Annotated in this window: 60 protein-coding genes (2 of these 60 running past the window's edge); 33 read left to right on the top strand and 27 right to left on the bottom strand. The window is 41.9% G+C overall.

The annotated features are described in order from the left end of the window. The 4 genes in view from BLT94_RS12205 to BLT94_RS12190 are tightly spaced (at most 18 nt apart) and all read right to left on the bottom strand, a layout consistent with a single transcriptional unit that may run on beyond the window. A protein-coding gene (locus BLT94_RS12205) for an ABC transporter ATP-binding protein (protein ID WP_092234471.1) crosses the window boundary here: on the bottom strand, positions 1-755 show its 5' portion. It extends 79 nt beyond the left edge of the window; 755 of the gene's 834 nt are visible here — the first part of the coding sequence; the start codon lies at positions 753-755; the stop codon falls past the left edge of the window. Then, entirely contained in the window at positions 755-1,768 is a 1,014-nt protein-coding gene (locus tag BLT94_RS12200) for a FecCD family ABC transporter permease (protein ID WP_092234468.1), read from the bottom strand. Before BLT94_RS12200 ends, BLT94_RS12205 begins: the two co-directional genes overlap by 1 nt. Continuing rightward, entirely contained in the window at positions 1,765-2,829 is a 1,065-nt protein-coding gene (locus BLT94_RS12195) for an ABC transporter substrate-binding protein (protein WP_092234465.1), read from the bottom strand. The genes BLT94_RS12200 and BLT94_RS12195 overlap by 4 nt, the downstream gene beginning before the upstream one ends. A gap of 18 nt (positions 2,830-2,847) precedes the next feature. Further along, a complete protein-coding gene (locus BLT94_RS12190) occupies positions 2,848-4,869 on the bottom strand; it encodes a TonB-dependent receptor plug domain-containing protein (RefSeq protein WP_092234621.1) in 2,022 nt (673 codons plus the stop codon). A gap of 542 nt (positions 4,870-5,411) precedes the next feature. On the opposite strand from BLT94_RS12190, the gene BLT94_RS12185 reads away from it, so the two are divergent. From BLT94_RS12185 to mutL, 7 genes are read left to right on the top strand one after another with little or no spacing between them, the layout of a single operon-like run. Further along, positions 5,412-5,864 (top strand): hypothetical protein, encoded by a 453-nt coding sequence (locus BLT94_RS12185; RefSeq protein WP_092234462.1) that lies wholly within the window; start codon positions 5,412-5,414, stop codon positions 5,862-5,864. 8 nt (positions 5,865-5,872) lie between these two features. Further along, positions 5,873-7,540: an arginine--tRNA ligase gene (gene argS / locus BLT94_RS12180; protein WP_092234459.1), complete on the top strand. Its 1,668-nt coding sequence runs from the start codon at positions 5,873-5,875 to the stop codon at positions 7,538-7,540. A gap of 5 nt (positions 7,541-7,545) precedes the next feature. Beyond that, a complete protein-coding gene (locus BLT94_RS12175) occupies positions 7,546-8,319 on the top strand; it encodes an SPOR domain-containing protein (RefSeq protein ID WP_092234456.1) in 774 nt (257 codons plus the stop codon). Positions 8,320-8,349: 30 nt separating this feature from the next. Next, entirely contained in the window at positions 8,350-8,637 is a 288-nt protein-coding gene (gene gatC / locus BLT94_RS12170; protein WP_014958738.1) for an Asp-tRNA(Asn)/Glu-tRNA(Gln) amidotransferase subunit GatC, read from the top strand. Between the two features lie 44 nt (positions 8,638-8,681). Further along, a complete protein-coding gene (gatA, locus tag BLT94_RS12165; protein ID WP_092234453.1) occupies positions 8,682-10,154 on the top strand; it encodes an Asp-tRNA(Asn)/Glu-tRNA(Gln) amidotransferase subunit GatA in 1,473 nt (490 codons plus the stop codon). 19 nt (positions 10,155-10,173) lie between these two features. Then, positions 10,174-10,368, top strand: a complete 195-nt coding sequence (locus BLT94_RS12160) for a hypothetical protein (RefSeq protein WP_092234449.1) — start codon at positions 10,174-10,176, stop codon at positions 10,366-10,368. Beyond that, entirely contained in the window at positions 10,343-12,226 is a 1,884-nt protein-coding gene (gene mutL, locus BLT94_RS12155; RefSeq protein ID WP_092234446.1) for a DNA mismatch repair endonuclease MutL, read from the top strand. The genes BLT94_RS12160 and mutL overlap by 26 nt, the downstream gene beginning before the upstream one ends. 113 nt (positions 12,227-12,339) lie before the next feature. Here the strand turns inward: mutL and BLT94_RS12150 are convergent, their stop codons facing one another. Together BLT94_RS12150 and BLT94_RS12145 are read right to left on the bottom strand one after the other, a co-directional pair. Continuing rightward, positions 12,340-13,545 carry a hypothetical protein gene (locus tag BLT94_RS12150; RefSeq protein WP_092234442.1) on the bottom strand — a complete coding sequence of 402 codons (1,206 nt, stop codon included), beginning with the start codon at positions 13,543-13,545 and terminating at the stop codon, positions 12,340-12,342. A gap of 340 nt (positions 13,546-13,885) precedes the next feature. Beyond that, positions 13,886-15,055, bottom strand: coding sequence for an alginate export family protein (locus BLT94_RS12145; RefSeq protein ID WP_092234439.1), 1,170 nt, complete (start codon positions 15,053-15,055; stop codon positions 13,886-13,888). 302 nt (positions 15,056-15,357) lie between these two features. Between BLT94_RS12145 and BLT94_RS12140 the strand changes: the two genes are divergently transcribed. Then, positions 15,358-16,902, top strand: coding sequence for an FG-GAP-like repeat-containing protein (locus BLT94_RS12140; RefSeq protein ID WP_092234436.1), 1,545 nt, complete (start codon positions 15,358-15,360; stop codon positions 16,900-16,902). A gap of 110 nt (positions 16,903-17,012) precedes the next feature. Here BLT94_RS12140 and BLT94_RS12135 read toward each other — a convergent pair whose 3' ends face one another. Then, on the bottom strand, positions 17,013-17,633 hold the full coding sequence (locus BLT94_RS12135) for a hypothetical protein (protein ID WP_092234433.1): 621 nt from the start codon (positions 17,631-17,633) through the stop codon (positions 17,013-17,015). Between the two features lie 13 nt (positions 17,634-17,646). After that, the gene (gene gatB, locus BLT94_RS12130; protein ID WP_092234430.1) at positions 17,647-19,074 is read right to left on the bottom strand and encodes an Asp-tRNA(Asn)/Glu-tRNA(Gln) amidotransferase subunit GatB; all 1,428 of its coding nucleotides are present in this window, start codon (positions 19,072-19,074) and stop codon (positions 17,647-17,649) included. 176 nt (positions 19,075-19,250) lie between these two features. On the opposite strand from gatB, the gene BLT94_RS12125 reads away from it, so the two are divergent. The 6 genes from BLT94_RS12125 (at position 19,251) to amrB (ending at position 24,033) form a co-directional block, all read left to right on the top strand. Next, positions 19,251-19,487: a DUF2065 domain-containing protein gene (locus BLT94_RS12125; protein ID WP_092234427.1), complete on the top strand. Its 237-nt coding sequence runs from the start codon at positions 19,251-19,253 to the stop codon at positions 19,485-19,487. Beyond that, the gene (queA, locus tag BLT94_RS12120) at positions 19,487-20,548 is read left to right on the top strand and encodes a tRNA preQ1(34) S-adenosylmethionine ribosyltransferase-isomerase QueA (RefSeq protein WP_092234423.1); all 1,062 of its coding nucleotides are present in this window, start codon (positions 19,487-19,489) and stop codon (positions 20,546-20,548) included. Before BLT94_RS12125 ends, queA begins: the two co-directional genes overlap by 1 nt. 150 nt (positions 20,549-20,698) lie before the next feature. Then, on the top strand, positions 20,699-21,847 hold the full coding sequence (gene tgt, locus BLT94_RS12115; RefSeq protein WP_092234422.1) for a tRNA guanosine(34) transglycosylase Tgt: 1,149 nt from the start codon (positions 20,699-20,701) through the stop codon (positions 21,845-21,847). 142 nt (positions 21,848-21,989) lie between these two features. Continuing rightward, a complete protein-coding gene (gene hypA, locus BLT94_RS12110) occupies positions 21,990-22,340 on the top strand; it encodes a hydrogenase maturation nickel metallochaperone HypA (RefSeq protein WP_092234419.1) in 351 nt (116 codons plus the stop codon). A 76-nt stretch (positions 22,341-22,416) separates the two neighbouring features. Next, the gene (gene hypB, locus BLT94_RS12105) at positions 22,417-23,091 is read left to right on the top strand and encodes a hydrogenase nickel incorporation protein HypB (protein WP_092234416.1); all 675 of its coding nucleotides are present in this window, start codon (positions 22,417-22,419) and stop codon (positions 23,089-23,091) included. Positions 23,092-23,178: 87 nt separating this feature from the next. Beyond that, positions 23,179-24,033 (top strand): AmmeMemoRadiSam system protein B, encoded by an 855-nt coding sequence (gene amrB / locus BLT94_RS12100; protein WP_092234413.1) that lies wholly within the window; start codon positions 23,179-23,181, stop codon positions 24,031-24,033. Here the strand turns inward: amrB and gltX are convergent. After that, positions 24,018-25,421 (bottom strand): glutamate--tRNA ligase, encoded by a 1,404-nt coding sequence (gene gltX, locus BLT94_RS12095; RefSeq protein WP_092234410.1) that lies wholly within the window; start codon positions 25,419-25,421, stop codon positions 24,018-24,020. The two genes, amrB and gltX, sit on opposite strands and share 16 nt — an antisense overlap. A gap of 136 nt (positions 25,422-25,557) precedes the next feature. Beyond that, positions 25,558-26,808 (bottom strand): OmpP1/FadL family transporter, encoded by a 1,251-nt coding sequence (locus BLT94_RS12090; RefSeq protein ID WP_092234409.1) that lies wholly within the window; start codon positions 26,806-26,808, stop codon positions 25,558-25,560. Between the two features lie 501 nt (positions 26,809-27,309). On the opposite strand from BLT94_RS12090, the gene rpmF reads away from it, so the two are divergent. From rpmF to sat, 16 genes are all read left to right on the top strand, one after another. Further along, on the top strand, positions 27,310-27,498 hold the full coding sequence (gene rpmF / locus BLT94_RS12085) for a 50S ribosomal protein L32 (protein ID WP_014958722.1): 189 nt from the start codon (positions 27,310-27,312) through the stop codon (positions 27,496-27,498). Between the two features lie 39 nt (positions 27,499-27,537). Then, on the top strand, positions 27,538-27,771 hold the full coding sequence (gene acpP, locus BLT94_RS12080; RefSeq protein WP_014958721.1) for an acyl carrier protein: 234 nt from the start codon (positions 27,538-27,540) through the stop codon (positions 27,769-27,771). 15 nt (positions 27,772-27,786) lie between these two features. After that, the gene (gene rpiB, locus BLT94_RS12075) at positions 27,787-28,227 is read left to right on the top strand and encodes a ribose 5-phosphate isomerase B (RefSeq protein WP_092234406.1); all 441 of its coding nucleotides are present in this window, start codon (positions 27,787-27,789) and stop codon (positions 28,225-28,227) included. 23 nt (positions 28,228-28,250) lie between these two features. Next, positions 28,251-29,495 carry a serine hydroxymethyltransferase gene (gene glyA, locus BLT94_RS12070; RefSeq protein WP_092234403.1) on the top strand — a complete coding sequence of 415 codons (1,245 nt, stop codon included), beginning with the start codon at positions 28,251-28,253 and terminating at the stop codon, positions 29,493-29,495. Then, positions 29,488-29,949, top strand: coding sequence for a deoxycytidylate deaminase (locus tag BLT94_RS12065; protein ID WP_092234400.1), 462 nt, complete (start codon positions 29,488-29,490; stop codon positions 29,947-29,949). Before glyA ends, BLT94_RS12065 begins: the two co-directional genes overlap by 8 nt. Positions 29,950-29,967: 18 nt before the next feature. Then, positions 29,968-30,471: a transcriptional regulator NrdR gene (gene nrdR, locus BLT94_RS12060; protein WP_092234397.1), complete on the top strand. Its 504-nt coding sequence runs from the start codon at positions 29,968-29,970 to the stop codon at positions 30,469-30,471. Beyond that, positions 30,461-31,558: a bifunctional diaminohydroxyphosphoribosylaminopyrimidine deaminase/5-amino-6-(5-phosphoribosylamino)uracil reductase RibD gene (gene ribD / locus BLT94_RS12055; protein ID WP_092234394.1), complete on the top strand. Its 1,098-nt coding sequence runs from the start codon at positions 30,461-30,463 to the stop codon at positions 31,556-31,558. Before nrdR ends, ribD begins: the two co-directional genes overlap by 11 nt. Positions 31,559-31,618: 60 nt before the next feature. After that, a complete protein-coding gene (locus BLT94_RS12050; protein WP_092234388.1) occupies positions 31,619-32,284 on the top strand; it encodes a riboflavin synthase in 666 nt (221 codons plus the stop codon). 188 nt (positions 32,285-32,472) lie between these two features. After that, positions 32,473-33,675 carry a bifunctional 3,4-dihydroxy-2-butanone-4-phosphate synthase/GTP cyclohydrolase II gene (locus BLT94_RS12045; RefSeq protein WP_092234385.1) on the top strand — a complete coding sequence of 401 codons (1,203 nt, stop codon included), beginning with the start codon at positions 32,473-32,475 and terminating at the stop codon, positions 33,673-33,675. Positions 33,676-33,755: 80 nt separating this feature from the next. After that, positions 33,756-34,232: a 6,7-dimethyl-8-ribityllumazine synthase gene (ribH, locus tag BLT94_RS12040; protein ID WP_014958713.1), complete on the top strand. Its 477-nt coding sequence runs from the start codon at positions 33,756-33,758 to the stop codon at positions 34,230-34,232. 4 nt (positions 34,233-34,236) lie between these two features. Further along, positions 34,237-34,653, top strand: a complete 417-nt coding sequence (nusB, locus tag BLT94_RS12035) for a transcription antitermination factor NusB (RefSeq protein WP_092234382.1) — start codon at positions 34,237-34,239, stop codon at positions 34,651-34,653. Positions 34,654-34,674: 21 nt separating this feature from the next. Continuing rightward, the gene (locus BLT94_RS12030; RefSeq protein WP_092234379.1) at positions 34,675-35,295 is read left to right on the top strand and encodes an MBL fold metallo-hydrolase; all 621 of its coding nucleotides are present in this window, start codon (positions 34,675-34,677) and stop codon (positions 35,293-35,295) included. Beyond that, positions 35,292-37,637: an aminodeoxychorismate synthase component I gene (pabB, locus tag BLT94_RS12025; protein ID WP_092234376.1), complete on the top strand. Its 2,346-nt coding sequence runs from the start codon at positions 35,292-35,294 to the stop codon at positions 37,635-37,637. Before BLT94_RS12030 ends, pabB begins: the two co-directional genes overlap by 4 nt. A gap of 60 nt (positions 37,638-37,697) precedes the next feature. Further along, on the top strand, positions 37,698-38,429 hold the full coding sequence (locus BLT94_RS22530) for a DUF1573 domain-containing protein (protein WP_281243377.1): 732 nt from the start codon (positions 37,698-37,700) through the stop codon (positions 38,427-38,429). Further along, positions 38,404-39,090 (top strand): HAD family hydrolase, encoded by a 687-nt coding sequence (locus BLT94_RS12010; protein ID WP_245743095.1) that lies wholly within the window; start codon positions 38,404-38,406, stop codon positions 39,088-39,090. The genes BLT94_RS22530 and BLT94_RS12010 overlap by 26 nt, the downstream gene beginning before the upstream one ends. 124 nt (positions 39,091-39,214) lie before the next feature. Next, on the top strand, positions 39,215-40,492 hold the full coding sequence (gene sat, locus BLT94_RS12005; protein WP_092234367.1) for a sulfate adenylyltransferase: 1,278 nt from the start codon (positions 39,215-39,217) through the stop codon (positions 40,490-40,492). 445 nt (positions 40,493-40,937) lie between these two features. Here the strand turns inward: sat and BLT94_RS12000 are convergent, their stop codons facing one another. The 11 genes from BLT94_RS12000 to ffh form a co-directional block, all read right to left on the bottom strand. Next, positions 40,938-43,190: an inorganic phosphate transporter gene (locus tag BLT94_RS12000; protein WP_092234365.1), complete on the bottom strand. Its 2,253-nt coding sequence runs from the start codon at positions 43,188-43,190 to the stop codon at positions 40,938-40,940. A 339-nt stretch (positions 43,191-43,529) separates the two neighbouring features. After that, positions 43,530-44,390, bottom strand: a complete 861-nt coding sequence (gene rsmI / locus BLT94_RS11995; RefSeq protein ID WP_092234362.1) for a 16S rRNA (cytidine(1402)-2'-O)-methyltransferase — start codon at positions 44,388-44,390, stop codon at positions 43,530-43,532. A gap of 1 nt (position 44,391) precedes the next feature. Further along, positions 44,392-44,757 (bottom strand): YraN family protein, encoded by a 366-nt coding sequence (locus tag BLT94_RS11990; protein WP_092234359.1) that lies wholly within the window; start codon positions 44,755-44,757, stop codon positions 44,392-44,394. Further along, a complete protein-coding gene (locus BLT94_RS11985; protein ID WP_092234356.1) occupies positions 44,747-45,352 on the bottom strand; it encodes a ribonuclease HII in 606 nt (201 codons plus the stop codon). The genes BLT94_RS11990 and BLT94_RS11985 overlap by 11 nt, the downstream gene beginning before the upstream one ends. 21 nt (positions 45,353-45,373) lie before the next feature. After that, a complete protein-coding gene (rplS, locus tag BLT94_RS11980) occupies positions 45,374-45,724 on the bottom strand; it encodes a 50S ribosomal protein L19 (RefSeq protein WP_092234353.1) in 351 nt (116 codons plus the stop codon). Positions 45,725-45,770: 46 nt separating this feature from the next. Next, complete coding sequence (locus BLT94_RS11975; protein WP_092234615.1) at positions 45,771-46,313, bottom strand: RNA methyltransferase; 543 nt, start codon at positions 46,311-46,313, stop codon at positions 45,771-45,773. Positions 46,314-46,320: 7 nt separating this feature from the next. Then, complete coding sequence (gene trmD / locus BLT94_RS11970; RefSeq protein WP_139169021.1) at positions 46,321-47,073, bottom strand: tRNA (guanosine(37)-N1)-methyltransferase TrmD; 753 nt, start codon at positions 47,071-47,073, stop codon at positions 46,321-46,323. Beyond that, complete coding sequence (gene rimM / locus BLT94_RS11965; protein ID WP_092234346.1) at positions 47,073-47,585, bottom strand: ribosome maturation factor RimM; 513 nt, start codon at positions 47,583-47,585, stop codon at positions 47,073-47,075. Before rimM ends, trmD begins: the two co-directional genes overlap by 1 nt. 3 nt (positions 47,586-47,588) lie before the next feature. Next, a complete protein-coding gene (locus tag BLT94_RS11960; RefSeq protein WP_014958697.1) occupies positions 47,589-47,819 on the bottom strand; it encodes a KH domain-containing protein in 231 nt (76 codons plus the stop codon). A gap of 59 nt (positions 47,820-47,878) precedes the next feature. Beyond that, entirely contained in the window at positions 47,879-48,133 is a 255-nt protein-coding gene (rpsP, locus tag BLT94_RS11955; RefSeq protein ID WP_014958696.1) for a 30S ribosomal protein S16, read from the bottom strand. 16 nt (positions 48,134-48,149) lie between these two features. Further along, positions 48,150-49,475 carry a signal recognition particle protein gene (gene ffh / locus BLT94_RS11950; RefSeq protein ID WP_014958695.1) on the bottom strand — a complete coding sequence of 442 codons (1,326 nt, stop codon included), beginning with the start codon at positions 49,473-49,475 and terminating at the stop codon, positions 48,150-48,152. A 97-nt stretch (positions 49,476-49,572) separates the two neighbouring features. Here ffh and rlmN point away from each other — a divergent pair, with 97 nt between their 5' ends. Together rlmN and BLT94_RS11940 are read left to right on the top strand one after the other, a co-directional pair. Further along, positions 49,573-50,613, top strand: coding sequence for a 23S rRNA (adenine(2503)-C(2))-methyltransferase RlmN (gene rlmN, locus BLT94_RS11945; protein ID WP_092234343.1), 1,041 nt, complete (start codon positions 49,573-49,575; stop codon positions 50,611-50,613). Between the two features lie 149 nt (positions 50,614-50,762). After that, positions 50,763-51,248, top strand: coding sequence for a response regulator (locus BLT94_RS11940; RefSeq protein ID WP_092234340.1), 486 nt, complete (start codon positions 50,763-50,765; stop codon positions 51,246-51,248). A gap of 111 nt (positions 51,249-51,359) precedes the next feature. On the opposite strand, the gene BLT94_RS11935 is transcribed toward BLT94_RS11940, so the two are convergent. After that, the gene (locus BLT94_RS11935) at positions 51,360-52,361 is read right to left on the bottom strand and encodes a DUF814 domain-containing protein (RefSeq protein WP_092234337.1); all 1,002 of its coding nucleotides are present in this window, start codon (positions 52,359-52,361) and stop codon (positions 51,360-51,362) included. A gap of 13 nt (positions 52,362-52,374) precedes the next feature. Here BLT94_RS11935 and nth point away from each other — a divergent pair, with 13 nt between their 5' ends. Beyond that, positions 52,375-53,007: an endonuclease III gene (nth, locus tag BLT94_RS11930; protein WP_092234334.1), complete on the top strand. Its 633-nt coding sequence runs from the start codon at positions 52,375-52,377 to the stop codon at positions 53,005-53,007. A 12-nt stretch (positions 53,008-53,019) separates the two neighbouring features. On the opposite strand, the gene BLT94_RS11925 is transcribed toward nth, so the two are convergent. From BLT94_RS11925 to BLT94_RS11905, 5 genes are all read right to left on the bottom strand, one after another. Then, complete coding sequence (locus BLT94_RS11925) at positions 53,020-53,673, bottom strand: hypothetical protein (protein WP_092234332.1); 654 nt, start codon at positions 53,671-53,673, stop codon at positions 53,020-53,022. 18 nt (positions 53,674-53,691) lie between these two features. Next, a complete protein-coding gene (locus tag BLT94_RS11920; protein WP_092234330.1) occupies positions 53,692-55,065 on the bottom strand; it encodes an ABC transporter substrate-binding protein in 1,374 nt (457 codons plus the stop codon). Positions 55,066-55,128: 63 nt separating this feature from the next. Then, positions 55,129-55,959, bottom strand: a complete 831-nt coding sequence (locus BLT94_RS11915; RefSeq protein WP_245743094.1) for an ABC transporter permease — start codon at positions 55,957-55,959, stop codon at positions 55,129-55,131. Next, on the bottom strand, positions 55,946-57,124 hold the full coding sequence (locus tag BLT94_RS11910; RefSeq protein ID WP_092234325.1) for an ABC transporter substrate-binding protein: 1,179 nt from the start codon (positions 57,122-57,124) through the stop codon (positions 55,946-55,948). Before BLT94_RS11910 ends, BLT94_RS11915 begins: the two co-directional genes overlap by 14 nt. Continuing rightward, positions 57,121-57,671, bottom strand: the 3' portion of a protein-coding gene (locus BLT94_RS11905) for an ABC transporter ATP-binding protein (protein ID WP_092234322.1). The gene runs 217 nt beyond the window's last position; 551 of the gene's 768 nt are visible here — the last part of the coding sequence; the start codon falls outside the window, past its right edge — the gene reads right to left on this strand; its stop codon occupies positions 57,121-57,123. Before BLT94_RS11905 ends, BLT94_RS11910 begins: the two co-directional genes overlap by 4 nt.

The raw sequence follows: 57,671 nt of genomic DNA, 5'->3' as shown, positions 1-57,671 counted from the left end.
CAAACCCGCATTCCGTTTTTTGCCTCAACAATGCCGATAGGGGTTTTGTAAAGTCGGTAAAGGTTGGGTCCGTTGATGACATCCTGTGTGCTTCCGTTTGCTATTATCTGCCCGTCTTGAAGCATCACTACCCTATCCGATATCCAGATTGCATGTTCCGGAAAATGAGAGGTCTGGATAAAGGTATATCCTTGTTCAGCAAGGTCTGCGATCTGTTTTAGCAGACGGATCTGGTTGCCGTAATCAAGACCGTTGACCGGTTCATCCAATACAAAGGTATCTGCCCCCTGGGCCATGGCTCTTGCAATGAGTGTAAGCTGACGTTCGCCTCCACTGATTTCGGTATAGGGGCGGTCTTTCAGGTGGGCAATGGAAAGCTGTTCCAGAGCGCGGGCAGCAATAGCCCGGTCTTTTGACGAATATCGGAAAAAAAAAGGTTTGCGGGAAACTCGGCCCATCAAAACAACATCCATGACCCGATATGAAAAGGCAAGTCGATGAACCTGGGGAACATAGGCGATACGCCGGGCCAGCTCCCTGGGAGTCATGTCACTTATTGATCGGCCTTCCAGGATAACCTGTCCGGTTGAAGGCCGGTAGAATCCCATTATCATCTTGAGCAGCGTTGTTTTGCCACTGCCGTTAGGTCCTAAAAGGGAGAGTACTTTTCCCTGATCTATGGTAAGAGTTACTTTTTTGAGTACCTGTTTTTGGGAATAGTTATAGCTTATATTGTTTACATGAATAAATTTCATCAGTTCCATCCTTTGCCTGAATTTCGAAGAACTATTGTAAAAAAAGGAATTCCAGCCAAAGCGGTCAGAATGCCCAGGGGGATTTCCACACTGAAAGCCAATCTTGAAATGTTGTCCACCACCAGCAGATAGGTGGCTCCGATAATTGCTGCCGCAGGAAGGAGTATACGGTTGTCCGACCCCACGATCATCCGGGCAATATGGGGGATGACCAGACCCACCCATCCGATGATTCCCCCTATGGCAACTGTAAGTGCGCTGATCAGTGTGGCAAAAAATATGAGCAGAAACCGGATTCGTCCAACGTTTACACCCATGGATCGGGCTTCTTCATCGCCCATGCTCAACACGTTCATTTGACCGGAAAGAAAAATCAGCATTACAATGCCTCCTGCAATCGGAAAGCTGAGTGTCCAGACTGTTTTTGCATCAGCCATAGAAAGACCGCCCATGAGCCAGTAAACAATGGCCGGAAGCATGTCGTAGGGATCAGCCAGATATTTGATCACGGACAGCAGTGCCGTGAACATTGAACCGCTGATGATTCCGCCGAGGATGAGCATCAAAAGCCGGTCGCCCTTGTAAAAACCTGCAATGCAGATTGCTGTCAGCACCGCCACAAATCCAAAGATGAATGCTCCTGCCTGCACTGCAATCCAGCTCACAGAGAGGATCATGCCCAGGGCGGCCCCGAAAGATGCCCCGGCCAGCACGCCCAGGAGTCCTGGGGAAACCAGGGGATTAATAAACATGGACTGGAATGCGACACCGGAAACCGAAAGCGCCGAACCTATGAGTATGGCGGCCATGATGCGTGGCAGACGAATATCCACTACAATGTTTTGGATCACGGCAAACCCGCGTTCCTCAGGTAATAAGCTGCCGAAAATGCCATTGCTCAAAAATGAAATCATCTGGCCTGGAGCTACTGGATACCGCCCCAGGCAAAGGGAAACAACGGCTGTCAGGCAGAGAAGCACAAGAAGTGCGGGAATTAAAAATGTGGATTTCATAAATACAAAATCTCCGCAGCCGCCTTTGGGTCAAGGGCTTTATTTAAAAAAAGCCGGTAGAATGTTCGGGTTTCTTCAATCATGTCTACGGGGTATTTGTCTGGATAAAGTTTGTTCATAAGCCATCTGGCTCCCAGAAGGCGCATGAATGAAGGTGGACGGTCAAACCAGTCAAACGGGGATCGTGGAATTTGGAAAACCCGGTGTTCTTGAACCGCCCGGATATTTTTCCAGCAAGGGTTTGTATAAATTCTGTTATAAAAAGAAGATTCCCGGGTTATAATCACTTGGGGATTATACTGGATAATCTGTTCGGCAGATAGTTTTTCCATGCCGAAAACATCTTTTGCCTCGCAGACATGGACATTTTTTCCGCAGCACAGGGGGATCAGTTCTGCGTGAATGGATGCGCTGCAATCCGTACGCAGACCGCCTGCTCCTTCGGCATAATAGACAGAAATTCTTTTTGCGTCAGGGATTTTGGCCTGCAGGCTGTCCAATTCACCCATGGTTTGTTTTGCATATTGAACCAGGCCGGCACTTCGTTGTTCCCGGTTCAACAGTTTTCCCAGGAATTCAAAAGCGTTTGAGTAATCCCTTAATGTGTCTATCTGTATATAAACGATGGGAAAACCCAGCGGTGTAAGCGTTTGTTCAATTTTTTGAGTTGTTGCCGAGCGCTTCCATTGCCACACAAGAACGATGTCCGGGTGAACCTGTAACAAGGTTTCCAGATTGGGAGTGCGGCCCTGACCAAACCATCCGCCGATTACAGGCAGGTTCTGTATGCGGGCGGACATATATCTTTTTTCTTCGGTTCGGGGGGGATAGTTGAGAGCTGCTATCAGATCCGGTGCAAGGGCATAGACCATGCAGGTGGCTGGGGGGGATACACTGTATACGCTGCGGATCACATCAGGAACCATGACTTTGCGGCCCTTCATGTCAATAATTTCTTCTGCGTGGATAATGCCGTATACTCCGGCAGGAATTGTTTGAATTAAAATCAAAATCAAATAATACGGGATGATTTTGTAAAATTTATGTGTGCTGATTTTCATCTGAATCCTCTTATGTTGTTAGAACTGACAGGTGAGGTTGATAAAATAGTTTCGTCCCGGTTCAATATAGCCTTCGTCTATTTCATAATTACGGTCAAACAGGTTGTTAACCCCTGCTTCAAGCTTTATGTTTTTATAAAGGGTACAATCTGCCTTGCAGTTGATCAGTGCATAAGACCCGGCTTGGGTGGCACCGTCTGAATTACTGAATCGTTTGGCATTATATTCCAGACTGGTCAGTAGGGAGAGGCGTTTTACCGGACTGTATTTGATGTGGGTGAAAATTTTGTGCCGGGGAATGTCCGTCAGTTTTTCATCGCTGCTCTGGTTGTCCCAGTCCATATAGGTGTAGCCAAGGCCGTATTCAAGGTTGTTCAGAAGGTAGGCAGATACTTGGGCCTCTGCGCCGTAAATATTTACCGCCCCAATATTTTGATTCTGGTCCACTGTGCCGGTGGCGTCATCCGGGTCCGGCACGCTGACGGCCATGATATAGTTGCTGACATCACTGTAAAATACAGAGGATTTAAAACAGACCCGGTCCGCAAAGTTATCCTGGTATCCGATTTCATAATTGACGGATGTTTCCTCATCCAGATCAGGGTTGGGCAACCCATAGCCCATGCGATAGGAATACCGGTCTTTCAGGGTGGGCAGTCTGCTTTTTTCCGCCACTGCAACGTGAACGGTTCCTGTGTCGGAAATATCATAAAACAGACTGATCTGGGGATTGAAGGCATCAACCTCCCGACTGGAAAAGTCACTGATAATGCCGGTATCAGAATCAAAATTATCGGCATTTCCCGGAGAAAGATAATCATAGCTTGCCCCGATGATAATGGAAATATTTTCTGAAAGGGTGATGGTATCCTCAAGGCCAAAGGAAAAAATTTCGTCTTGAAAATTCAGTTTTGGCTTGCCCTCGTCCTTTTCTTCGTGAACATCTTTTTTGTAATGAAATGCTGCCTTGATAAAATGCCCGGACAAATATTTGCTTCCAGCTTCCAAAGATCCGCCAATCGTATAATCGTCATAGGCGCTTTTAAATGAATAGCCTTTTGTCATGGTAGTATAGGTGGCATCATCATAACTGAAAAGTGAATTTTTATAGGTGTCGTAATATAGCCGGGTTTTTACATAGCCCTTCTGATTAATAGAGGTCCTGGAATTAAAATAAAAGCTTTCTTTGTCCCAGTAAGGCCACTGCCAGTATCTGATTCTTGCAGAAGGGTCATTTCCGGCATAGAGAGGGGTTCCTTTTTCCCCATCCTGGCGGATATAGCTGAAGGCGTATTCATCCAGTTCTGATGGTGTGTAACCTATTTTTAAATTGATTTTTTGGTCTGTCCGATATGAATTTTCCCGATCTCCACCATCTTCATTTGCCGTGGGTTTAAAATTATCTGAAACTGAAAAATAGTCTTGATCCGCATAACTGAAACCGCCCTGAAGATACCATTTGCCCTGATTGGTTCCAAAGTTGCCATGGGTTGTGATGGTGTCGCCGGAAGCTACACCAACGCCCGCGTTCCCTTCAAAAAATTTATCAGGCCTCCGGGACACCATATTGATCGCTCCGCCCATGGTATTGGGGCCGTAGAGAACAGATGAAAATCCTTTGGAAACGACAATTTGTGAAAGGTCAAATGTGGTGAAACGGCCCAGGTCGGGATATCCGTCATACAGTACATAGATGGGAATGCCGTCCAGAAATAAAGGCGCGTGCTTGATGTCAAATCCCCTGACAAAAATCATCTGTTCGTTTCTGGCACCTGACCGGGAAAGGGTAATGCCCGGGACAAGATTCAAAGCATCTGCCACATTTTCACGGTTAAATTCCTGCATTTGCCGGCTTGAAACCGTTTCTACCGTTATTCCATTGACGGGTGAGGCCTTGTCTGTTACCACGATTTGACCCAGAGTGAAGATATCTTTGCCATTTGTTTTATCCATATAACTTGCATGAGCAACCCCTGATGCACTCCATAAAACAGCAGCTGTGAGCAGCAAAACAGCAGTATATGAGCCTCTGTATATCATCTTGAAATTCCTCCTTTTTTTTGTTGCCGTTGTTGTTTGTCTCATGAAACAAGTTTTTTTGTTTCTTTTTAAAAGACACGTCATTTAAAAGAGCCTGCCGTTAAAAGTACTATCCTATTCATGTTATTCACGTCAATATGTATTTTAGAAACGACATGGATTGCAATTGTTTTAATTCGGGTATAAACTCTTATTTCAGTTGCTTTATCTGGATTATAAAAATATGGAATATGTTGTATTGTCCGGCGGACCGCTGTTTGAATTAAAGCTTTTTTAAAATATGTTGGAATAGTGATATTGTCCCTGCCATTTTTTTTATTTTTTTTTCTTGAGTATCTGCTTGAATGCCTTGCCGGTTATCAACTGGTAAGCTTGGTGACCTATAAGAATTTAATATAACATTGGATTATAATATGGTGTAAATGGATGGAACGGATTTCAAATCTGTCCCCTCATACTTGTTGACAGAAGCAATAGTTGCGCTATATTAAAGGGTTTTAGATTGATTTTTTTTACGGGAGAGACTTTATGGGAGAGAACAGATGAGACAGAAAATAAGATTCGAGAAAAATATCAAAACCGGCGTGTTGACTATTTTAGAATCCAGTGAGGTTGATCCGGGGGTTGTCATGCCGCTTCTGGAAGAAGATTATGATTTGCAAGACGTGATAAAGGCTTCTGATGAAGGTCTTAGAGCTTTCTTGAAATCCATAAGAAGGAGGGGTTTTTTTCCTACAACAGATCTTTGTATTAAACTTTTTGAAAATACAAAAGAGTTTTTTAAAAATGAAGCTGAAGAAAAAATAGTTATAGAATATAATGATGTTGAAGCCTTTCCAAAGGAAGAAAAATTCCAGCTTGACGACGATGATGTTGAACTTGATAAGCTGCTTGAAGAAGACGGGGACACCAAAGAAGATGAGATGAAAGAAATAGATGACGGCGACGATACCCCTATATTTACTCCTGAAGATACTTCTGAACACGAAAATTAGAGAGAATGATGAAACATACACTTAAAAGAATTATTTTTAAAGCCGCTCAAAAAGCCTTTGAAAAAGGTGTGTTCTCCTCGGATGAGATGCCTGAAATGGAGATAGAAGAACCCCGGCATCAATCCCATGGTGATTTTTCTACAAATTTTGCCATGGTTTCAGCCGGCATTCAGAAAATGCCGCCAAGAAAAATTGCCGAAGGCCTGGTCGCCTTGATTGAAACCGGAAGTTTAATTGAAAAGGTTGAGATCGCAGGCCCTGGATTTATTAATTTTTTTCTGTCCAAGCAAGCATGGCATCCGGTTGTTAACCGGATTCTTGAACAGGATAAAAATTATGGGGCCTCTGATATTGGTAAGAATGAAAAGGTTCAGGTAGAATTTGTCAGTGCAAACCCCACAGGTCCCTTGCATGTTGGGCATGGAAGAGGGGCGGCTGTGGGCGATTCCGTGGCTAAAATTCTTTCGTTTGCCGGGTTTGATGTCCAAAAAGAATACTATATTAATGATTCAGGCCGCCAGATCAGAACCCTTGGCACATCTGTCTGGTTGAGGCTGTTGGAAAAAGCGGGCCAAAAAATTGAATTTCCCGATGATTGTTATAAAGGGGATTATATCCAGGATCTGGCCGGTGAGGTTCTTGAAAAATATGGAGATGGTTTTGTAAAAAAAGATGAACAAGAGGCTGTTGAAATCTGTGCAAAGTATGCTGCAAATAAAATTCTTGACGGCATTAAAGAGGATCTGTCAAGTTTTGGTGTCACCTTTGATCAATGGTTCAGTGAGCAGAGCCTGTATGATTCAGGACAAGTTCAAAAAGCCATTGATGAGTTTAAGTCAAGAGATCTGATATATGAACAAGATGGGGCGCTCTGGTTCAGAACTCAGGATTTTGGTGATGAGAAAAACAGAGTGGTGGTCAGAAATAACGGTTTGACCACCTATTTTGCCTCGGATATTGCCTATCATATGGAAAAATATGAGCGCGGGTTTGACAGGGTCATTGATGTCTGGGGCGCAGATCACCATGGATATATCAAAAGAATTGATGCCTCCATTGTTGCTTCGGGCAGAAAAAGCGAGCAGTTTAATGTTATTTTGGTCCAGCTGGTAAGCCTTTTAAGAGGCGGCAAGCCTTTTCAGATGTCCACACGCTCCGGGGAGTTTGTTACCTTAAAGAATATTGTGGATGAAGTGGGGAAAGATGCGGCAAGATTTATGTTTTTAAGCCGCAGTTATGATTCAGGTCTTGATTTTGATCTTGAAGTGGCCAAACAGAAAAATGCCAATAATCCGGTCTATTATGTTCAATATGTTCATGCGAGAATCACCGGTATTCTGTTAAAGGCAAAACAAGAGACAATTCTTCAGGATATTGATTTTAAGAAAGGAGAAAATCTTGATCTGCTGACCGCAGAAGAAGAAATTAATCTTTTGAAAATTTTGGATATATTCAAGGAAAATGTGGAAAAAAGTGCCGCAACACTTCATCCTCATGTTATGTTTACCTATCTGATGAGTCTTGCATCGGCTTTCCACAGCTATTATAACAAACACAAGGTCATTACGGATAAAAAAGAACTCACCCTGGCCAGGTTGAGCCTTGTTCTGGGGGTAAAAAAGGTCATTCGAAACGGGTTGGCACTTCTTGGAGTTTCTGCACCGGAAAGAATGTAAACATAATGACACCCTTTAAAACAACACCCTTTAAAGGGATTTTAAGATATTTGCTTTACATCGGTATTGCCGGTTGGATGTTTTTTTTGGGTATCATGGTTGGTCGTGGTTCATCTCCTGTAAAATTTGATACCCAAAAATTTCAAAAAAGGCTTGAAATTATTGCCAAAGAATTTGGTGAAAAAGAAGGTGTCCGGGAGAAAATTAATCTAAAATTTTATGATGTGCTTGATCGTCCCGTAGCAGAAGAAAATATGCCTTCCCCAAAAAAAATATTGGAAATCGTTCCCAAAAAAGAAACAACAGCCACAGACGAGATTCCCGTAAAAACAAGCAGAAAAAAAAAGACGCTTAAACCCCAGGTAAACAAGGCAAAGACAGACCAAAAAACAGCTGAACAGTCAAAACCAACAAACACAAAGTCTGTTGAAATAAAAGCGAATCCGATCCGTTTGAAAAAAACAGGTAAATCCGTGCGATCAACAGATAACATTACCCCAGACAACAAGCCCCTATACAACAAGAATCCAGATAACAAGAACCCAAAAGGGGCATATACAATCCAGATTGCAGCCTTTAAAAATGTTAAGGACGCGGTTGCACAGATGGCTGTTTACAGAAAAAAAGGATTTGATTCATACAGGGTAACCGGAGAAAAGAACGGGGTTACCTGGTACAGGATCAGAACCGGGTCTTTTACAACCTATGATGAGGCAAAAAAAATTAACGAAAAATTAAACAAAGCCGGAATAAATTCAATTATTATAAAAACTCAATGATTATAAGATGGATGGTAAAGAGGGATAGTAATGAAAATATCAACAGATGAAGTCGAAAAAATGGCCCACCTTGCTCGATTGGAGATTGACGAGCCGCAAAAAGAAAAAATGGCTGAACAGCTGAGCCATATCCTTCAATATATTGATAAATTAAAAGATGTTGATGTGGAGGGAGTCAGGCAGTCTTCCGGGGCTTCGTTCATGCAGAATGTTTTAAGGGAAGATGAGTTGAAAGTATCACCGGGACCTGATGTGACACTTGCCAATGCACCGCAAAGAGATGAAGATTTTTATACGGTGCCAAGAGTCGTTAAATAACCTTTATCGTGAAAGAATAAGGATCAGAATAAGGATAATATAAAATGCAATACCATGAACTGACCATTGGCAGTGCCCGAAAACACCTTCTGGATCATAAAATTTCTTCTGTTGAATTGACCACTGCATTGCTTGAAAGAATTGAACAATATGATGATGAAATTGGTGCTTTTATAACGGTTGATAAAGACCTGGCTCTGGAACAGGCAAAAAAAGCGGATCAAGATATAGCCGATAATAAAACAGCCCCATTGACAGGTGTACCAATCGCCTTGAAAGACCTTTTGTGTACCAGGGGAATGAAAACCACTTGCGCATCAAAAATCCTTGATAATTTTGTACCTCAATATGACGGAACTGTTGTTTCAAAATTAAAGGAAAACGGTGCTGTCATCATCGGTAAAACCAATTTGGATGAGTTTGCAATGGGCTCTTCAACTGAAAATTCGGCTTGCAAAATCACCAGAAATCCCTGGAATACCTCCTGCGTACCCGGCGGTTCCAGCGGGGGGTCAGCTGCAGCAGTGGCTGCCCGGTTCTGTTGTGCCGCGCTGGGAACCGATACCGGTGGTTCCATTCGTCAGCCCGCATCCCATTGCGGTGTTGTAGGATTAAAACCGACCTATGGCCGGGTCTCCCGGTTCGGGCTGGTTTCTTATGCCTCGTCACTTGACCAGATAGGCCCCATCACCAAAGATGTAAGGGATGCAGCCATCCTGCTCAATGTTATATCCGGCAATGATACAATGGATTCAACCAGTGCCAAGGTGGATGTGCCGGATTTTACAACCGCCCTGGATCAGTTTGAAAAAGGTGCTTTAAAAGGGATGACTGCTGGAATTCCAAAAGAGTACTTGTCTGTGGAAGGCATTGATCCTGATGTTGAAAAGGTTTTTAATGATGCAAAAAAGAGCTTGCAGGATCTGGGGGTTGAGATCAAAGAGATCTCTTTGCCCCACACGGATTATGTGGTGGCAGCCTATTATATTATTGCCCCTTGCGAGGCCAGCTCCAATCTTGCCAGATTTGACGGGGTAAAATACGGTTTCAGAGAGAATGGATGCGAAGACCTCATTGACATGTATAAAAAGACCAAGTCAAAAGGATTTGGCACGGAAGTTAAAAGACGGATTATTATTGGAACCTATGCGCTTTCAGCCGGTTACTATGATGCCTATTATGGAAGGGCGTCAAAGGTTCGAACCCTGATCATGGAGGATTTTTCAAAGGCTTTTGAAACCTGTGACTTTATCTTGTCCCCGGTGGCACCTGCCCCTGCATTTAAAATAGGAGAGAAGATTGATGATCCTTTGACCATGTATTTGACGGATATTTTTACCCTCTCCGCCAACATGGCCGGTATCCCCGGGATATCGGTTCCCGCAGGGTATTCTTCAAAGGGCTTGCCCATTGGTATCCAGATGATGGCCAAAAGGTTTGATGAAATGTCGTTGTTACGGGCAGGGTACGGGTTTGAACGAACCATTTCGCTGGATAAAACATTTCCCAATCTTTGAATCATAAAGGAGGTGACACATGTCAACAGTGCAACCCAAGAGTGAGCAATTAAAGAAGGCGGTCAAATGGATATCGGAAAAGAGAAAAGAAAATCCAGATATCAATCTGACCAAATTGGTGGATCAAGCCGGTTTCCAATTTGATTTAAGTCCAAAAGATTCCCAATTTCTGTTAAGGCTGGTAAGAGATGACGACAGTCAGAATTCTGCCTGAAATCCTTTCCAACCAGATTGCGGCAGGGGAGGTGGTTGAAAGGCCTGCCTCCGTGGTCAAAGAGCTTGTTGAAAACAGTATTGACGCAAACGCTACACAGATTATCATTGAAATTGTAAACGGCGGCAAATCATTAATACGGGTGTCTGATAACGGGATCGGGCTTTTGCGGGATGATGCACTGCTGTCCATTGAACGTTATGCCACAAGCAAAATTTTCAACAAAGAGGATCTGTTCTCCATCTCCACAATGGGATTTCGGGGCGAGGCATTGCCGTCCATTGCATCGGTTTCAAAGTTCATTCTTGTGACCCGTACAACAGACAGTGATATTGGAACGAAAATAGACATTGCAGGTGGAAAAATACTCAATGTTTCAGATGCCGGGGCTCCGGTGGGAACCATGGTGGAAGTAAAACAGCTATTTTTTAACACCCCTGCCCGAAAAAAATTTTTAAAATCCAATACCACTGAAACAAGTCATATTGCCGACGCCGTATCCGGTATGGCCCTTGGAAATCCTCACGTCCAGTTCAGGTTGTTTTTAAACCATAAACTGCAGAAAAGTTTTTCATTATCTGATGACCTGTTCCAGAGATCTGTTCGCATCCTTGGGCGGGATGTTGCAGGCAAGCTTTGTCCCCTCGAATTTGCCGATGAATTTGTTCGTATCCAAGGATATTGTTCCAACCCGTCTGTTACCCGGCGATCTTCGTCCAAGATTTTTTTGTTTGTGAACAACCGGCTGGTGTATGACCGGGGGCTTATCGCAGCTATTTTCCAGGGTTACAAAGGCAGGATCATGAAAGGAAACTTTCCTCTGGGGGTTTTTTTTGTTGAGATTGCCTTTGACCAGGTGGATGTCAATGTTCATCCGTCCAAAAAAGAGATTCGATTTTTTAACAGCAAACCCGTGTATCAGGCCATGTCAGAGACAATCGACAGGGCATTGTCTTGTGCCCAGGACAATATGACCTCATATTCACAGACACCGGTATTTTCTCTGGATACGGGCGAAAAAAAAGCTGTTGAAACCTTTGAGTTTTTTGATGCAGACGTTTACCCGGAAAGCATCTCCAAGATTGAGCAATCCATAATAGAGTGGCAGACCCCGGTCATTCAAAACAAACCGGTTGAAAATCAAACGGATTCGGTTCAAAAACAGAAAGAACCGGCTTGCCAACAGGCATTGCCTCAGCCTCCCGGATATCCAGTACCTTCTGTAAACCCTGTAAAATCAGTCTCCCCTGCACTTAAAGAAAAACCTGTCTCGTTTTCCGCGACAACGAAAATTATCGGCCAGGTCATGGGAACCTATATCCTTGTGGAGACCCAAGAGGGGATCATGCTTATGGATCAGCATGCAGCCCATGAACGGATTGTATATGAAAAGCTCAAACGCAGGTATCAGTTGCTGAAGGTTCAAAGCCAGAGCTTGGTTGTGCCTGAAACACTTGACTTGAATTTCAAGGAGGCGGATTTTTTGTCCGGCATTTTGGAGGAGTTGAAGGGTCTGGGGGTGATCATCGAGCCCTTTGGCGGAACAACCTTTATCATAAAAGCCGTGCCGGTCATCATTGATGAAAAAGAGATCAAGCACATGATTGTTGATATCATTGAAAAAGCTCTGGTTAAAAAAGACCGGTTTTCAAAAGATGAGTGGCTTGAGCAGTGTTTGATTTTAATGGCATGCCACAGTGCCATTCGTGCCAATTTAAAGCTTAACCAGACTGAGATGGAAACCTTGCTCGCAGATCTTGAAGCGTGTGAAAATCCTTGTCATTGTCCCCATGGCCGACCGATTATGATCGCCTGGACCAAACAGCAGATCGAAAAACTGTTTAAACGTGTTTTATGAATGCCTATTTTTAAAATGCCGTTCAAATTAAAAAAAAAAGCCGGACATACACTGAAAAAATCAGATGCAATGCCCGGCTTTAATATATCGGATCTAACTAATGCTTAATTTTTTTAGAAACTTAAGCTCAAACGTGTTCCAACTTCCCATGGATCGTCATCATTGGCGACATCGTTTGTTGTGCTGTCACCAGCAAAAAGATATGCACCGACAACATCAAGGTTCAGACCGTCAACAAGCTCATATGTAGCTTTAAGATCAATTTCAAATCCAAGATCTTCATCAAGTCCTGGAGCCACTTCTTCATTTAGTCTGGCATACCACAGATCTGCTGAAAGGCTCAGTTTCTCCATGGGAACAACAGTGACACCCAGGTTTGCAGCGGTGATATTCGTGGGTGAGGTTCCGGGTGAGTTATTTGATGCACAAGCGCCCATATCAAATATACCTTTACCCATAATTTCCGACCAGTAATAAGTTGCTCCTGTTCTGCTGGGAATACCAATTACTGAAAATTCTTCATCATCACCATCCGCAGCATCATCATCACCAGTGATATAAAATGCCTGGCCGTGAATATTAAACATATCTGTCAGTTTAAATGTTCCACCTGCTGCTACAAGCCATGCTTTGATATCGTCTGATCCATCTTCTCCGCCATTATAAACGAATGTACCCCAAAGAGAAGTTCCACCTAAGTTAGCATCCACATCCAAGCCGGCAAACCATACTGAATCACTATTATCGTCATCTATATAAGTAAAAACCGGGGTTAATTTTACAGTATCAAGATCAGCAGTATAGGATAAACTGTAAGCAGTGATATCGTCGCCTGCATTGTCGCCGTTCTCTTCAAATTTAAGATATTTAGCTGTTACGCCATTGCTTGCCAAAATAACACCGGAAGCAGCATCATCAAACACAAATCCGCGATGAATAACGGTTTGCTGGGTACCAACCTTTGCATTCAAAGCACCAAGATTAAAGTCTGCATAAGTGTTTTTTACTTCTATTGCAACAGCATCAGCACCGATGTCGCCATATGATGTGGAACTTCCCCAGTCTGCATCCATTTCAAATGCGTTGACAAACTTAAGGTTGTCATTAATGGTAGCGGTGTAAAAAAGACGGGTTCTGGTGTCTGCCTTGGCTACATCATCTTGTTCACCACCAGACTCATCCGAAGTTCCGTCAAAATTTTTCTGGGTATACATTCTTACACGCCAATACCCGCCAAAATCATGTTCAACTGCAAATGATGGGGCTGTGAATGCAAGCCCGATCAGGGTAACAAGAACTGCAATAAATAATTTTTTCATCTTTTCTCCCTTTTAAAAAGAAAATTAAAAATAGATTTGATCTGCCTTAACCAATTAAGACAGATTTTAGTATCTATAGTAGAATTTAATATCAAGGTCAAGTTTCAAAAAAAAATAATTTTTTTAATGCTCAACTTGCTATCAAGTCATGCCGGATGAAACTTCCAGGGTATTGTACAGAGTTCAGGGAAATATGACAGTTTATTTTAAAATATCAGTCCTTTTTGATAGCGGGGTGTGTGATCATAATTTTAAAACTAAAAAATAAAAAAAGCCGGATATGCACTGAAAGAAATCAGATGCAATGTCCGGCTTTGATATTCAAGTGATGATTAAATGCTTAGAAGCTTAAACTCAACTGTGTTCCAACTTCCCAGGGATTCTCATCATTTGCAGCATTGCCTGTTGTTCCGTCATCGGCAAAAAGATATGCACCGACAACATCAAGGCTCAGCCCATCAACAAGTTCATATGTGGCACTAAGATCAATCTCAAATCCAAGATCTTCATCTGCCCCTGCAGCGACTTCATTTAGTCTAGCATACCACAGGTCGGCTGAAATACTCAGTTTTTCCATGGGAACAAAGGTTACGCCTATATTGGCTGCAGTAATGTTTGAGATTTCAACTCCGGGTGAGTTGTTGGATACATAATCATCAAATATGCCTTCACCCATGATCTCGGCCCATGCATAAGACTGCCCGTCGATAGTTGTGAAGTTTTCAATATCATCGTCCGCAGCGTTATCATCGCCTGTAGCATAAAATGCCTGTCCGTGAAAACTGATCATGTCACTCAGCGTAATATCGGTACCTGCTGCTGCAAGCCATGCTTTTATATCGTCTGATCCGTCTTCTCCTCCATTATAAATAAAGGTTCCCCAAAGAGCAGTTCCTCCAAAATCAGCATCTACATCCAGGCCAATAAACCATGCGGAATCATCATCGTCATCATCTACATATGTAAACACCGGGGTTAACTTTACGGCGTCAAGATCTGCAGTATAGGATAAACTGTAAGCAGTTATATCGTCGCCGGCATTATCGCCGTTCTCTTCTACTTTAATGTATTTAGCAATTACACCGTTACTTGTCAGAACAACACCTGAAAAATCTTCATCAAAAACAAAACCACGCTGAATGACTGTACCCTGGGTGCCAACTTTTGCATTTAAAGCACCAAGATTAAAATCCGCGTAAGTGTTTTTTACTTCTATAGCAACAGCATCCGCACCGATATCACCATATGATGCGGAACTTCCCCAGTCGGCATCCATTTCAAACTTGTTGACAAGTTTGAGGTTGTCGTTAATAACCGCTGTGTAGTAAAGGTGTGTTCTGGTGTCTGCCATGGAGCTGTCCATACTGCCGGAGTCATCTCCTGAAAAATCTTTCATGGAGAACATTCTCACACGCCAATAACCCCCGAACTCGTGTTCAACAGCAAATGACGGGGCTGTAAATGCAAGTCCGATCAAGGTGACAATCATAGCAATAAATATTTTTTTCATCCTTACTCCCTTTTTTTAAAAAAAACAAAATAGATTTATTACCTCATTATTGAGATAAATTTTTCTATTTATAGTAAAATTTAATATTAGGGTCAAGTGGTTATGGCTGGTTTTTTTTGAATTTTATGCCATGCTTTCTGATTGCTTATTTGGAATGTCTTTTTTTACGGTTTCCGGCATAAGAGAACAGGGGCAGGCCTTTTGGCTTTACATTATATATATTATGGTATAATTAACATTTTAAAATGTAGGGTGAGTGCGCCTGTATAATCAAATATTTTAAAAAAATAAAGGGTGTGAAATTGAACAATAACTATTTGAAATTTAAACTTTTTATTATATTTTTTTTTCTGATATTCCCTGATTTTGTTTGTGCTTCTTTAAACGAAAAAAAAATAGTGGTGTCTCCGTTTAAAATTGAATCCCAGGAAAATCTTGAATTTCTTGAAAAAGGCGTGGTTCACATGCTTGAAACAAGGCTTAAAATTCAGGGGCATTCATCGGTTGTGTTCTCGTCTGACAACCTGGAAATTGAATCTGTAAAAGCAGACTATCTCCTTGAAGGAACCATACTTGTTTTTGGAGACAGCGTCAGTACCGATGCAAAACTTATCAATGCCGGTTCAGGAGAGATTGAGCTTGTGTTCAGTCAATTTGGAAATAAAAAAGGGGACGTGTTAAAACACATTGACCTGTTTGCGGAACAGATCAGAACAGATGTTCTCAATCTTGCACCAAGGCAAGGGAATACTGGCGTATCGGAAAAAACAGCACGATATGTACCCTATGCAGAGCCTCAAAAACCGGTCATCTGGCGAAGCCCTTCCTTTGATACGGAAATGAAAAGCATTGCAGTTGCTGACATTGATAATGATTCAAAAAATGAAACCATTGTGCTTTCAAGCAATATGCTCAGTGTTTTTCAACGGACAGGCAACAGTTTTAAAAAAATGTCGGAGCTTCGTCTTGCATCCGGTAATAAACGCCATTTGTTTGTGGACGTCGTTGACCTTGATGCCGATGGAACACAGGAAATATTTGTTACAGGCATTAATGATGATACTCTGGAGCCGGACTCCATTTTATACCGCTGGAATACATCCGGTTTGATAAAAGTTGCCGATCATATCAAATGGCTGTTCAGGGCCGTTGATACAAAAAGTTACGGAAGGATACTTCTTGGGCAAAAAACAAGAGGGGAGGGTGAAAGGCGGCTTAAAACCGGAATAACCCGGTTGAAAATGGATGAATCAGGCCAGTTGTCACCTGCAGAATTGTCCCTTCCTTTTGCGGATAATATTTTTGGGCTTGCATTTGGTGACTTTATGAACAATGGCAAGGAAACCATTGCCGTTCTGAATCTTAAAGGAACTCTTTCTCTTTATTCTTTTGACGGACGGGAACTTTTTACAAGTGCCGACACATATGGCGGAAGCGGTTCATATGTTGAATATAAAGGCATGAGATATAACCGGGATAGCGGATATCAGATGAGCAGGATATATCTGCAGCAAAGGCTGTTTGCATCAGATCTCGACCAGGATGGCAAAACCAGTCTGGTTACAGTTAAAAATCAGGATGCTGCAAAAGGTTTGCTTTCAAGGCTTCGCGTATACAACAAAGGCAATATTGAATCTCTTTTGTGGAATGAGATGGGAATGGCACCAAAGGGAAGAACGCAGACGGTTTCAGGATATATCTGTGATTATACAATTGCCGACATGGATAATAATGGTAAAAAAGAGGTTATATTTGCAATTGTCAGTTCAAAGGGAGCCCTTCAAAAGAAGACAAGCCGAATTGTGAGCCAGAGTTTTATTGTTAAAGGGATGATGCAACCTTTTTAATTGATAAAGATATGGAAAAACTTTAAAGACAGTTGAAAAACCCCGTGTTCCTTGTTTTGGGAACACGGGGTTTTTTTTTTGTAAAGCGCTGGTTTATGGTTGCAAAAAAATTACCAGAATTTCCACCAGGGGTCATCTGTTTTATCCTGATGTATGGGCATCATTTGTTCCGGGTGAATTCTTTTCAATTCTTCCGCACTGATGAGTTTTTCTTTTTCCATTTTTTCAAAGGTGGTTGTTGTCCTGTCAAATACTTTTTTATTGATTTTGGCTGAAATGATATTGATTTTTTGAATTACCTGATCAATTTTTGCGGTTTGATCATAAAAGGTCAAATAGGATCGGTTTTTAATATCATATAGCTTTACATCAAGGCTGAAAGCATTTGCAAATTCCGTGATACTGCCGGTCATCACATATTCGGCACTGGTGTCTTGTGCAATTTTTAAGATCTGTTCATTTGCCGTGGTAGCCGTTAAATTATCAAGGTTGCCGGAAAGTTTATGTCTGTCAATAACCCGTACATGATCCCTCCAGGAAATCCTTGAATACAGCATGTTCCAGGCACCGGCAGTAATATAAGAGATGTCGTTGTGTGAATTTGTTTCAAACGGGAAAATCACAATGGTTTTGATGTTTTGTGTGTTTGCCATGCCGGAATTGAACGGAATCAGGATAGATACGATAAGCCATAAAAGGTACTGTTTTATTGAAAAATTTAACGGGTTCACAATACGCTCCAAGTTATAGTTTGCTTTTTAATAATTGGGTGATGATTTTAGGATCTGCTTTGCCACGGGTCTTTTTCATGATTTGTCCCATGAAAAAACTGAAAAGCTTGGTTTTTCCATCCCTGTAGGCAGCGACCTCATCAGGGTTGCTATCAATAATATCCATCACCATGGTCTCAAGCTCAGATTGATCAGACACCTGTTCGAGTCCGTTTTCTTTTACAATGGTTTCAGGGTCTTTTGATGTTTTTATCATTTCCTCGAACACGGTTTTTGCAGCGGTTGCATTGATTTTTCCCTCTTCAATCAATCCCAGGAGTTTTGAAAATTCTTCAGCCGTGACCGGGGATTCAGTGATGGGGATTCCTTTTGCATTGAGCATACCCAGTAAGGTTGTCAAAATCCAGTTGGCCACCTGTTTTTTGTCTTTCAAAGGGGCAGCGGTTACTTCAAAAAAATCGGCAAGTTCAATGGATGAGGTCAAAACCGCAGCATCATAGTCGGCCAGTTTATAGGTCTTGATAAACCGGGATTGTTTTTCATCGGGGAGTTCGGGCATGTCTTCGGCAACTTTTCGTATCCACTGTTTGTCAACAATGAGGGGAACCAGGTCCGGGTCAGGGAAATACCGGTAGTCATGGGCCTCTTCTTTACCGCGCATGGCACTTGTCTTGTTCTTGGACAGATCCCACAGCCGTGTTTCCTGGATCACCTGATTGCCTTCTTCTAATACATAGGTCTGTCGCTGAATTTCATAGAGAATGGCTTTTTCAACATTTTTAAAGGAGTTGAGGTTTTTAAGTTCGGCTCTTATGCCGAATTCTTTTTGTCCTTTGGGTCTTAAGGAAATATTGGCGTCACACCTGAAGCTGCCTTCTTCCATGTTGCCGTCACATACATCAATATATTTTAAAATGGCATGCAGTTTTCTCAAGTAGGCACCTGCCTCTTTTGCCGATCTAATATCGGGTTCACTGACAATCTCAATCAGCGGCACCCCGGTCCTGTTCAAATCCACCATGCTTTTTGCCCTGGCAGGGTCATGGATCAGTTTTCCCGCATCCTCTTCCATATGAATCCGGGTAATGCCTATTTTTTTGTTGCCGGATGCGTCGGTTTCAATGTCAAGGTATCCATGTTCGGCAATTGGCAAAGCATATTGTGTTATCTGGTAGCCTTTTGGAAGATCCGGGTAAAAATAGTTTTTCCTGTCAAACCGGCTTTCCCGGTTTATTTTGCAATTTGTGGCAAGTGCCGCTTTGACGGCAAAAGAAACCGCCAGCTTGTTCAGAACAGGCAATACGCCGGGCATGCCCGTACAAACAGGACAGGTATTGGCATTGGGGGACTTTCCGAATTTTGTGGAGCAGCCACAGAAGATTTTGGTTTTTGTTTTTAGTTGTGCATGGACTTCAAGGCCGATGACAGGTTCAAACTGCATGGATAATTATTTCCCTTATAGAGTTATTTTTTATTTGATTATTTTATATAACAATAACCTCCTTTTATAACCTTGAAATTTTCATTAATCAATATAATTTTTATTGCATAAAAACGGCTAAAAAAGTATAACCGATTGTTTTTATTGCTATCATAAATTAAAAAGGACCGTGTTTAATGAAGTTTTTTCTTTGTGTTATCGGTATGGTCATGATTGTTGAGGGGCTGCCATACTTTGCATTTCCCGGTAAAATGAAAGAAATGGTTCAAGTTATCATAGGGCTTGATGAGATGAATCTTAGAAAGTTCGGTTTTGTTTTGATGCTGGCCGGGCTTTGCATTGTATATTTTGTTATGGGTGGTTTTGGACCAGATGGATTTGAATCAGATGGTATTAAACTGGGTGGGTTCTGATGTTTCAATTATCCGACTATGCCTATGATCTGCCACCTCAAAAAATTGCACAGACACCCTGTAAAAACAGAAGTAACTCCCGGTTGCTTCACTTGGACAGGAACTCCGGGATTGTTGCCCATCATCAGTTTGACGATATTCTCACATTGCTCAAAGATGATGATCTTCTGGTGATCAATAATACAAAGGTGGTTCCGGCACGGCTGTTTGGCCAGAAAGAGACGGGTGGTAAAATTGAAGTTTTGATTATTGATTATGCCGCTGGAATGAAGCATCTTGAAAAAACCGGTTTTTTTCAGTGCGATTGCCTGGTTAAGGCGTCAAAAAGTCCGAAAAAAGGGGCCAGGCTCTATTTGGCAGATACAGTTGAAGCAAGGGTTGAACAGGTAAAGGGAAATGTTTTTGAAATCAGATTTTTAAATGGAGATAAATTTTCAGACTTTCTGAAAAAATCGGGTAAAATTCCTCTGCCGCCTTATATAAAAAGGGAAGATCCTTCTTCAGGCCAAACTGATCCTGATGACTACCAGACGGTTTATGCATCCAACGAGGGTGCGGTTGCCGCTCCCACTGCAGGACTTCATTTTACAAATTCCCTGATGGCGGATTTAAAGAAAAAAGGTATTGAATTTGCCCCCATTACCCTTCATGTCGGGTATGGTACATTTGTGCCGGTAAGAGTACAAGATATCAGGGAGCATCAGATTCATTCAGAGTATTTTTCCTTGTCCAAAGATAGCTCAGATAAGATCAACAGGGCCAAGCATCAAAATCGCCGCATTGTTGCAGTAGGGACCACAAGTGTCAGAACTTTGGAGTTTCTTTCCGATGAAACCGGCTTTGTCACGGCACAAACCGGTCAGTGCGATCTTTTTATATATCCTGGTTACACTTTTAAATGCGTGGATGCCATGATTACCAATTTTCACCTTCCTGAATCCACTTTATTGATGCTGATATCCGCTTTCTACAGCAGGGAGCATATATTGGACGCATACCAGGAAGCCATAAACAAGGATTATCGATTTTTCAGTTATGGTGATGCCATGCTGATCGAATAACTGCCAAGGCAGAGTTGGCCATTTTTTACAATAATATGGTTTTTCTGATTTGCTCTTAATCCCCTGAAGGGCAGAAACCAAAACATGAAAGCTCATCATAAATAGCATTAAGTTTTTTTCATGCTATTTATGGTGATAAAAAAGAGAAACATGTTGAAATTCAAAATTTTAAAGCAATCCAGTAAAAGTAAAGGTTTAGGCAAAGGTAACGGTTCAGAGCATTGCAGGGCAAGGCTTGGTACGATCACAACCGATCATGGTGTTATTGACACCCCTATTTTCATGCCGGTGGGCACGCTGGGATCAGTGAAGGCCGTCAGTGTTGAAGAACTTGATCATTGCAAAGCCCAGATTATTCTGGGCAATACCTATCATCTTTATCTAAGGCCGGGGTGTGATGTGATTGAACATATGGACGGTCTTCATGAATTTATCCGGTGGAATAAACCCATGCTGACAGATTCCGGTGGGTTCCAGTTTTTCTCACTGGCAAAACTGGCCAAATTTTCCGATGAAGGGGTCGCATTTCAGTCCCATATTGACGGATCACGACATATGTTTTCTCCTGAAAAAGCAGTTGATATCCAAATGATCCTGGGATCGGATATCATGATGTCCCTTGATTGGTGCATTGGATATCCGGCCGATGAAAAACAGACCATGGAAGCCTTGAACAAGACAACCCTGTGGGCAAAGCGTGGGTTTGATTTCTGGCAGGAAAAAGGGGCTGTTAACAACCTGTTCGGCATCGTACAGGGCGGGATGTACAAGCATCTTCGCACTCTTTCTGCTGAACAATTGACGCAGATTGATTTTCCGGGCTTCGCCATTGGCGGATTAAGTGTTGGGGAGCCAAAAGAGTTCATGTATGAAATGGCAGATCATACCCTTCCGTTGCTGCCGGTTCACAAACCCAGGTATATCATGGGGGTTGGTACCCCTGAAGACCTGGTGGAACTTACGGGAATGGGGTGTGATATGTTCGACTGTGTAATGCCCTCAAGAAATGCCAGGAACGGCCAGCTCTTCACCTCTAAGGGGACCATCAATATTCCCAATGCAAAATTCAGGTTTGACAAAGGGCCCATTGATACGGATTGTAATTGTTATACCTGTCAAAATTATTCGCGAAGCTATTTGAGGCATTTGTATAAGTCAAGGGAGCTGCTGGCTTACAGGCTGAATACCATCCACAATATTTATTATTATCTTGATCTGATGGAGAAAATGCGGGATGCTATCAGACAAGACAGTTTTTTGGAGTTTAAACGTGAATTTTATTCCAAACGGCAGAACTAAATTGGATTTATGAACATTCCCAGTGGCCGATGTCTTTATCAAGCCCTTTTGATAAAAAATATAATAAAGCAAGGTGACACATCTGCTGAGCTTAAGTGTGAAATTTAAGCAAAGATGATATGAAAATAAGGAAAGTAAATTAATGCACGAGATGGGGATTGCTCAACAATTGGTAAAAATTGCCATAGACGCTATTCCTGAAGGTATTGAAAATCCAAGGGTTGAAATTTTGAATCTTAAAATCGGGAAACTTGCCTCAGTGGTTGAACACAGCCTGACCTTCTGTTTTGAGATTATTTCAAAAGATACACCTCTGGAGACTGCCAAGCTTAACATTGATTTTATTCCGGTAACGCTCCGGTGTAAATCCTGTGATAATACATGGGAAGTGACGGGGCCGGTTTTTAAATGTCCTTTTTGTGAGGATGGCGATGTTCAGATGCTTACTGGAAGGGAAATAGAGATCACCTCCCTGGAGCTTGCAGATGAATAATGGATGGGGTCTGATAGGGATTAAGTTCTAAAGTTAAGTGAATGAACCTTATGGATCATAAAAAGCAGGTAAATATATGGAAATAAATATTCAAAAAAGAGTTCTTGAAGCAAATGACACACAAGCGGATATGAACAGAAAATTTTTCAAAGAGCAGAATGTATTTGTGCTGAACATGATGTCATCTCCGGGTTCCGGAAAGACGCAAATCCTTTGCGAAACTTTGACAAAACTGATGCCCTGGATCAGGGTGGGGGTGATTGTGGGCGATATCTGCACCACCAACGATGCAGACAGGCTTGAAGTCACAGGTGCCAAAGTCACCCAGATCAATACGGATCAGTTTGGCGGGGACTGCCACTTGGCTGCCCATCTGGTCCTTGCTTCGGCCAGGCAGCTGGGATGTGAGGATATCGATCTTCTTATTGTAGAAAATATCGGGAATCTTGTGTGTCCGGCTGAATTTGATATTGGTGAGGATGCAAGGGCTGTGGTGTTAAGCGTTACTGAAGGAGAAGATAAACCATTGAAATACCCCCTTATGTTTAGGGTGGCGGACATCGCGATTTTAAATAAAATTGACTTGCTTCCGTACCTTGATTTTGATGCCGGGCTGGTAAAAGATAATATGAAACAGGTGCATCCGGGCCTGCCTGTATTTGAGATTTCGGCCAAGACTGAAAAAGGCTTTGGACCATGGCTTGAGTGGCTTAGAATAAAGGTGTTTGAAAAAACAGGAAAAGGTCTTTGAAGTCTGTCTGCCAGAGTTTGACTCTGACAATTGAGTTGATAATTTTATAGAAAAGACAAAAAAAGACAAAAAATAAGGAGGAAAAAAATGGAAAAGAAAAAAATGGCCTTTGCCGGTTCCTGGTATCCTGCAACGGCTGAAGCATGTGATGCTTCCATACAAGGCTTTTTAAAAGAAAAACAAGGGCCTTGTGACGGCAGTTTTATGGGGGGGATTGTTCCCCATGCCGGCTGGTATTATTCAGGATCCATTGCCTGCAGGGTTGTTGCCTCTCTTAAGTCTGATGAAAAAATCGATACCATTATCCTGTTTGGCGCCCATATGCACAAGCAGTCCGAACCCTTTATCCTGACTCATGGTTCCGTTGAAACACCTTTCGGAGATATTGAGGTGGACAAAAAATTGGTGGATAAAATTTGCGCAGGTATCAGTGTCCGTCACAGAGCGCCCAATAAATTTCCGGATGACAATACCCTTGAGCTTCAATATCCGTTTATCAAGTATTTTTATCCGGATGCAAAAATAGTTGTATGCGGTGTTGCTCCCTCTTTTTTTGCAGCAGTTATTGGAAGTATGGCAGTGGAGGAGGCGAAAAGTCTGTCAAGAAATATCAGGATCATCGGGTCCACGGATATGACCCACTATGGCCCTGATTTCGGATTTATACCGGCCGGAACCGGTGAAAAAGCAGTTAAATGGGTGAGAAACGAAAATGATCGAAATGCCATTCGGGCAATGAAGGAAATGGACACGTCAAAGATTATTGCCCAGGGGCTGGATAATAAGAACATGTGCTGCGCCGGTGCTGCGGCAGCCACAGTCGCAGCCTGCAAAAAACTTGGCGCAGTCAAGGCTGTGGAACTTGACTACGCCACAAGTTTTGAGAAATCTGCTTCCTCAAGTTTCGTAGGATACGCAGGGATTCTTTATGAGTTGTCCTGAATAAGCCGTATAGCTGTTTCAATCCTTTGAACGGTTTTTTCTTTGCCAAGGGCCAGAAGCATTTCAAAAATGCCCGGGCTCACTGTTGTTCCGGTTATGGCAACCCTTAACGGCTGGGCAATTTTTCCGAATTTGAGGTCGGTTTCTTCCATGATCTGTTTGAAAACGTTTTCAAGTGCCTCCTGGGTATACGCTTCAAGGCCTTTGATATAATCGGCTGATTTTTGCAGCATATCCAGCACGTCAGGTTTTAGAAATTTTTTAGCCGCCTTTTCATCAAACTGAACCTCATCCCGGTAATAAAAAACAGCGCCCTGTGCCATTTCAACAAGGGTTTTACTCCTGGGTTGAAGGGTTTCAATAACCCCCTGGGTAAAGGCATCGTTTTGTGCATCAATCCCCAAGTCTTTGAGATGAAACAGGAGATGACCTGCCAGTTCAGCCGGGCTTTTACTTTGAATATGCTTGGCGTTCAGAGCCGTTAGTTTGTCCGTGTCAAACATTGATGCGGATCTGCCCAGGTGTTCCAGGTTAAACTTTTCAATTAGGTCATCTCTTTTGAAAAATTCCTGGTCACCATGAGACCATCCCAGCCGGACCAGGTAATTGATCATGGCATCGGGCAAAAATCCCATTTTTTTGTATTCTCCAACGGACATGGCACCATGCCGCTTGCTCAGGCGTGATTTGTCGGCTCCCAGAACCATGGGAACATGTCCGAAAACCGGCATTTCTGCGCCAAGGGCCTGATATATCAGCATCTGTTTCGGGGTGTTGATTAAATGGTCGTCCCCCCGGATAATGGTGTTGATCCCCATTGTCAGGTCATCAATCACCACGGCCAGGTTGTACATGGCAGATCCGTCACTTCTTCTGATAATGAAGTCGTCTATTTCCGAATTTTGAAAAGAGGTCGCACCTTTTACAACGTCCTGGACAATGGTTACGCCGGAATCAGGGGTTTTAAGACGAACAACGGTATTGTCTTTATTTTCGAGATTTCTGTTTCTGCACTTGCCGTTGTACATGGGTTTTTGCCCGTTGGCCTTTGCCTCTTCCCTCATGACATCGATCTCTTCAGGAGTACACGAACAATAGTATGCTGCCCCTGATTCGATCAATTTCTCTATGTATTCATTATAGATGTCATATCTTTGGGTTTGAAAATAGGGGCCTTCATCCCAGTCAATGCCGAGCCATTCCAGGGATTCGAGTATGGCATCCACGGATTCTTCTGTGGATCTTGCCGCATCAGTATCTTCGATTCTTAAAACAAATTTCCCCTTTTTTTTTCGTGCATACAGCCAGTTAAACAGAGCTGTCCTTGCCCCGCCAATGTGAAGGTATCCGGTTGGGGAGGGGGGAAATCGTGTGATGATTGTATCCATTGGTTCTCCATAAAATAAATATTGTGTAAAATCGAGACTTTAAGTACCATAAGACGTATTTTCATTCAAGTGTGAGCAAGAAAAAAACATCCCCCCCCCCTTTGACAGATATTTTTGGCATCACATAAAACAGGGTTTAAAAAAACTTATACTGGATGCCAAACGCAAGGAATGTAATCTCTTTTTCATAAGTTATGGGTTGATCAAAACGATTTATAAAGGATGCGTCTTTATAAAAAACATGACCTAAACTGAAAATCAGGTTTAAGTTTTCGTTCATCTGATATCCCAGGCTGCTGCCAAGGGTATGGGCATCAAGTTCAGGTAGTTCCGGGGTCATATCTTTGGCATCAACACCCGTGTTTGTATAAAGGTATCCAAGGGTGACTTTTAAAGTGTCTGTGCAGGCATATTCAAAACCGATACCAATATCATACCCATTATCCACAGCGCTCTCATCTCTTGAGGTTCCGGCAATATCTTTGAAGCCAGCGTTGTTGTTTAGATATAAGGTCAGGTTGCTTTCAGCTCTTATCTTCGGACTAATCTTATATGATACGCCTGCTGCCAATACAGCCGGAAGATTCCTGCTTCTTTTCTGGCCATCTACAACGCCAAAGCTGGAAAGAAGTGGGCCGCCCGGAGTCATGAAATCTCTTTTTACGTCAGCTTCATAATCCAGATCAACTTTTGTGTCATAGTGAAGGCCAAAATTCAGGGTGTCAAAAGGAGAAAAGTTGATCCCGATGATGCCGCCAAAGCCATCCGCCTCTTCCTCAAACGATAAATCAATGGGAAAAGGTCCGGGAAGGGTTACGAGGCCTTTCATTTTTCGGTCGCTTTTTACATATCGTACTCCAAGGGAGACAGACCACATATCATTGAATGAGTATGCCCCGCCTATAGTATAGCCAAGCCCTATAGCCTCGGCCTTTAGATTCTCATCTATGTAAGGAGATAGGCCACCGCTTAAGACCATTCTGACAAAATTGGTGGTTGCATTTCCGTTTTCAAAATCAACTTTCCCGCCGCCTACAACATTGGAGACCCCAAAAAAAACCGCCCATTTGCTTTTTTTATATATCGTAAAAATGCCTGGGACAATTGAGTACTTATCCTGATCAAAATCCTGCCCATTGATTTTATTGTTGTAGTCTTTCGCAATATAATGGGCGGAGACGTTTCCATAAAATCCGTTTTCCATTTTCATGACTCCGGCAGGATTATACATGACAATATCTGCGCTATCCGTTGCCGCATTTCGGTTCAGAATGCCTATATATTCAGCGCTCCAATTGGTTTTGTTGTCCGCACCTCCTGCCCACAATACTGAAGATTCCATTAAAAAGACCATCCAAATAACAATCATCATGCCTGGTTTTTTCATTGTTTCCTCCTAAATGTGATTTGTTTTAATATGCTCAAGTAAAAATTGTATTACCTATAAGCCTCAGTAATTTATTTAAAATAATATTAATGTTGCGACTTGGATAACGATAGTTGTCTTTTGAAATTGAGATTATTAGACCTTTACATACTCGACTATGGTATGTCAATAGTAGAAGTGTCGTTTTTTAGTATGATTGCCTCTAAGGCTTTGATGGAAGGTGTTTGGGAAGATCATTTCGCTTCTTTGTATTTTTATTTTTTACTTAATTTTTGTTTTCTCAGTTTAATTTAACAGACGATTATTTCGTGGAATAGAATTTTTCTGAAAAGAATGTTAAATTTAAATTAAGTGAAAATTTTTATAAAGTGCCAAAAGTGATTGCGTTAAGCTCTTTTTAACTTCTTGACACTTTTCATAAATTGATGTAAAAATGTGTGTTTTATTATGTTGACTTATAGTAAAATAAATTCAAATAATTAATATAGTTAGGAGAAATCAATGGCAGTACCAAAGCAAAAGAGTTCCAAGGCAAGAGGCAGAAAAAGACGCACACATTACAAGGTAAGCGCTCCCACAGTGAGCGTATGTCCGGAATGCCAGGAACCCAAACTTCCCCATGCAGCCTGCCCGGAATGTGGTGCGTATAAAGGCAGAAATATAAATGCTCAGGCTGACGACAACGAATAGGGCAAGGACGAAGGATAGATCAAGGAGGCAGTCTAAACTATGACCGTTGAAACAAAAGTTAAAAAAGTGATCGCAGAAAAGATACCTGATATTGATATTGAGGATGTTGTCCCGGAAGCCTCTTTGATCGAAGATTTAGGCGCTGATTCCCTGACAATCGTTGAGCTTGTCATGTCAATGGAAGAAATTTTTGAAATTGAAATTGATGATGATGACGCTGAAAAACTGCTCACGGTTCAGGATGCCATTGATTTTATCAAAGCAAAATCTTAAATAAGGGTAAATAAAATGGATAAAGACAAATCCATTATCATTGGAAGTGACCATGCAGCCTATGAATTGAAAGAAAAAATCAAGGCGTATCTTATTGATAAGGGTTATTTGGTTGCAGATGCAGGGACTCAAAGTGAAGCATCAGTAAATTATGTGACCTATGGGAAAAAGGTTGCCAAAGCGGTCTCAAACGGTCAATATTTAAAAGGGATTTTGCTTTGCGGCACCGGGCTTGGCATGTCCATGGTTGCTAACCGGTTTGCAAATGTAAGAGCGGCTCTTTGTTCTGATATTTTTTCAGCAAAGATGAGCCGGGTTCATAATGATTCCAATATCCTGGTTCTCGGTGGCCGTATCGTGGGAGATGTTCTGGCATTTGAACTTGTTCAAACCTGGCTGGATACCGGCTTTGAAGGTGGACGCCATCTTGAACGGATTCAAGCAATTGACAATTAGCAATACCGGAAGGGGCAGGTAAAATGGGGTATATCAAGCAGACGGATTTTGAAATTGCAAAGATTATTGAACTGGAAGCAGATCGCCAGGAATATGAATTAAATCTGATTGCTTCTGAAAATACGGTTAGTCCTTCAGTAATGGAAGCACAGGGGTCTATACTGACCAATAAGTATGCAGAAGGATATCCTTCCAGGCGATATTATGGCGGGTGTGAATTTGTGGATCAGGCAGAGGATCTGGCCATTGAACGGGCTAAAAAGCTGTTCAATGTTGAATATGCCAATGTTCAGCCCCATTCAGGCTCCCAGGCCAATATGGCTGTTTATTTTGCCTTGCTGAACCCGGGGGACCGGATTCTTGCCATGGATCTTTCCCATGGTGGTCACCTGACCCATGGGGCTGCTGTCAGTTTCTCAGGCAGGTTGTATGATTTTGCCCATTACGGATTGTCGCCGAAAACTCAGATGATTGATCTGAATCAGGTTGAAGATCTTGCAAAAAAACATCAGCCCAAGTTGATTGTAGCGGGTGCCAGTGCGTACCCCAGGATTATAGACTTTAAAGGGTTTTCCGATATTGCCAAGTCAGTGGGAGCTCTTTTTATGGTGGATATGGCTCACATTGCAGGGCTTGTGGCAGCCGGTGTTCATCCAAGCCCGGTGGGATTTGCAGATGTGATTACCTCAACCACCCACAAAACCCTGAGAGGGCCTCGAGGCGGTTTGATTCTGTCTTCGGAAAAATTTGCCAAGGCCATCGGCAGCCAGATATTCCCGGGGATTCAGGGCGGACCTTTGATGCATGTGATTGCAGCCAAAGCAGTTGCCTTTAAAGAAGCTTTGGAAGACTCTTTTGCGGATTATCAAAAACAGGTAATCAAAAATACGGCTGCCCTGGCAAGTGTTATACTGAAAAGAGGATATAAACTTGTTTCCGGCGGAACAGATAATCATATGGTACTGGTTGACTTCAGTCAGCGGGATATTTCCGGTAAGGATGCCGAAGAACGGCTTGGCAGGGCCGGTATCACTGTGAATAAAAATACGGTTCCCAACGAAAAACGCGGCCCCTTTGTCACCAGTGGTATTCGGATCGGGCTTCCTCTTGTTACATCCAGGGGCATGGATGAGGCGGCCGGCAAAAAAATAGCCACCTTTATCTGTGATGTTCTGGATGATGAAAAAAATATTGAAGCCGTGGCAAGAAACGTAAGGGCGCTTTGCACTGAATATCCCTTATATATCGGTAAACCGACCCATGACTGAGTCTTTGCCTGACAGACCCTCATGGCATGAATACTTTATGGGGATTTGTGATCTTGTTTCCGGTCGTTCCACCTGCATAAGAAGAAAAGTAGGAGCAGTCCTGGTGAAGGAAAAACGAATTCTTTGCTCAGGGTATAATGGTGCGCCGGCTTGTGTTCCCCATTGCAGTGAGACCGGATGTCTGCGGGAACAATTAAAAGTGCCGTCCGGGGAAAAGCATGAGTTGTGCCGCGGGGTTCATGCCGAGCAGAATGCTATTATCCAGGCAGCCTATCACGGTGTGCAGGTGAAGGGGGCTGTCCTTTATTGTACCAATCAACCCTGTTCCATTTGTGCAAAAATGATTATCAATGCAGGAATTAAAGCCGTGTATTATAAAGATGGATATGATGACCCATTGACTTTGGACATGTTTGACAAAGCCAAAGTGAAACTGGTCCGGCTTGATACTTAAACAACAAAAGAGGCCCACATGAAGTGCCCATTTTGCGGAAACCTGAATACAAGAGTTGTTGATTCGCGTCCGGGCAAAATTGATCTTGAAGTTCGCCGACGAAGGGAATGCCCGGAATGCAACCAGCGGTTTACCACCTATGAAAGGGTTGAGCAGATTCCCATCATGATTGTCAAAAAAGATAACCGCAGGGAGGAATTCAACCGGGAAAAGGTTCTTACGGGTATTAAAAAAGCCTGTGAAAAAAGAGCTATCAGTATCAACCAGATTGAAGACATCGTAGATGATATTGAACGTGATTTAAGGGAAATCAATGACCGGGAAATTTTATCTAAATTTGTTGGTGAAAAAGTGATTGAGGCCTTAAAGCAAATTGATGATGTTGCATATGTCCGGTTTGCTTCTGTTTACAGGGATTTTAAGGATGTGGCTGATTTTATACAAGAACTCAAGGGTATGATTTCAAAAGAATGTCTGCCTCTTGAATTTAACGCGATTTTGGATAAGGCTGATGACAGATAATGATTACATGAGCCTGGCAATATCTCTTGCAGGAAAAGGCAAAGGGTTCACCTCTCCAAATCCTTGTGTCGGTGCTGTTGTGGTTAAGGATGGACGAGTTGTCGGAAAAGGGTTTCACAGGGCGGCAGGCCTTGCACATGCCGAAGTGGAAGCCATTGATGATGCGGGTTCCATGGCAAAGGGTGCCACCATTTATGTGACCCTTGAACCGTGTAATCATTTTGGTAAAACTCCTCCCTGCACCCATAAAATTATCAATGCCGGAATAAAAAAAGTTGTTGTGGGCTGTAAAGATCCCAATCCCAATGTGTGTGGCGGTGGAATAGCCTACCTGCGAGACAATGGGATTGAAGTTGTCACAGGCGTTCTACAGAAAGAAGCCCAAGCCCTGATTGAAGAGTTTATCTGGTATGTTCAAAATGATAAAATCCCTTTTGTGATCTTGAAATGCGCATCTACCCTGGATGGAAGAATTGCAACCGCTACCGGGGATTCAAAATGGATTACCAATGAAAAGTCACGGGCTTTTGTTCATCAGATTCGTCATCAGGTGGATGCCATCCTGGTGGGTTCAGGAACCTTGCATGCCGATAACCCTTCGCTTACCTCAAGAATTGAAGGTGTTCAGACAAAAGATCCTGTCAGAATTATTCTGGATACACATTTAACCATTAAAGAAGATGCAAACGTTTTGACCCAGAAGTCCAATGCCAAAACCATAATTGTCACGGGTACTGGTGCATCAAAAGAAAAACGAGCCTTGATTGAAAGCAAAGGGGCCCAGATTCTTGAAGTTTCATTAAAACAAGAAAAACTTGATTTAAATGAACTGATGATTAAGTTAGGACAAATGTCGATTTTAAGCCTCCTGATTGAAGGCGGAAGTGTGGTGGCAGGGTCAGCACTAAAGGCAGGTATTGTAAACAAGGTGCTGTTTTTTCTGGCACCCAAATTTTTCGGCTCTGATGACGGCATCCCGGTGTTTCAGGGAAAAGGCCCGAAGTTGATAAAGGATGCTTTTGAACTGAAAAAATCGACGGTCACCCTGTTTGACACGGATATGCTGGTGCAAGGGTATTTAAACTAATATGGTACAGGTCAGGCGCAACTTAACTGAAGGCAAAAAAAGGTTTAGGAAACAAAGAAAGTGTTTACAGGAATCATTGAAAGTTTTGGAACCATAAAACGCATTGAGTCCAGCGGTGAGGGAAAAGTTCTTCATATCGGCTGTGATCTGGATCTGTCTGAAAGCAAAATCGGTGATTCCATTGCTGTAAACGGTGCCTGCCTTACGGCTGTCAGCCTTGAAAAGCATGCTTTTAAAGTGGATATGGCCCCTGAAACGGTTGAAAGGACAACTTTCAAGTCTTTGACAACAGGTTCGAGAGTTAATATCGAACGGGCGTTAAAATTGTCGGATCGGATTGACGGCCACCTGGTATCGGGTCATATTGACGGAACCGGAACCATTTCTTCGATTGTACGAAAGAGCAATGCCGTTATTATCAAAATTGATGTGCCTTTAACGCTTGGCTCAGACATGATTGAAAAAGGATCTGTTGCCATTGAAGGCATCAGCCTGACCATTAATCAGTGTTCTGATAAAGATTTTCAAGTCAGTATCATTCCTCATACCGCAGATATCACAACCATCGGGTTAAAAAGGGTCGGAGATGAGGTCAATATTGAAACCGATATGATCGGAAAGTATGTAAAAAAGATTTTAAGGGGAAGTGTTTCAAAAAATGATGCTTTGCCCAAGGGGGAAAAAGACATCAGCATGGAGCTTCTCGCAAGGAACGGATTTTTATAACTGCCACGGGCAGGCTCGGCATTTCATCCGGGTTTGCCCCGACAACAAAGGTTGAAAGTCAATACTGGTTTTTCCAGGACTTTTTATATAAACGCCCATGGCAGAGTAATCTGCCACAACACAAATTGAAACTCTTATTATTACAGCATGTTGGGCGGAGTTTCATATAAAACCTTAAGGATTTGAATATGCCGCATTTAACAATTGAACAGGCCATTGAAGATATTAAAAACGGTAAAATGGTTATCCTCGTGGATGATGAAGACCGAGAAAATGAAGGTGATCTGACCATGGCAGCCCAGGCTGTAACACCTGAAGCCATAAATTTTATGGCCACATATGGACGGGGATTGATCTGTCTTTCCCTTGATTCCACTATTGCAGACCGGCTTGATCTGCCCATGATGGTGGATAACAATACTTCACAATACGGTACGGGATTTACCGTCTCCATTGAGGCCAAAAAAGGGGTGACCACAGGGATTTCCGCAGCTGACCGGGCAACAACCGTTCTTACGGCTGTGGCAGACGATACCACACCTAATGATATTGCAAGACCCGGACATATTTTTCCTTTAAGAGCAAGGGACGGCGGCGTCATGGTCAGGATCGGACAGACGGAAGGATCTGTTGATCTTGCTCGCCTGGCAGGGCTTAAGCCTGCGGGCGTGATTTGTGAAATTATGGATGATGACGGAACCATGGCAAGGATGCCGTCTCTGGAAAAATTTGCAAAAAAACACGGGATTGGTATCTGCACGGTTGCGGATCTGGTGAAATACCGCCTTAGAACGGAAAGTTTTGTTAAAAGGGCTGCTCAGACTGTTATCCCCACAAAGGTTGGCGGTGAGTTTAAAATCATTGCCTATGAAAACGATATGGATAGCCTGACCCACATTGCCCTGGTCAAAGGGGAGATTGATGCTGAAAAAGAAATCCTGGTAAGGGTTCATTCTGAATGTATGACCGGTGATATTTTTTCATCTCTTCGATGTGACTGCCAGGATCAGCTCCACAAGGCCATGGCCATGATGGAAGAAGAAGGCTGCGGGGTGCTGCTGTACCTTCGCCAGGAAGGCCGAGGCATCGGTCTTGTGAATAAATTAAAAGCCTATGAATATCAGCGTCAGGGGCTGGATACTGTTGAAGCCAATGAAAAACTCGGGTTTGATGCCGATATGAGAGATTATGGTGTAGGTGCCCAGATGTTGGTGGATCTGGGGGTTAAAAAAATGCGCCTTCTGACCAATAACCCCAAAAAAATGATCGGCCTTGAAGGTTATGGATTAAGTGTTGTTGAACAGGTTCCAATTGAAGTTGCGCCCAATTGCCATAACAAGGGGTATTTAAAATGCAAGCAGGCTAAAATGGGGCATTTGCTTCATATGTAAGCGTTTTTGTGTGATCAATTTTATCTGATCAGTGACTGAACTAAAATTGTAAAATAATATAACGATTTAAGGATATATAAATGCCAAAAATTATCGAAGCCGGATTGCAGGCTCAGGGTAAAAAATTTGGAATCATTGCTTCCCGCTTTAATGATTTTATTACCGGAAGGCTTGTCGAAGGTGCGCTTGATGCACTCATCAGAAGCGGAGCAGAGGATAAGGATATCACCCTTTTAAAAGTTCCGGGTGCCTTTGAAATTCCTCTGGCTGCAAAAAAAATGCTGAACCATGGATCATATGATGCCATCATCTGCATTGGAGCCGTTATTCGGGGTGCCACCACCCATTATGATTATGTGTGCGCCGAAGTCTCCAAAGGAATTGCATCCGTAAGTCTTGAAGCCGATATTCCGGTGATGTTCGGCATCCTTACCACGGAAACCATTGAACAGGCCATTGAAAGAGCAGGTACAAAGGCCGGCAACAAAGGGTTTGATGTTGCCCTTGGTGCGGTTGAAATGGCAAATCTTTCCGATAGTCTGAAAAAGGCTGAATAAAATTATGGGGGACCGCAGGCAGGCAAGGGAACTTGCACTTCAGGCTCTTTTTTCTTTTGATATGGATAAGGTTGATCCGGATGAAAGTTTGGAGGCATTTTGTACCAATAATGAAGAAAAACTCACACAAGGAGTTGAGCCTTTTTTTATGGATCTTGTAAAGGGTGTAAGGGAAAACCAGCCTAAAATTGATGCACTGTTAAACACATATTCAAAAAACTGGAAAATTTCCAGGATGCCTGTGGTAGACCGGAACATTATGCGTATTGCAATATTTGAATTTTTAAAGCATACGGATATCCCATGCAGTGTAACCATAAATGAAGCAGTTGAAATCGGTAAAAAATACGGCACACGGGATTCCGGGTCTTTTATCAATGGTGTTCTGGACCGTATAAAATCCCTTGAAGGGTTTGAATAGCTAAAAATTTTGGAGGGTGTTTTGATTATAAAAAAACTTGAGGTTGGTCCGATTATGGCCAATTGTTTTATTTTAGGATGTGAGTCTACAAAAGAAGCAGTTGTGATTGATCCGGGAGATGATTCAGATAGGATTTTGATGGAGCTGTCTAAATCCGGGCTAAAAGTGAAATATCTGATCAATACCCACGGGCATTTCGATCATGTGGGGGCCAATAAAAGAATGAAAGAAGTGACAGGCGCACAACTTGCCATTCATCCGGATGATGAGCCCATGCTCAATGAACTGTCAAGATCAGCATCAATGTTCGGGCTGTCAGCCGAAAATTCACCTCCTGCGGATATTCTTTTAAAAGACGGGGATGAGATTACTTTTGGTGACATAACACTTAAGGTTATCCACACCCCGGGTCATTCAAAAGGCGGTATCAGTCTTTATACAAAAGGTCATCTTTTTGCAGGAGACACCTTGTTTGCAGGGTCCATCGGCAGGACGGATCTGGCAGGTGGCGATTATGACACCTTGATTTCAAGTATCAAGGAAAAGCTGCTGGTTCTTGATGAAGATACAAGGGTGTATACCGGCCATGGACCGGAAACAACCATAGGTAATGAAAAGAGAATGAATCCTTTCTTAAGATGACGGGGCGTAAAATTAATTGCCTTAATATTGATGAGTTGTTAAAACAACTTCCTTGTTTAAATGATATTCATCAGGAAACGGTTCAGCTTGACCTGCCGTTTGAACAGATAGCCGAATCCTTTGCTGATGATAAAGGAACCGTTCTTTTGTTATCCGGTTCAAGCCTTGATTGCTCCCGGTATAATATACTTGCTGCAAAACCCTGGCTTGAGGTGACCAGCAAACAGGAAAAGGTTTTCATAAGCTGTCTGGGAAAAGAATCTTGTGTTCATCAGGACCCGTTTTCAGTTGTTCAGGCCTTGCTGAACCACTTCAAATTAGAGGATTATTCCCATGATATGCCTATTCATGCAGGTTTATTCGGATATTTTTCCTATGATTTAAAAGACCGGATTGAAAAGCTTCCCAGAACCTGCACAGATACCGGTCTGCCGGATCTGTGTCTGTATGCTCCTTCCATCATCCTTGTTCAGGATAAAGAAACAGGTCACGCAAGGCTTTGCATTCCTGTGCCGGTCAATCAGACAAGTGTTGAAAAAACAGACGATATTGTTCTGGATACCCGGCGGTTTTTCTTTGAAAAAATCAGACACAGAGTTGAAAGAGAACCTTTTTCCATAGACAATGCAGGGTTTTGTTCCAGTTTGACCAAGCCTGAGTATATCCGGTCGGTCAAGAGAATCATTGACTATTTAAGGGCAGGTGATATTTATCAGGCCAATTTTTCCCAACGGTTTGAGACTGGTTTTTATGGGGATGGTTATCTGTTGTTCCTGGATCTGTTTGAACGAAATCCAGCCTCTTTTTTTTCTTATATTCATGCAGGGGATCACAAGATTGTCTCCACATCTCCTGAACGGTTTATCAAACAAAACGGCAGGTTTGTTGAAACAAGACCCATCAAAGGAACCATTGCCCGAGGCAGGACAACAAAACAAGATCTGGAAAATGGGTCAAAGCTCACCCGGAGCATAAAAGATGATGCAGAGCTGACCATGATCGTGGACTTGATGAGAAATGATCTTTCCCGCGTAACCAAACACGGTTCGGTTGCTGTTACAGAACACAAACGCCTTGAACCCTATGAAAATGTATTTCATCTGGTTTCTGTCGTGGAAGGGGAGCTTGAAGAGGGTAAGACATCAGTTGATTTTTTAAAAGCCACGTTTCCGGGAGGGTCCATCACCGGTTGTCCCAAGATTCGTTCCATGGAAATCATTGATGAGCTGGAATCTGTAAAACGCCATATCTATACCGGTTCTATAGGATATATCAGTTTTCATGATACCATGGATCTTTCAATTGCCATAAGAACCGCAACTATTTTCAACCATAAGATTTTTTTCTCTGTGGGCGGCGGGATTGTGTATGATTCAGACCCGGAAAAAGAATACCAGGAAACCCTTGATAAGGGAAAGACATTAATGGAAGCGTTGTCGGGAACTCAAAAAAACGTTGAGGACACTAAATTCAAAGCCAAAGCCTGGGTGGATGGAAAAATTATTGACCAGGACAAGGCAAGGATATCGGCTGTCAGTCCGGGATTTCAATATGGGGCAGGGCTGTTTGAAACCATTTGCGTTAAACAGGGAACCATATTTCGCCTGTCAGATCATGTGCATCGATTGAACAGGGCATGGGAAAATCTTTTTTCCGAAACACCACCGGATATTACCTGGAAAAATGTGATTGATTCTTTAATACTGGCGAATGGTTTTCAAGATAAGGTTCTTGCCGTTAAATTATTGGTGTCAAAAGATGAGTGTGAGTGCGGTAAAAAATTGTTTTTAGCTGCATTTGCAAGACAGTATGTTCACAGGCTTGAGATGCTGGATAAAAAAGGACTGGATCTTGTCACATATCCATACCCCAGACAATCGCCTCTGGCAGATTATAAAACCTTGAACTACCTGTATTATGATCAGGCAGGCCGGTTTGCCAAAGCCCGTCATGCGGATGAAGCCATTGTTGTGAACCCTGATCAGACCATCTCCGAGACTAATACGGCAAGTATTCTTGCCATAAAAGATAAAACCGTGATCATTCCAAAATCAGATCATGTTCTGGGTGGTGTGACCTTGAAGTCTGTACTGGGAATATTGTCCGGTAAAGGATATGATATTTGCAAAACCAGGATACCAAAAGAGCATTTTGATTCATATTCAAATATTATTTTAACCAACGCATTAATGGGTGCGGTTAAGGTGTTGACCATTGACGGGAAAAAAATAGAACAGGAACCAGGAATTTGTTCCATGATCAATGAACAGCTGTTTAAATTGGAATCCAATACGCATAGACGCAAAAAAAACAGAAAAGAATCAAGCTTGAATTTAGTTTAAAACCGGTATATCGTAGTTGCTATATTTTGATATTAATTGCTTAGCTTAAAGTGACTTATCATGAAAAAAAAAATTGTCATCATCTCTATGCTGTTTTCATTTTTTTGTCTGGCTCAGCTCTTTTTGCCCCAGCTTTGTATGGCTGAACCCGGAAAGGCCCAGCCACAGGTTTTGATTGATAATCCTGTTTTTAAATTTAAATCAATACCGGAAGGTGTGCGCATAGCCCATGAGTTTAAAATTAAAAATACAGGGAATACCCTTCTTCATATCCATAAGGTTATGCCGCCCTGAGGCTGTGATGAACACTCTTTTGACAGGGAGATTCCCCCGGGCGGGGAAGGTAGAATAAAGGTTGGTTTCAGAACCAGTGGATACGGTGGAAAGATAATGAAAAAAAATATCATAGTCATGACCGATGATCCTGAGAAAAAAAAGTTTAACATAGTTGTCACAGGGCCGATTGAAAAAGTTGTGGATATTAATCCCAGATCCGTTTATATGAATGGAAATCCTGGCGATACACTGGAAGCTGTTGTCAACATTACCCCGTCGGAAAAATATCAATTTTCAATCCTGGGAATGGAACAAAAGAGCAGTACAGGGATCAAAGCTTGGCTTATTGAACCCAAAGAAGATAAAAAATCATGGCAGATTAAAATTAAAAGTACATCCGATAAGGCAGGTAACCTGTATGATCTGCTGACTCTTAAAACGGACAGTCAATATAAACCAAGGCTTACCATCAGGGTTTATGCCGTTTTTCATGAACAACAAAAAACCAGTTCTTAGGTTACAGAACATAGCCCCCCAAAAAAAATATATGGATATTTCAAAAATTAAAGCAGTGGTATTTGACTGTGACGGTGTTATGTTTGATACGGCCGCAGCCAATAAAAAATATTATGATGAAGTGCTGGCAATCTTTGATAAGCCGGGTTTAACCGAAGACCAGTTTGTCAATGTGCATATGATGACGGTAACAGAAGCCATTGAGTATCTTTTTCCTGAAATGGATGATCTTTCAACAGTATATGATTGCCTTAAAACGATAGGGTATCATAAATTTATCAAGTATATGACCATGGAAAAAGGTCTTAAAGAACTTCTTATAACCTTGAACGACAGCGGTTATATCAGGGGGATCGGTACGAACCGGACCAATACAATGGAAAAAGTACTCAAAGACTTTGATCTGGAAAGCTATTTTGAAGTAGTGGTGACGGCGGCAACGGTGAAAAAACCCAAACCTGATCCTGAGCAATTGCTGTTAATAATGGAAAAATTTAATTTAAAACCAGATGAAATTCTTTTTGTCGGGGATTCTGATTATGACCGTCAAGCTGCTTTTAATGCAAAGGTATGGTTTGCGGCATTCAAAAATTCAGAGTTAAAGGCGGATTTTAATGTAGAGTCAATGGATGAAATTGCCGGGATTTTACAGATAAATTAATAAAATTCTTGACAAATTCGTTAATCATCATTAAACCTTACGAGGTTTTTTAGTTTAAAATTCAAGATAAATGTTTGGATAAACATTTATCATAGGTAAAACATAAATAAGGAGAATGAAGTATATGTCTAAATTAGTAGCCCCCCACGGTGGAAAAGGTCTCGTAATTTGCAAGCTTGAAGGCGCAGAACTTGAAGCAGAACTTAAAAAAGCAGCCGGTCTTAAAAAAATTGAAATATCTTCCCAGGTAAAAGGTGACCTGATCATGCTGGGTATCGGTGGTTTCAGCCCGCTTAACGGTTTTATGACCAAAGCTGATTGGAAAGGTGTTTGCGCTGATTTCCTTATGGCTGACGGTACGTTCTGGCCTGTACCGGTAATGCTTGATGCATCAAAAGAAGATGCAGCTGAGATTAATGTCGGTGATGAAATTGCTCTTGAAAGAAATGGTGAAATTTATGCCACCATGAAAATCGAAGAAAAATTTGAAATGACCGAAGACGAGAAAAAATGGGAATGTGAAAAAGTTTATAAAGGCCATGGCGAAGAGTCTGAAGACGCTGTTTTCTGGAAAATTGCCATGGAAGATCATCCAGGTGTTCAGATGGTTATGGCCAGAAAAGAATTCTGCCTGGCAGGCCCTGTAAAAGTTCTTTCCGAAGGCGAATTCCCTGAAAAATTCAAAGGCGTTTACCTTACACCTAAAGAAACCCGTGCTATCTTTGATGAAAGAGGCTGGGCAAACGTTGCTTCCATGCAGCTTAGAAACCCAATGCACAGATCCCATGAGCATCTTTGCAAAATAGCCCTTGACGTATGTGATGGTGTTCTGATTCATTCTCTGATTGGTAACTTAAAACCAGGAGATATCCCGGCAGAGGTTCGTATTGAATGTATTGATACACTTATCAAAGGTTATTTTGTTCCGGAACATGTTGTAAACGGCGGATATCCTCTTGACATGAGATATGCAGGACCTAGAGAAGGTCTTCTCCATGCAACTTTCCGTCAGAACTACGGTGTTAACAGAATGATCATCGGTCGTGACCATGCAGGCGTTGGTGATTTCTATACATTATTTGAAGCACAGGAAATTTTTGATACCATTCCTACACCGGAAGGTGAAGGAAAAGCATTGCTTTGCGAACCTTTGAAAATTGACTGGACATTCTACTGCCATAAATGTGACGGCATGGCTTCCATGAGAACCTGCCCCCATGGCAAAGACGACAGGGTTATCCTTTCAGGAACCAAACTGCGTCACGCTCTGTCCAACAACGAAGAAGTTGTTGATCACTTTGGCCGTGAAGAAGTTCTGGTTATCCTGAGAAAATACTATGCATCCTTGACTGAAAAAGTTGAAGTTAAACTTCAGAGTCATGCAGAAGGATCTAAAATGTAATTTATTCCTGTTAAAGGAAATTACATTTTAAGCCATATACGAGGGGGATTTTCTTTTAAGAAGGGAAAATCCCCCTTTTTTAATTTTTTGCCCTTGCTGACCCTAAATTGAAAACACTATTTTTTTTTGTATACCGGATCATATCTAACAGATATGTGCAGATAGTTGAGGTGTTTTGTTTTGGCAACTCAATCTGCCATTAATGTCATAAAATTAAGATGCTTTTTGCATTAAAGCCACGAAGAACACGAAGTTGAATACTCTAATATCTTCGTGTCCTTAGAGTCCTTCGTGGTAAAACACTCAATGCTTAAATTTATGACATTGAATCTGCCATGGCCGTTATTTAAAAAACAATGCAGCAAACCTGAAAGATCTGCTGCATAAATTTTCTAAAAGAGAATAAACCCTTTGGTATTTTTATATCAGTTTTTGGAAAGCCAAATTATGAACATTTCTGGTTCAGTTTAAACGATTCATTAAAGATATCCAGAAGCTTTACATTCTGTTTGGCCATCATAACGCAGTTACCGCTTATGGCATAAAAAAGAATGCTCAACCTTGTTTTTGAAGAATCATCTACTATTCTTTCAATCTGGTTTTCATTAAAATCATCCACCAGTTCCCTTAGATAATGAAACTGCTCTACTGCTTCCTGGCAGTCCACGATCTCCTTGTTCCGAAACGCGGTTTCCACAAGTGAAAAGATATTTAAGAAAACCTTTTTGATTTCTTTTAATTCTGTGGTCTGGACATCTAAAAGTCCCTTGTGGCGGTTGCTGACATGCATGCTGGAGCGGATTATGGTATCCCTGTGTCCGTCTGTAAGCTTTTGAAGCCGTCTGATGATCTGGTAATAATTATAGGAAACAGCCTGATCTTCTTTTGAGAGCAGCCTCAATACCTTGAAGATATTGGCAATGATGATATTTGTACTGTTCTGGAAGTGTTTGACCCTCTCCCTTTCATGCCTTAATTTATACAGGTCTTCTTGAAAAAGTGCATCAAAGCCTATATCAAAGGATTCTCGGATGCCTTTGAGAAGAAAAGCCAGGTGATCAAATGTCTGGGACATAGATTCATGGAAGTTTTCAACCTTGTGAAGGTTATAAATGCTCATTTCTTCCTTATCCTTGACCTTAACCTTGTGCTTCTGGTGATTTTTCCAGATCATAAATCCGGCAAATGCGAACAAAATAAAAAATCCTGGGATTTTAAAATAGGATAAAATATTAGCAAAGATAAAAGCAACCACAAAGGCGATAAAAGCCGTCATAAACCATCCGCCGACCACGGTTAATACACCGGTTACCCTGTATACTGCACTTTCCCGGCCCCATGCCTGATCTGAAAAACTGCTTCCCATGGCCACCATAAAGGTGACATAGGTGGTGGATAAGGGCAGTTTTAAAGATGTTGCAAATGAAACCACCGCACTTGCCACCATCAGGTTAACAGAAGCACGAACCAGGTCAAAAGAAGGTTTTCCCGCCTGGGTGATTCCTTTGCTGTGCGCAACCGGGGTGAGGCGCCGGGAAATGATGTTTCTCACTAGCAGCGGTGTCATATTTCTTGCGGTGCTGAATAAAGAATCAAACATGTTGACAATTTTTCTGGACAGCCAGATGGACTCAAATTTTTCTATTCCTTCATCCTGTTGCCCCAGGCCGATTTCCGTTTCCGTTACAGTTCGCGCCTTTTTGGAGAGCCACAGGGTGATCACCATGATAAAACCTGCTACTAGCATGATATGGGTCTGTGATTGGACCTTTTTGCTTAAAGCAGTCATTGTTATATTTAAAGGATCTCCCGAGGCCAGGGCATTTTGAAAGGCATTGAGACCGGCAAGGGGAACACCGATAAAATTTACCAGGTCATTGGCTGCAAATGCCATGGCAAGGGCAAAGGTTCCGACAAGGACAATGGGTTTTAAAATATTGACTTTAAAAAAGGATATCAGGATCTGGAAAGTAACGGCAGAAATCATGAAGATACAGGCCATTATAAGATAAGAATGGGCTTTTATCCATGCTACGGCTTGGGCATCCATGAAAGTCGCCCCTTTGGAGCCTTTAACCAGGATAAAAAAAGTGATGGCAGTCATGGCCATACCTCCCCAGAGTGCGCCGTATTTTTTTAACCGGCTTTGATACTCAAATGTAAAAATCAGCCTGGAGATAAACTGCATCACCGCGCCTGAGAAAAATGCCACTATAATGGATAAAAGTATCCCACCTACAATTGCCATGGCCTTGGCCGTATTAATATAGTCCCATAACGCCATGGAATTGTCGGTTGATGCCATGATTTTAATAACAGAAAGCGCAACCGCCGCTCCCAGCAGTTCAAAAACAATGGAGACCGTTGTCGAGGTCGGCAGTCCATGAGTATTGAAAAGGTCAAGCAACAGGATGTCCGTTATCATAACGGCCAGGAAAATGGTTAAAAGTTCAGGCATAGTGAAAAACTGTGGATGAAAAATACCTTTTCTTGCCACTTCCATCATACCGCCTGAAAAGGTTACACCGGCAATAATACCCAGGCTTGCAATGATCATGATCATAAAAAACGGGGCAGCCTTTGATCCGATGGAGGAATTTAAAAAATTAACAGCGTCATTTGTTACGCCGACAACCAGATCAAATATGGCAAATAAGATCAGCATGCCGACAATCACATAGCACAATTGAAGACCCATAATGTTCTCTCTTTTAAAGGTTTAATATGCAGCACGCCATTGTCCGGGGGAAACCTAACGGGCCGACTGCATGATTTTTTAATAAGATTTTAATAACATCCTAATAAAGTACAAAATATTTTGAGATTATTTAGACTTTATTCTTTGATTTTTCAACTAGCCGGGGATATTCTAACATAATTCTAACAATTTGTAAGACGAGATTACGAAAGAGTTATAAGAATCGTTGATAACATTAGCTTCGGACTGATTCAAAACTTAAACGTGAATCCAAGCTGTTAATATTGGATTTGCTTCAGTGCTAATATCGTTACTGTATTGTTTGTCGTGAAGTGAAAGTTATGTTTTTTTCAGGGATTGGAGTTTAAGAATTGTTTCATAGATCTGTTTTTTAGAAAGACTGGTTTGGCTTGAAATTAATTTTGCTAAACCTGATGTGCCAAGGTCTGTGGTTGAAAGTTTTGCAAGGATGATCTCTTTTAATTCTTCTTCAGTTATGGTGTTTTCTTCTGATCGCCCTTGAACAAAAAGGGAACATTCCCCTTTAACAGTTTCTTTATTATTTAATTTTTGAAGAATTTCAGATAATTTTCCCCGGATATATTCTTCATGGAGTTTGGTGATTTCCCTGGCAAGGCATGCCTTGCGATCTCCTAAAATGGTCTGAAGGTTGGCAACAAGGTTTTGAATGCGTTTCGGGGATTCGTAAAAGATAAGGGTTGGGTGTTCATTTTTTATGGCTTCAATTGCGTGCTTTTGCTTCAGTTTTTTTTTGGGTAAAAATCCCAGAAAAAAAAAAGAATCGGTTGGAAGCCCGGAGACACTTAATCCGGCAATGGCAGCACTGCATCCAGGAATGGGAATAACTTTGATCTCTTCTTTTGCAACGGCAGTGACAAGTTTATACCCTGGATCTGAAATGGATGGGGTTCCGGCATCTGAAATCAGGGCAATGTCAAGTCCGCTTTTTAAATGGGCAATGAGGTGGGGGGCTTTTTTTGTTTCATTGTGTTCATGACAGGAAACAAGTTTTGTTTCAATACCATAGTGGGAAAGAAGTTTTTTTGAGTGGCGTGTGTCTTCAGCAGCAATCAGATCGACCTGTTTTAAGACCTTAACGGCCCTGAAGGTGATATCTTCAAGGTTCCCAACCGGTGTTGCAACAATATATAAGGTTCCAAATTCATTCGGATCATTCATTTTAACAGGCCTGAAATGCATTTTTAATTAAATTTATTTCAAAGCCAGCTTTTTTTTTATAAACTTCAACCACATCAAATCGAATTCTCGAATTCGTCAGTTTTGTTTTTTTAAGATAAAAACATGCACCGAGAATGATTTTTTTCTGCTTTGAACAGGTGACCGATTCCCTTGGCAGTCCTTTTTTCAAGCTGCTCCGGGTTTTAACTTCAATAAAACAGATATAGTCTTTGTCTTTGGCAATAATATCAATTTCAGCTGGTTTTGTTTGATAATTGGTTTCAAGAATCGTAAAACCCAGGTTTTGAAGAAAGTATGTGGCTGCGGCTTCTCCTTGATGTCCCAGAATTTTTGGGTCATTTTGCATGTTTGATCCCTTTTACACCCCTGAATGTTTGGCGGTGAATAGGGCAGGGTCCGTTTTTTAAAATGGCTTGCTTATGTGCTTTGGTGGGATACCCCTTGTGCTGGATAAAATTATATTCAGGATAGGTTTTGTGAAGCTCTTTCATGATGGCATCCCTTGTGACCTTTGCAATTATGGAGGCCGCTGCAATGGAAATGCTTTTTGAATCCCCTTTAATCACAGCTGTCTGGTCTGTTTTTATGTCCAGCGTAAATTTGCCGTCAATCAGCAGAAAATCCGGCGAAATTGAAAGGTTTTCAACAGCCCTCTTCATTGAAAGCAAAGAGGCTTGCAAAATGTTGATTTGATCAATCTCCAGGTGTGAGGCAATACCCGTTGAAACTGCAATTGCCTGTTCCTTGATCAGGGGGAAGAGTGAGTTTCTTTTTTTTTCCGACAGTTTTTTTGAATCATCAATGCCTTCACAGGAAAAATCACTGGGCAAGATAACGGCTGCAGATACGACAGGGCCGGCAAGGGGTCCCCTGCCGGCCTCATCAACACCTGCTATTATTTTATAGCCGTAAGCTTTTGCTTCATGTTCAAATTGCCACATCCAAGATACCTTAAAAGGGGGTTAAACAAACCGTTTTTCTTTGATCCTGGCCGCTTTGCCTCTAAGATTTCTAAGGTAATAAAGTTTTGATCTTCTGACACGTCCTCTTGTTACCACCTCAATTTTATCAAGGACAGGGGAATAAAGCGGAAATATTCTTTCAACACCAATACCACCTGCAATTTTTCTTACGGTAAAACGGGCGCTTGCATATCCTTTGGTTTTTTTGATTACTACACCCTGAAATATCTGGATACGTTCCTTTTCACCCTCTCTGATTTTTACATGTACTTTTACCGTATCGCCTGAGTCAAATTCAGGGATATCAAGACGTAGTTGTTCTTTTTCTAATTTTTCGATTATGTTAGTCATTTGTTTCTCCTAAGATTCTTCCCTTTTGGCAAATATGGATACGATTCTACCTGCCGTTTATGATCCTGTCTAAATATATTGATGCGGCAGATCTGACAGAAAGGTGATTGTAGTCAGCATCCCCGTAAATCGGGTCTAAAATAAAATCACATGTATCAATCAATTCATCTGCCAGTCCCCATGCCGTTCCAAAAACCAGAACATGGGATGCTTCATTTTCAAGCTTTAGCCGTAACGTCTCGGTTGTTATTGAACCGACGGTTTTTTTTGCGCTTGTTGCAATGGTTACAACCGGTTCGTTTTTTTCCTCTTTTATCGAGTTGACCGCATCCTCAAATGTTGCAGCTACCCGGATAAGTTCAAGAGCCTTTTTTCTGAACGGATTGAGCTTACCTCCAACCCCTTTTGTCCAGTGTTCAATCACCTGTTTGGCAAGGGTTGCCTGATCTTCATAAGGGGTTATCACATAAAACCCTTTTACACCAAAGGTAATGGATGCTCTTGCAATATCATGCAAGTCGATGGTTGTCAGGGCTGATCCAATGGGCTGATCATTTTTATTCATTACGGGAAAATGGATCAAAGCCACATAAAGGTTATTCTTTAACAAAGGTTTTTAACTCCTGACACCATTGCAGTAATATTTTTTTTTCTTCTGTATTCAACACGGTTTTTTTGAAAAGATCCGGTCGTTTAAGAAACGTCCGCTGAAGCGAAGATCGTTTTCTCCATTGCCTGATCTTTTCATGGTTCCCGGACAATAATACTTCCGGAACGGGTAATCCTTCAAAGTCTTCCGGTCTTGTGTACTGTGCATACTCAAGACGGTCGTCGGAAAATGAATCTGATTTGGGGGATTCACAGCTTCCCAGAACGCCCGGAATCAGTCTTGCAATCGAATCAATGATGACCATGGATGCCAGCTCACCGCCGGTCATGACATAATCTCCTATGGAGATCTCTTCGTCAACCACGCTTGCGTATATCCGTTCATCAATTCCTTCATACCTGCCACAGATAAAAATAAGCCCTTTATTTGGACAAGCAAATTCCCAGGCTTTTGCCTGGTTGAACCTGTTTCCCTGAGGGGTCATTAATACAACCTTGGATTCAGGCATTTTTTTTTTTGCATATAAAACAGCAGCCTGTAAGGGTTCGGGTTTCATTACCATACCACTGCCACCGCCATAGGGTCTGTCATCCACTGTGTTATGACGGTCTGTTGAAAAATTTCTGATATTGATGCTGCTACCGGTAATCAGTTTTTTTTCAATACCCCGTGATATCATGCCATGCTCAAAAAATGAGTTGATCAGTTCCGGGAACAGGGTGAGTACAGTAAAGTCCATCAATAATCCTCGGGTAATGTGACCATTATTGTTCCATTTTCAATATCGACGGATTCGATAAATTGTCTGTGCATGGGTACAAGGGTCTCTTTTTTGTTGTCTGTTACAACCAGCACATCATTTGCCCCTGTTGGAAAAATATCGGTTATTTTTCCGATAAATCCTTTTTCATGATCAAACACATTCAGCCCCAAAAGATCCTGCCAATACCATGTATCTTCTTCAGGTTCCGGCAACTGGTCCCTGTCAATCAGAATTTTTTTTCCTATAAGATCTTCGGCAAGTTCACGGGTGTCAACTCCCTCAAGAAAGAGTATGATCCCTTTTTTATGCGCAGTTGCCTTAACAATCTTGTATTGCCTGCCGTCTTCCTCATCTTCTGATTTTAAAAGAACGCTTCTGCCGGGGCAAAAGGTATCAATTGATTCTGCAAAAGACCAGACCTTTAAATTACCAGCGAGTCCATGAACACCGGTTACCTGACCTATGGTAAATGAATCGGCTGTGTTCATATTTTACTCAATAATTTCAAGAACCGTCCGTTTTTTAAGTTTGGTGGATGCCGCACTTAAAATCGTTCTCATGGCTCTTGCCGATCTTCCCTGTTTCCCAATAACTTTTCCCAGGTCTTCTTTTGCCACCTTAAGTTCCAGAACGGAAGTTTGATCTCCAACAACTTCTGATACATGAACCTGATCAGGATTATCTACCAGTGCCTTTGCAATGTATTCTACCAGCTCTTTCATAAGTATATCTCCTTTGTAGGTTATTGAGAATACCGAGGGGAAAACTGTTAAACAGATGTTTAAGCCGATGCTTGACTGACGCCTTGTTTCTTTAATATGCTCTGGACCGTGGTTGAAGCTTTGGCGCCTTCATTTAACCAGTACTTTATTCTGTCCTCTTTGAGCGTGACAGCCGCAGGTTCGGTCATTGGATTATAAGTGCCTAAGAGTTCCAAAAATCTGCCGTCTCTCGGGCTTTCAATGTCAGCAGCTACGATTCTGTAAAAAGGTTTTTTCTTTGTGCCTTTTCTTGTCAATCTGATTCTTACGGCCATATTTTTTTCTTTCTCCTTAAAACGGCAGCATGTTTTTTAATGAACGCATGCCGCCTTTATTAAATTTCTTTATCATTTTCATGGATTGGGAATAACTTTTCAGAAGCTTGTTGACATCCTGAACCGTGGTTCCGCTTCCATTGGCAATTCTTTTTTTTCTTGACCCTTTGATAATGGTGTGTACCCGTCTTTCTTCAGGTGTCATCGAATTGATAATCGCTTCGATTCTGACAAATTCCTTGTCGCCTATATTCAAGCCTTTGAGCTGCTTTTTGTTTATACCCGGCAGCATCCCTATAAGGTCTTTAATGGAACCCATTTTTTTAATGGATTTCATCTGGTTCCGGAAATCTTCCAGGGTAAAGGCATTTTTCCTTAATTTTTTTTCAAGCGCCTTGGCTTCTTTTTGATCAACCGCATCCTGTGCTTTTTCAATAAATGAAAGCGTGTCTCCCATGCCCAGAATTCTGGAGGCCATCCTGTCAGGGTGAAATGCTTCCAGGGCCGTTGATTTTTCACCCACACCAATGAATTTTAACGGCTTTCCTGTAACTGCTTTTATGGAAAGTGCAGCACCACCGCGAGCATCACCATCCATTTTGGTCAGCACAACGCCGTCCAGATCCAGTGCTTTGTCAAAAGATCCGGCAATATTCACCGCATCCTGACCGGTCATGGCATCAGCCACCAGAAGAATTTCCGACGGGTTAATGCCTTGTTTGATGCCTTTAAGTTCAGCCATCAATTCTTCATCAAGATGCAGTCTTCCCGCCGTGTCCAGCAACAGCGTGTCACAACCTTGTTCTCTGGCTGCCAATAGTGCATCCTGGCAAATTTTCAAAGGCTTCATCTCAGTTGTGGATTCAAATACCGGAACATCCAGTTGCTGTCCGATTTTTTTCAATTGATCAATTGCCGCAGGTCTGTAAACATCAACCGGCACTAAAAACGGCTTTCTGCCTTCTTTTCTAAGATAGAGAGCCAATTTACCTGCTGTTGTTGTCTTACCCGAACCCTGCAATCCAATGAGCATAATAGAACCCAGGGATGATCCATCAAAATTCAACCCCTGATGCTCAGACCCCATCATTCTGGTAAACTCATCATTTACAATTTTTATGACCTGCTGACCAGGTGTAAGGCTTTGCATCACTTCTTGACCCAAAGCCCGTTCTTTTATATCTGAAATAACAGATTTTGCAACCTTATAATTTACGTCAGCCTCAAGCAACGCCATTCGAACCTGTTTGAGACCGTCATCAATATTCTTCTCATTCAGGGTGCCGTGACCTTTTAACTTTTTAAAGACCGAATCAAGCCTGTCACTCAAATTTTCAAACATAAAAAACAACCTTTAGGATTTCAAATCAAATCATTGATTCTAGTATAGAATTCGTGGTATGTCAAGAAAATAATAAATTTTAACTGAATAAGAATATATGGAAAATATACTGAATTTTACAAGAGATGATCTTGGTGTGTGGCTTGATAATAAGGGCATTCGCCCGTTCAGGGCCGGGCAGATATTTAAGTGGATCTACATTCGCCAGGCAGATGAATTCGAGCAGATGACCGATCTTTCAAAGGCATTGCGCAAGACACTTGCAGATCATTTTTTGATTGAACGTCTGATCCTTGAAAAACACCTTGTTTCTGCTGACGGCACTGAAAAGTTTTTGCATCAACTTGTCGATGGACAGCATGTTGAATCGGTCCTGATACCTGCCAAGGATCACTTCACCTTATGCGTGTCATCACAGGTGGGATGCGCTCAGAATTGTCAGTTTTGTTTGACTGCCAAAGGCGGGTTGGTAAGGAACCTTAGTGTTTGTGAGATTATATCCCAGGTGAGGGATGCAAGATATTACCTGATTCAAAAGGGTATTGATCCCTTGAAGCTTTCAAATATTGTATTTATGGGCATGGGAGAGCCTCTTGCCAATTACAAAAATCTGCTTAAGGCATTAAAAATTATTACAGATGGTGATTACGGGCTTAAATTTGCAACCAGGCGGGTAACGGTCTCTACTTGTGGCCTGGTTCCAAAAATCACACAACTGGGTCTTGATACGGATGTGAATCTGGCGGTTTCTTTGAATGCAACCACTGACAAGATGAGATCCTCCTTGATGCCCATCAATAAAAAATATTCCTTAAGCCAGTTGCTGGAAGCCTGCCGTACCTTTGCCATGAAACCCAGAAACAAGATCACTTTTGAATATATTTTAATGAAAGGTGTGAATGATTCAAAAGGTGATGCTTTGAGGCTGGTGAAACTTTTGACTCCGATAAAGGCAAAGGTGAACCTGATTCCATTTAATGAACACGACAAAAGTGATTTTAGCCGTCCTTCTAAAATAGAGGTCAGTGATTTTTTGCAGATTTTGCTTGACCGGAATTTGACGGCCATAACAAGAAAAAGTAAAGGTGATGATATCCTGGCGGCTTGTGGCCAGCTAAAAGCAAAGTTGATTACTTGAAAATAGAGTATTGAATCTTTATGGATATGATTTATAATAAGGAAAGATGTGGATGGATTGGCATTTGGAAAAATCCGAGTATAGGATCATTTGTCCCGCATTAATTGTCTGTAATCCCTTATGTAACCCCTAATTGATCGGAAAAAAACATGTCAAATATCAGTCTGGAAAACAAAAAAGTTTTGATTGTTGATGATGAACCGGATATTCTTGATTCTTTGGAAGAATTGCTCGATATGTGTACAACAGTCAGGGCGCAAAGCTTTGAACAAGCAAATCATTTTCTTGAAACCCAGGAGTTTGATATAGCGGTTCTTGATATCATGGGTGTTGATGGATATCAGTTGCTGGAAACCGCAAACAATAAAAATGTTATAACTGTTATGCTTACAGCTCATGCACTCAGTCCTGAGAATATAAAAAAATCTTATCTTGGTGGTGCCTGCTCGTATATACCAAAAGAAGAAATGATCAATATTGAAACATTTCTTCTTGATGTGCTGAAAGCTAAACAGGAAGGAAAAAATCCTTGGGCGAGCTGGTATACAAGGCTTGCATCTTTTTGTGAAGAAAAATTCGGGCCTGACTGGAATAAAGATGAAAAAGAATTCTGGGAAAAGATGATTTATTATTAAATCAACTGCCAATGGTTTAAATCAAGGCCATGGCAGATTGTGCTGCTACAACAAAAAACGAAAAATCCCCTTTAAGGTGTCTGTTTTTGAAAAGCCTTAAAGGGGATTTTTTTATATCATCAGGTTTTTAAAGTTTGATGCCGGAACCGTAATAACGGTGATAAAATCTTCTGTTTCTTTTTTTATAATCCTTATTTTTGCTGTTTCGCCTGGTTTTGATTTGGTATAGCCTGCACATATTCCAGCAGCTGTTTGAATGTTTTCCGGGGTGGCATTACCTGTTAAAATTACATCCGGTCCGGGCAGTTTGACATGTTTTAATAAAATGTCTTTGTCTTTATCAAAATAATTGAGCAGATGTGTGTTATCATTTTTAGACCGTCCTGCAATTATTTTGGTTTTTGAATCAAGCCTGAAGTGTCTGCCGTATTTTAAGAAATGAAGTTCCCGGGTATTGAAAATTTTTTGAGTATTCATCAGATCTTTGAGCCGGTTTGAAAAGATCTTGTCGGTTAAAAGACACCCGCCAGCAGGAGCCGGGTATTCTTTAACACCAAAATCCTGGGCCATCTGCATTTGAATTTTCCTTGACCTGCCCGAGATATCCATGAGCTGTTCCCGGTCAACCAGCCCTTTTTGTTCAGCAAGGGTTTTTGATAACAATTTTGCCGATAAAGGTCTTAAAATCTGCCCGTCAAAACCGGAGTTTTTTTCCACATATCTCAATGAATTTTTATTCTGGGATTTGGGCCTTTGACCTAACACTTCTCCGCTGAACAGAAAATCAAAGCCTTGATTTTTGAGAACCTCACCTGCCTTGGAAAACATTAATGCGTGACAGTCCATGCAGGGATTCATGTTTTTCCCAAATCCGGCTTTGGGGTTTTTCATCATTTCCATATACTCATCCGTGATATCCATTGTTATCAGGGGGATGCCGGTGTGCCTGGATGCTTTTTGTGCTGATTCTGATGAAAAAAAAGGGGTTTCAAAGCAAATCCAGGTTACGTCAATTCCCTGGCGTTGAAGCAGCAGTGCGGACAGGATGCTGTCCAGCCCCCCGGAACAAAGGCCCAACCCCTTAACCTGTCTTGCGGTTTTGTTAAACTTCATATATAACTCCCCTATGGCATTAAGTGCGTTCAAAATAACAAAAATTCTTGAAATATTAAGAGGCAGATACCCTGTTGTCAAGACCCAGCTTGAACATGAAACTGCTTTTCAATTGCTTGTTGCCACTATTATGTCTGCCCAGTGTACGGATAGGCAGGTGAATAAAGTATCCAAAAAATTATTTGAGAAATATCCTGATCCTGAAGCACTGAGTCATGCCTCTTTGGATAATATTAAACAAATTATTTATTCCACAGGCTTTTATAACAATAAAGCTAAAAATATTAAAGCCTGCGCCAAGGCAATTTTGGAAAGGCATGAGGGCATGGTGCCGGAGGATATCAGCAAACTTGTCAACCTGCCGGGAGTGGGCAGAAAAACTGCCAACGTGGTGTTGTCGGCAGCTTTCGGTCATCAGGCCATTGTTGTGGATACCCATGTGCTGAGAATTTCAAGGCGGCTTGGCCTGACAGATAAGACAGATCCGGTTAAAGTTGAGCATGAATTAATGCAGATCATTCCCAAGGTGTCATGGAGTGATTTGTCATTACAATTGATCTACTTTGGCAGGGAAATCTGTGATGCAAAAAAACCTCTTTGTCAGGATTGCCCATTGTTTAAGATCTGTCTGACAAAAGCAAAGTGATAACACCCCTGTCTATTCTTCTTTTTTCAGTTCCCAAAAATCCTGGCTCTCCTTGAGGATATCATTAATGTCATCATCAATCAGATCATCCGGGATAAATTCCTCATTTTCCATTCCAGGCTCAGGTTCAGAATCATTATTGAATTGATCAGGCGTGCTGATTGCAACTGTACTGTCTTCATTCTCCCGAATATTTTTTGAATCTTTGCTTGTATCAGACCTCTCATCTTTGGTAAAAAAATTTTTTTCAAGGTCGTCATCCGGGATATCAATATTAAAATCTTCAAGCGGTTCATCATCCAATTCATCATCTGATTTTTTGTTGGATTCTTCATTCAGGCTATCATTGATATCGATCGTATCAAGATTTTCTGGGATAAGATTTTTATGTTCAATATTTTCATGCTCACATGTTTCATAAGATTCAGGTATATAATTGCCTTGCCGGTCAAACATAAGGCTGCCGCTTAATTGAAGGTCAAAATCCAGTCTAAAGGCGATTTCATTATTATGAACAACGATTTGCCCTCCTCTGGAGGAGAGGTCTGCTGCTGCAAGCCTTTGTTTTATAATTTCCTTGACCGCATTTAAGTCAAGGTCATCTGTTACTGCTTTGATAAGATCATTTTCACCGTTTCTTATAACATCCGGATCAGTAATTTTCATGGAAGCCTCCCTTTAAGATTATCCATATACTTTATCTGCAAACCTGGTTTCAATAAATTTATCAAGATCAATGATTTTGCCAATTTCCATGACATCATGCATATATTTTTGAATTTTATCAATACCCTCGGCATCCGGATATAGCCCATCCCATCTAATGGCTTGGGGCTGGGAAAATACGTTTTTCAACACTTCCGGATTAAGTCCTATTTTTCCTTCCGGGTCCAGAAAATCAACGGCAATGCCTGCAGCACGGATTTTATCATTTTCAATGTATTCACCGGTTTCTATGAGAAGGGAGACAAATTCCTGTGCAGCTTCCGGGTGCTTCTGGATGAAATCTTCCTGCATGGCTACAACACAGCAAGGATGGTTATCCCATCGGCTGGCAGAGTAGAATTCAAGGTTGCCTATACTGCCTGCAATGGCTTTTGTCGCAACTGGTTCGGCTACCATGAATCCTGCAACATCTTCATTTTCTTTCATGATACCCGGCATTTGAATGGGTGGAACAACCTCGAACCGGACATTGATGGCATTTTTTCCGGGAACGCCTGGTTTAAGCCCAAGTTCTTTTAAAAACTGGTGAGCCAGCATGTGGTGGACCGACATTTTGTGTGGAATGTCTACGACCTTGTATTTGTAAAAGCTTTGAAGAGAATCAAACCTGTTATCATAATGTCTGGATCGAATAAAGGTTGAGCCGTTTCTATGGGCAAATAAAACCAGTTTGATGGGAGAATCATAGGCAAACAGATCCATGGCAATTGGGGCTAATACAAATGCGCAGTCTAATTCACCTGTTTCAAGGCCTTCTTGTATGGGGTTCCATCCAGCTTTAAGGCTTGTGGTCAAATCAAAATGTTCAGGTTCAACATCTCCTTGCTCAATCCTGTGCTTCAGTGCGCCCAGCGCCAGATGATCCGTGATCTGGATATGGGCAACATTCAACTCAACTCTTCCGCCAATAACCTGCCGCTGCTTTGTTTTCGGTTTTTCATCTTTCTTTTCATCTGAGAATGCTTTTTCTATGGCACGGCTGATTTGATCTTCATCAAAAGGCTTGGGAACATGACCGCTGCCGCCTGCTTCCATAATGGCAATTTGCTGTCCTTTATCTGACTGGGCTGTGGCCATGATAAACGGCAGGGTTTTGAATTCATTCATCTTTCTGAGTGCCTGTAGAAATTCAAGGCCATCCACTTGAGGCATATTCCAGTCACTTATGACAAGGTCTGGTTTCTCAGTCTTTACTTTTTCAAGACCGTCCGCACCATTTACCGCCATAACAAGGTTATCAAACCCGGCTTTTTTCAAAATCTGCTTGAACATCATTCTCATGGTTCCAGAATCATCTGCCACAACAATTTTAATGTTTGGATCTACAGCCATAGAAACACTCCTTAACATTTTTATATAAAAAACATGTAAACTAATAGTATTATTATTTTAAAATTATTCATTCCATGACCAACTGAAGGTATGCTGGATTTTCTGGATAATTCTGTCTAACGCAAACCCGAGAATGCCGATTGCAATAATCATTGCCATCAGTTTGTCATACTCCATCGTATCTCTGGCATCATTGATTAAATAACCCAGACCGCTGGAAATTCCAAGGAATTCAGCCGGAACAAGTACAATCCATGCAACCCCCAGGGCCAGCCTCAGGCTGGTCAGCATGTATGGCAGGGATGCCGGGATAACAATGGTTTTTATCAGCTGAAAATTACTTGCCCCTTGATTCAATGCCATTTTAATCCATTGGGGATTGATATTTAAAACCCCGATGGTTGTGTTCAGTATTATAGGGCAAATTGTCGCCATTACAATCAAAAAATAAACAGCAGACTCAAAACTTGCAAATAAAAGCAGTGCTATGGGCATCCAGGACAGCGGGCTTATCATTCTTACAAATTGAATAGGGGAGTATGAAAGACTTCGAAATTTTGGGTAAAAACCGACTAAAATACCCAGAGGAACACCCATGACAGCGGCAATTAATATTCCGATGACAATTCTTTTTAAACTTGCAAATACACAGATCCAGAATCTGCTTTCCTGGGTTGCCTCAAACAGGGCTTTAAAGGTCGGGCCCGGCAAAAATCCTTTGAATTGTGAAAATTCCGGTTGTGTGAAAATAAGACTTGCGCCTGCAATCCACAGGCAGGCAAACAACAAAAGCCCGATCAGCTCAAATTTCCAGCCAAAATCACGATTGCCAAAAACAGCATTCAGCCCAACTTGTTTGGGGTCTTTATATATGAATCTGTTAATTGATTTCAATGATTTCTTCCCTTGTATAAGCAGTGGCCGGATCACCATTCCAGAATCGGTTTATGCCCCCTGTTTTATCCAGAGCTTTTATGACAAATTGATTTTCAACAAGATCGTCTGCCGCTCTGATTGTGTTTAAATTTTTAAGAAAAAACGTATTTCCTTCCACAATTGTGTGTTTCATCTGGTCAATGATAAGTCGGGTGGCTGAGGGAAAAGGAAATGGCTGAAATCCGATTCTTTCAACATTCCAATCCTGGTTTGACAACTGATTTTTTTCAGGATTTTCAAACACTTTTGTTAAAATTTTTTGAGGAAAAGGAAGGTATCCTTCACCGTCACGGCTTAGCAGTCGGGCTGTTTCACCTGGATTGCGGATACACCAAGCTTGGGCCCGGACAATTGCATTCATGGCCTTTTGTATTGTTACGGTATTTTTATGTATGAAATTTTCATTGGCAATAATGACACAACAAGGATGGTTTTTCCAGATATCACCGGTAAATCTCATGATTCTGGCATTAAATTTTACCTGGGCCAGTGCATTAAAAGGGTCTGCAACAATATACCCGTCAATTTTTTTGCCTAAAAGGGCTGTGGGCATATCCGGGGGCTGGAGAATAAGCAGATTGACTTCATACTTTTCCAGTCTGGCCGGCGGTGGTTTTATCACCGGCTTTAATCCCTGGGACCGGATACCCATCTGAATAATCAGGTTGTGCATGGAATACCAGGAAGGAACGGCAACCTGCTTGCCTCCAAGATCTTTGAAACTGTAAATGCTGCTGTCGCCTCTTACTGTAAGCGCACTGCCATTGGTGTGAGCCCAGGCAAGAACTTTTACCGGGATCTTTTGTTTAAACCTCATCCATACCGGAATCGGAAAGAGCATATGGGTTAAGTCAAATTTGTTTGCCAGGAATGACTCAGCCAGTATTTTCCATGATCTCACCATTACGGGCCTTTCAACGTCAACTCCTTCTTCTGAAAAGTAGCCAAGTCCGTGGGCCACAAGCAGCGGGGTGGCATCGGTTATGGGAAGATACCCCAATCGAAGAGGGGCTTTTTTTGCAAAGGCTTTGATACTGCCCGGAATAAACAGGCTTGAGCAGCTCACAGCAGCGGTTTTAAGAAACTGGCGTCTTGAATTGGATTGAATTTTACAGTTCATCATAAAAGGCTTCTTTTGGCTATGTATGAAGTTTTAAACCGCTCAAGGATTTTTGTCCGTATTTTTTTAAACTCAGAAGCGTTTCTATCCCTTGGGTATGCAGTATTAATTTTAAAAATATCTATAATATTAGCAGGTTCACCTGCCAGGAGAATGATTTTGTTTCCCAGCCGGATGGCTTCATCAATATCATGGGTGACAAATACTGCGGTGAATTGTTCGGAAAGCCATAAGTTTACCAGTTCTTCCTGGATATGGGCCTGGGTAAAGGTGTCCAAGGAGGCAAAGGGTTCGTCTAATAACAATATCTCCGGATGTCCGACAAGGGCTCTTGCAAGGCAGGCTCTCTGGGCCATACCAAGGGACAGCTGGTTGGGAACGGCATCGCTAAACCCTGCAATTCCCATTAGTTCAAGAAATTGATTGACCCTGTAATCAAGTTCTTTTGTATCACCCCGCAATTTGCATCCATACGCAACATTTTCTTTCACATTCAGCCAGGGAATCAGGGTGGGCTGCTGAAAAAGCATTGACCTGGACGGGTGGATAC

Origin of the sequence: Desulfobacula phenolica (assembly GCF_900105645.1) — a bacterium.
Lineage (GTDB): Bacteria > Desulfobacterota > Desulfobacteria > Desulfobacterales > Desulfobacteraceae > Desulfobacula > Desulfobacula toluolica.
This window is presented reverse-complemented; position numbering and strand designations above follow the sequence as displayed.

What these genes read in the sequence shown, in the direction of transcription:
- argS (WP_092234459.1), top strand. Translation starts at nt 5,873, where the DNA reads ATGAAACATACACTTAAAAGAATTATTTTTAAAGCCGCTCAAAAAGCC.
- rpsP (WP_014958696.1), bottom strand. Translation starts at nt 48,133, where the DNA reads ATGGCCGTAAGAATCAGATTGACAAGAAAAGGCACAAAGAAAAAACCT.
- nth (WP_092234334.1), top strand. Translation starts at nt 52,375, where the DNA reads ATGGCATTAAGTGCGTTCAAAATAACAAAAATTCTTGAAATATTAAGA.
- BLT94_RS11935 (WP_092234337.1), bottom strand. Translation starts at nt 52,361, where the DNA reads ATGAAGTTTAACAAAACCGCAAGACAGGTTAAGGGGTTGGGCCTTTGT.
- BLT94_RS12160 (WP_092234449.1), top strand. Translation starts at nt 10,174, where the DNA reads ATGTCAACAGTGCAACCCAAGAGTGAGCAATTAAAGAAGGCGGTCAAA.
- nusB (WP_092234382.1), top strand. Translation starts at nt 34,237, where the DNA reads ATGGGGGACCGCAGGCAGGCAAGGGAACTTGCACTTCAGGCTCTTTTT.
- rimM (WP_092234346.1), bottom strand. Translation starts at nt 47,585, where the DNA reads ATGAACACAGCCGATTCATTTACCATAGGTCAGGTAACCGGTGTTCAT.
- BLT94_RS12195 (WP_092234465.1), bottom strand. Translation starts at nt 2,829, where the DNA reads ATGAAAATCAGCACACATAAATTTTACAAAATCATCCCGTATTATTTG.
- queA (WP_092234423.1), top strand. Translation starts at nt 19,487, where the DNA reads ATGTTTCAATTATCCGACTATGCCTATGATCTGCCACCTCAAAAAATT.
- tgt (WP_092234422.1), top strand. Translation starts at nt 20,699, where the DNA reads ATGTTGAAATTCAAAATTTTAAAGCAATCCAGTAAAAGTAAAGGTTTA.
- ribD (WP_092234394.1), top strand. Translation starts at nt 30,461, where the DNA reads ATGACAGATAATGATTACATGAGCCTGGCAATATCTCTTGCAGGAAAA.
- gatC (WP_014958738.1), top strand. Translation starts at nt 8,350, where the DNA reads ATGAAAATATCAACAGATGAAGTCGAAAAAATGGCCCACCTTGCTCGA.
- gatB (WP_092234430.1), bottom strand. Translation starts at nt 19,074, where the DNA reads ATGCAGTTTGAACCTGTCATCGGCCTTGAAGTCCATGCACAACTAAAA.
- ribH (WP_014958713.1), top strand. Translation starts at nt 33,756, where the DNA reads ATGCCAAAAATTATCGAAGCCGGATTGCAGGCTCAGGGTAAAAAATTT.
- BLT94_RS12200 (WP_092234468.1), bottom strand. Translation starts at nt 1,768, where the DNA reads ATGAAATCCACATTTTTAATTCCCGCACTTCTTGTGCTTCTCTGCCTG.
- BLT94_RS11940 (WP_092234340.1), top strand. Translation starts at nt 50,763, where the DNA reads ATGTCAAATATCAGTCTGGAAAACAAAAAAGTTTTGATTGTTGATGAT.
- BLT94_RS11960 (WP_014958697.1), bottom strand. Translation starts at nt 47,819, where the DNA reads ATGAAAGAGCTGGTAGAATACATTGCAAAGGCACTGGTAGATAATCCT.
- gatA (WP_092234453.1), top strand. Translation starts at nt 8,682, where the DNA reads ATGCAATACCATGAACTGACCATTGGCAGTGCCCGAAAACACCTTCTG.
- rpmF (WP_014958722.1), top strand. Translation starts at nt 27,310, where the DNA reads ATGGCAGTACCAAAGCAAAAGAGTTCCAAGGCAAGAGGCAGAAAAAGA.
- BLT94_RS12010 (WP_245743095.1), top strand. Translation starts at nt 38,404, where the DNA reads ATGAACAACAAAAAACCAGTTCTTAGGTTACAGAACATAGCCCCCCAA.
- gltX (WP_092234410.1), bottom strand. Translation starts at nt 25,421, where the DNA reads ATGGATACAATCATCACACGATTTCCCCCCTCCCCAACCGGATACCTT.
- BLT94_RS11920 (WP_092234330.1), bottom strand. Translation starts at nt 55,065, where the DNA reads ATGGCTGTAGATCCAAACATTAAAATTGTTGTGGCAGATGATTCTGGA.
- mutL (WP_092234446.1), top strand. Translation starts at nt 10,343, where the DNA reads ATGACGACAGTCAGAATTCTGCCTGAAATCCTTTCCAACCAGATTGCG.
- BLT94_RS12190 (WP_092234621.1), bottom strand. Translation starts at nt 4,869, where the DNA reads ATGATATACAGAGGCTCATATACTGCTGTTTTGCTGCTCACAGCTGCT.
- rpiB (WP_092234406.1), top strand. Translation starts at nt 27,787, where the DNA reads ATGGATAAAGACAAATCCATTATCATTGGAAGTGACCATGCAGCCTAT.
- glyA (WP_092234403.1), top strand. Translation starts at nt 28,251, where the DNA reads ATGGGGTATATCAAGCAGACGGATTTTGAAATTGCAAAGATTATTGAA.
- rsmI (WP_092234362.1), bottom strand. Translation starts at nt 44,390, where the DNA reads ATGAATGATCCGAATGAATTTGGAACCTTATATATTGTTGCAACACCG.
- pabB (WP_092234376.1), top strand. Translation starts at nt 35,292, where the DNA reads ATGACGGGGCGTAAAATTAATTGCCTTAATATTGATGAGTTGTTAAAA.
- BLT94_RS12125 (WP_092234427.1), top strand. Translation starts at nt 19,251, where the DNA reads ATGAAGTTTTTTCTTTGTGTTATCGGTATGGTCATGATTGTTGAGGGG.
- hypA (WP_092234419.1), top strand. Translation starts at nt 21,990, where the DNA reads ATGCACGAGATGGGGATTGCTCAACAATTGGTAAAAATTGCCATAGAC.
- BLT94_RS11925 (WP_092234332.1), bottom strand. Translation starts at nt 53,673, where the DNA reads ATGAAAATTACTGATCCGGATGTTATAAGAAACGGTGAAAATGATCTT.
- BLT94_RS12045 (WP_092234385.1), top strand. Translation starts at nt 32,473, where the DNA reads ATGCCGCATTTAACAATTGAACAGGCCATTGAAGATATTAAAAACGGT.
- amrB (WP_092234413.1), top strand. Translation starts at nt 23,179, where the DNA reads ATGGAAAAGAAAAAAATGGCCTTTGCCGGTTCCTGGTATCCTGCAACG.
- nrdR (WP_092234397.1), top strand. Translation starts at nt 29,968, where the DNA reads ATGAAGTGCCCATTTTGCGGAAACCTGAATACAAGAGTTGTTGATTCG.
- BLT94_RS12185 (WP_092234462.1), top strand. Translation starts at nt 5,412, where the DNA reads ATGAGACAGAAAATAAGATTCGAGAAAAATATCAAAACCGGCGTGTTG.
- BLT94_RS12150 (WP_092234442.1), bottom strand. Translation starts at nt 13,545, where the DNA reads ATGAAAAAATTATTTATTGCAGTTCTTGTTACCCTGATCGGGCTTGCA.
- BLT94_RS12065 (WP_092234400.1), top strand. Translation starts at nt 29,488, where the DNA reads ATGACTGAGTCTTTGCCTGACAGACCCTCATGGCATGAATACTTTATG.
- ffh (WP_014958695.1), bottom strand. Translation starts at nt 49,475, where the DNA reads ATGTTTGAAAATTTGAGTGACAGGCTTGATTCGGTCTTTAAAAAGTTA.
- BLT94_RS11985 (WP_092234356.1), bottom strand. Translation starts at nt 45,352, where the DNA reads ATGTGGCAATTTGAACATGAAGCAAAAGCTTACGGCTATAAAATAATA.
- BLT94_RS12000 (WP_092234365.1), bottom strand. Translation starts at nt 43,190, where the DNA reads ATGGGTCTTCAATTGTGCTATGTGATTGTCGGCATGCTGATCTTATTT.
- BLT94_RS12175 (WP_092234456.1), top strand. Translation starts at nt 7,546, where the DNA reads ATGACACCCTTTAAAACAACACCCTTTAAAGGGATTTTAAGATATTTG.
- trmD (WP_139169021.1), bottom strand. Translation starts at nt 47,073, where the DNA reads ATGGACTTTACTGTACTCACCCTGTTCCCGGAACTGATCAACTCATTT.
- BLT94_RS11910 (WP_092234325.1), bottom strand. Translation starts at nt 57,124, where the DNA reads ATGATGAACTGTAAAATTCAATCCAATTCAAGACGCCAGTTTCTTAAA.
- BLT94_RS12090 (WP_092234409.1), bottom strand. Translation starts at nt 26,808, where the DNA reads ATGAAAAAACCAGGCATGATGATTGTTATTTGGATGGTCTTTTTAATG.
- rplS (WP_092234353.1), bottom strand. Translation starts at nt 45,724, where the DNA reads ATGACTAACATAATCGAAAAATTAGAAAAAGAACAACTACGTCTTGAT.
- BLT94_RS11990 (WP_092234359.1), bottom strand. Translation starts at nt 44,757, where the DNA reads ATGCAAAATGACCCAAAAATTCTGGGACATCAAGGAGAAGCCGCAGCC.
- hypB (WP_092234416.1), top strand. Translation starts at nt 22,417, where the DNA reads ATGGAAATAAATATTCAAAAAAGAGTTCTTGAAGCAAATGACACACAA.
- rlmN (WP_092234343.1), top strand. Translation starts at nt 49,573, where the DNA reads ATGGAAAATATACTGAATTTTACAAGAGATGATCTTGGTGTGTGGCTT.
- BLT94_RS12145 (WP_092234439.1), bottom strand. Translation starts at nt 15,055, where the DNA reads ATGAAAAAAATATTTATTGCTATGATTGTCACCTTGATCGGACTTGCA.
- sat (WP_092234367.1), top strand. Translation starts at nt 39,215, where the DNA reads ATGTCTAAATTAGTAGCCCCCCACGGTGGAAAAGGTCTCGTAATTTGC.
- acpP (WP_014958721.1), top strand. Translation starts at nt 27,538, where the DNA reads ATGACCGTTGAAACAAAAGTTAAAAAAGTGATCGCAGAAAAGATACCT.